The following is a 57,671-nucleotide window of genomic DNA, read 5'->3' as shown; positions in this document are numbered from 1 at the left end:
CGGCGCCGATGCGCTCGATGCGGCAGACCGCCGGACCGATGCGATCGACGGCGTCGGCAACCGATGCCGAATAGGCGTCGAGCAAGGTGTCATCGGATGGAAGTTTCTCGGCTGCGAAAGCCATCGGCGTGTTCCCTCGTGGAATGATGACTATATGTGCGGAGCAGTCGCAATTGCCGCGACCTGACCAGATGGCCAGTCCGGCCGGCGACTAGCCGTCAGGCGAGTACCCGCGGCGGCATTACCGAGCGATATCTGGGTCAGCCAACCCAGGAGACAGTCTTATGAGCGACTTCAACCTCAGTGCCTTTTCCGACGCGATTGCCGACGTCGCGGCCACCGCTGCCCCCGCGGTGGCGAGTTTCGTCACGCACCATCACCGCACCGCGAGCGCCTTCCACTGGCGCGACGGTTTCTTCGTCACTGCCGAGGAGGCGGTCGAAGCCGGCGAGGAGATCGAATTGACGCTGGCTTCCGGCGAGTTCGTCAAGGCCGAGCTTGTCGGGCGCGATCCTTCGACGGGCGTTGCCCTGCTGAAGCCGGCTTCCGCTTCCGCCGGTCTCCCGCAACTGGCTCAGGCCGGCGCCGTGCGTCCCGGCCACATCGCGATTGCGGCCGGCAACAGCGATGGCGCCGCGCTTGCGGTGTTCGGCACCGTCGGCGAGGTCGGGCCGGCCTGGCGCTCGATGCGCGGCGGCACGATCGATCGGCGCATCAACCTTGCCATCAACACCGGCGGACGCTTCGAGGGCGGGCCGGTGCTCGACGCCAAGGGCGGCGTGATCGGCATGCTCTTGTTCGGACCGCGCCGGCGGGCGCTGGTCATGCCTTACGAGACCATCGAGCGCGCGGTCGCGACGCTGCGCGAGAAGGGTCATGTCGCGCGCGGCTATCTCGGCGCCGGGCTGCATCCGATCCGCAATGGCGACACGAAGGGCGCCATGGTGATGAGCCTCGACGATAACGGCCCGGCCAAGGCCGCCGGCCTGCATGTCGGCGACATCATCGTCGCCTGGAACGGCGAGGCGGTGCATGGTCCGCGCGAGCTTATCCGCAAGCTCGGGCCGGACAGCGCGGGCACCACCGTGACTCTAGGCGTTTCGAGCGGCGGCGCGGAGCGCGACGTGTCGATCACCATCGGCGAGAAACCGCTGAGCTAAGAGGGTCTATTGGCAAACAGCGCAGCACAAGCGATCGCGAGACCGGAGCCGGCAACTCACCGGCTGACGGTGCTGGTCGCGCTCGGCGATGCCCAGCGCGCCGAGCAACTTGCCGATGCGCTGGCCGCGAGCGACGATCTGGCGCCGGCCTTGGCTGGAAGCGGCCTCGGCCAAATGGCGGATGTCGCCATTGCCGATGAGGCCGGCCTGGAAAGCCGCGTCGTCAGTTCGGCCACGCCCATCGTCCTGCTTTCGCGGCGTGCGGGCAGCGAGCGGGCGGCGGACAATGTGCTGGCCGTGCTGCCTGTCTCCGCAGATGGCCTGCTGATCGCCGCCGCTGCACGATTGGCGGCGTCAGGCTACCGCGTCGGCAAGGCGCCGCCGTCGGAGGTCGCGCATGGCGATTTCCACGATGACGAGCTTGCCGGGGAAGAGACGCCTGACGACAACCAGCCTCGCCCGGCTTTGTCGCCGCGCGAAGCTGAAGTGCTGGCGCTGCTGGCCGAAGGCGCGCCGAACAAGATCATCGCCCGGCGGCTCAACATTTCCGTCCACACGGCGAAGTTCCACGTCGCCGCCATCCTGATCAAGCTCGGCGCCGCCAACCGGACAGACGCCATCGCCATCGCCATGCGGCAGGGGCTGGTGCTGGTCTGACGCCTCAAATAGCGGGTTCGATATCGGTGAGCCGAAAATCGTCCCCCTTGAACAGCAGCGGCATCGCTTCGAGCCGGGCGGTGGCGTAAGCGATGCAGTCGCCAAAGTTCAACGCTGCGGGATGACGACCCTTGCCGTAGCGCAGGAAAGCGTGGCGCGCGACGGCGGCGTGGTCGGCGGTGAAGGCGATCGTCTCGATCGATGCCGTACGCAGGAAGGCGTCGAACGGCTCCAGGATTTCATCCTGCCACCCACCGGCGAGCACCATGCTCGTTTCGAGAAGGGTGGGCGCTGCGATCAATCGCCTTGTGGCATCCGCAATCGCCCGCACGAAACGATCATGACCCGGCTCGGCGCGGAGGATCGCGACCAGGGCCGATGAATCGATGATCATCGCGTCGGGATTCCAAGATTGTCGTAACCGAGGATTTCATCCTCGGTCATCGCATTTTCCCGCCTCGGGATCTGCGCGCCGCTGTCCGAAATCGCCATCAGACGTTGAAAAAGGTCGCTGCTTTCGTCGCGAGGCACAAGCCGCTCGCGCGCAACTTCGCGCTCGAGGGACTGGCGGATCGCCTCCGTTACGGACACGCGACGGCGGCGGGCAAGCTCGCGTGCCAATTGCTCGACTTCCATATTCTTGATCGACAGGGCCACTATGTGTTCTACACTTTTGTCTATAATATATATCTCTTCGCAAGGCTCGGCAAGGCTCCGCAGCGTCATCACGGACCACACGCGCGCGCCCTTGTGTCTGCAGGTCGGCGCAGGCAAGGATCGCACCGACGAATGACAAGGAGGCGAAAGATGTCGCTCAACGGAAAGACGCTGTTCATCTCGGGCGGATCGCGCGGCATCGGGCTGGCGATCGCGTTGCGCGCGGCGCGCGACGGCGCCAATGTGACGATCGCGGCCAAGACCGCCGAGCCGCATCCCAAACTGCCGGGCACGATCTATAGTGCCGCCGAGGAGATCGAACAGGCAGGCGGCAAGGCGCTGCCGGTGCTGTGCGACATTCGCGACGAGGCGCAGGTCGCCGATGCGGTGGCAAGAACCGTCGAGCGGTTCGGCGGCATCGACATCTGCGTCAACAATGCCAGCGCCATCCAGCTTACCGGCACGCTGGAGACCGACATGAAACGCTACGATCTGATGCACCAGATCAATACGCGCGGCACGTTCCTGGTCTCCAAGATGTGCATTCCCCACCTTAAGTTGGCAGAGAATCCTCACATCCTGAATCTGGCGCCGCCGCTCGACATGAAAGCCAAGTGGTTCAAGAACCACGTCGCCTACACGATGGCCAAGTTCGGCATGTCGATGTGCACGCTTGGCGTGAGCGCGGAGTTCGCCGGAGCCGGCATCGCGGTCAATTCGCTATGGCCGATCTCCACCATTGATACCGCGGCCGTGCGCAATCTTCTGGGCGGCGCAACAGTCGCCGCGATGAGCCGCTCGCCCGACATCATGGCCGACGCCGCGCACGCGATCTTCCTTCGCCCGTCGCGCGAAGCGACCGGCAATTTCTACATTGACGAAGAGGTTCTGCGCGCCGAAGGCGTGACCGATTTCTCGATCTATGCACCGGGCGCCAAGGGGGCGCTTGCCGGCGATTTCTTCGTGCCGGACGAGGTGTTCGACCGCACGGATACCGAGATACGGAATCTCTACTGACGGAAATCGAGCGAGCGTCGCTTCATCTCGATGAAGCGCTCGAAGTCAAACGGCTCCGGATCCCCGGATCGGTCACCCTCGTCGATTGCCTTGCGAAGCCGTTCGAGCTTCGAATGGTCTTCAGGTTCTTCCATAGCGTCACTCCGCGGCCTTCTTGCGTTTCGCCAACGCCATTACCCGGTCGATATAGGCCAGCATCAGTGCCGAAAGCACGAAAGCCAAGTGCATGATGGTCAGCCACATCAGTTGCTCCGTCGTGTAGGAAGCGTGGTTGAGAAAGACCTGCAAAAGGTGGATGGAGGAGATCGCGACGATGGTCGAGGCGACCTTGACCTTCAGCGAGCCGACATCGATCGTGCCCAGCCAATGGACCTCGCCGTCCTGCTCGTCGAAGCGGCTGACGAAGTTCTCGTAGCCCGAGATGATCACCATCACCACCAGCGAGGCGACAAGCGCGGCGTCGATCAAGCCCAACATCTTCAGGATCGTGTCGGTGTCGCCGAGCGTGAAGGCGCTCATCACGAACTCATAAAGCTTCTTGCCGAAAGAAAGCGCGTAGATCGCCAGCGCCACGCCGAGCCCCAGATAGAAGACCACCAGCAGCCAGCGCGAGGCCAGGATGACGGATTCGATGGCGAGTTCGAGACGCTTCATGAAGGCTTCCGGTCAAATTGCGATAGAGGGTATTTCGGCCAGATAGGGCCGGCTTTCAAGACAAAAAACCCCGCCGGGGAGGGGACCCGGCGGGGCTCAGTATGTCCCGCTGGAGTCGGGACAGGGCAGGGAACGCCCTGACGGAATCTGGGTGTCGCAATGCGGCGATTCAATGAGCAGGGCGGGTGAGGCAGGACAATTCTTCTTGAGCCAGGAAAAGAAAGGCCCGTCCGGAAACGGACGGGCCTTGTCTCTTGGGCTGATTCGAAAAACCTTGTCAGGCCTTTGGAATCACACGCTCATTGCTGGTCGCTGTTGCTCGCCACCGGCGCCACCAGCGAGGTGATGCGGCGGATGGCGACACGCCGGTTCTCGCGGTTCGGTCCAGGCGTGTTCACCTTGAGATATTCCTCGCCATAACCCTGCGTGGTGAGGTTCTCGGCCGGGATGCCGAAGGCGTTGGTGAGCGCCTCGGCGACCGCCTCGGCGCGACGGTCCGACAGCGCGAGGTTCGCATCCGGCGTGCCGACGGCGTCGGTGTGGCCTTCGATCAGGAAGGTCTCGGCCGGGTTCTTCTTGAGCAGTTTTTCGATAGCGTTGGCGACGCCATCGAGCTTCTGCACCTCGGTGTCGGAAATGGTGGCCGAGCCGAAGTCGAAGTTCAGCGTGTCGAGATCGATACGCCGGGCGATGTCGCGCACGCGGGCCGATCGCTTGACCTCGTCGATCGAGTAGAGACGCTGCACCTTTTCCACCGGCGGCTGCTCGAGGAAGGTGTAGTAGTCGTCGTCGCTCTCGACATCCTCGGAATCGAGGATGTAGTCCCGGCGCGGGATGTCGAGCCGCATCGGTGGCAGGTCGTCGCCGGGATCGCGCCACTCGTCGACATCGTTATAGTAGCGCTCGTCGACATAGCTCAGCACATATTCGCGGCCATCCGATGTAATGCGCGATCGCCGGATGACGTCGCCATTACGGTTGCGGACGGTGATGATCCTGACGCCGTTGTCGCGCTCCACGATTTCGCGGGTGCGGCCGCCTGAAAGATCCTCGTAGTAAACATCCCTGGCGCCGCGGGTGATGCGGGGCGCCTCGTTGCTTTCCACGAAGGTCTGGTTGTTGAACTGGAGGATGACGCGGTCGCCGAGCTGCTTCACGACGTCCGTGCCCTGCGGCCGGCGACGCTCGCGGACAATCTGGTCGGGCGTAAGCTCGATCCGCTTGCCTTTCTCCTGGTCCACTGGGGCGATCTTTTCGGGCTTGATCGCCTGCTGCGCCGACTTGTCGTCGGTGGGCGGCGGACCCAGGTCGACCGGAGCCGGCCTCTGCGCCTGCTCGCCGCCTTGCTGCTGCCCGGCTTGATTGGCGTTCTGGCCATTGCCCGCCTGGCCATTTTCGGTTTGAGCGCCACCGGTCTGGGCACCGCCGTTCTGGCCGTTATCATTGCGACCCCGGCGCTTGCGCACGGCATCTTTCTGGCTGTCCAGGACAGGTGCCTCGTTCGGATTGGCGGTTTCGCCCTGCGCGGCGTTGCCACCGGTGGCCGGTTGGTTGTTGTTCGCGGGCTGATTGCCATTGGCTGGCTGTTCGCCGGTCGCGGGTTGCTGCTCGCCGGTCACGGGCTTGCGGCCGATCTTTGTCTGCTCTCCGGTCTTTGGCTGTTCGCCCGTGGTGGGTTGTTCGCCTGTCGCGGGCTGTTCACCCGTCGCCGGCTGTTCCGCGTTCGGTTTCTTGCCGCGCTTCTTCTTGTCCTGGGTCTGTTCGCCCTGGACCGGCTGCTCGCCATTCTGCAGCGGCTCGGCCTGCGGCACGGGTTCGCCTGCCGGCGCGGTCTTCTGGGTCGGCTCGTTCGCCGGGGTCTGTCCGGCCGGAGCGGTCTCGTTCTGCTGGTTCTGCCGGTGCTTCTTGCGACCCTGGTTGCCGCCTTGCTGGTTGTCGTTGGCGGGGGCGGTCTGTTCGGTCGGTGCCGCCTGCTCGCCGGCCTGACCGGCCGGCTCGCTCTGCTGCTGATCGTGCTTGCGCTTCTTGCGACCCTGGTTGCCTTGCTGCTGGTCGCCGGCGGCAGGCGCGACCTGTTCAGCGGGCTGCTGGTCGGCCGGCGCCGCTTCGATCTGCTGCTGTTGGTCGCGCTTCTTGCGCGGTTTGAATTGCTGCTCGGCCGGGGCAGCTTCCCCGGACTGGCCATTATCCATCTGCTGCTGCTCGTGCCGTTTCTTGCGTGGCTGTTGCTCGGACTCGGCGGGTGCTGCTTGTTCAGCCGGCGCCGATTCGCTTTGCTGCTGCTGTTCGCGCTTCCTTTTCCGCGGCTGTTCCCCCTGTTGGCCGCCACCGGCCTGGGCGCATTCCTCGGCCGACTGGCCTTCGGCGCAGGCGGCCTGCGCGAGAATGAGTGGCGCGCCGTGCAGGCTGCCAGAAGCGACGCCCCCCTGCAGCGGGTACGCGCCCAACGGCGCGGATGCCATAAGCAGGCCGATTGCTGTGCCCGCCAGAATCCGTGGTTGGCGTTTCATATCGATTTTCTCCTAATGGGGTCCCATCCCTGCCCAAACTTTCATCAACCATAGTTGGTTCCGTCAGGCATTGGCGCCAGCCAAGGATGCCTGGCCGGCCTTTTGAAGGCAATTTCGTGTTTTTCTAATGTTGATACCGGGTCAGCGTGACAGGAGTGCTTGACCGGAAGGCCGCGGAGGGCCAAATCCAGCCGAATGACAGCGCCATTTTGGAAAACCAAGACGCTTGAGGCGATGACCCCGGCCGAATGGGAATCGCTTTGCGACGGCTGCGGCAAATGCTGCCTGTCGAAGCTCGAGGACGAGGATACCGGCGAGATCTTCTGGACGAGCGTCGGCTGCAGGCTGTTCGACGCGCAGAACTGCCGTTGCTCCGACTATGCCAACCGCCTGGCGCGGGTGCCCGATTGCGTCGGCCTGACGCCGCAGAATGTGCGCACCATCACCTGGCTGCCAAAGACCTGCGCCTACCGGCTTATCGCCGAGGGCCATGATCTCTATTGGTGGCACAGGCTTGTTTCGGGAAGCGCTGAGACCGTGCACGAGGCCGGCATCTCAATCCAGGGCCGTGTGAAGGTCAAGGAAACCGATCTGGCCGAGCCCGACGACTACTTTGATTACATACTGGACGACGAACCGTAACGAGCTCGCATCTGGATGACGAACCCTGCGGGTTCGCGTTTTTAGGACGAGCGACGAGCCCTGACGGGCTCGCGTTTTGATGACGAACCGTAACCGGTTCGCAACGTATATTGATGACCAACGCTGAAGGGTCCGTGTTTAAGGACGAACCGTGATGAGGTTCGCGTTTGAGCACTGCGAGCGACGAACCCCTGGCGGGTTCGCGCTACATGAACCGGACATGAATGGTTGGTTCGCGGAAAGTTCAGACACAAAATGGCATTTTCCAATCATCGGTTCTACGGGCGAAAGCCCACAACAAGGAGAGAAGACGATGTTCAACACGATCAAGACGGCAGCCCTTTCGGCCCTTGTCGGGCTTGGCGCTTTGGCCGCCATCCCGGCGCATGCGGACAGCCTCTATCTCGGTTTCGGGGACAGGCACGACCCGCGTTTCGGCATCTATACGGGCGACGATGACGGCTATCGCCGCGACTGGCGCCGTGACCGTGACCGTGACCGTGACCGCGACTGGCGCGGTTGCTCGCCGGACCGCGCCCTCGACAAGGCCGAGCGCATGGGTCTGCATCGCGCGCGCATCGTCGACATGAGCCGCCGTACCGTGAAGGTGGCCGGCCGCCAGTATGGCGACCGTGTCGTGGTGGTGTTCGCCAACGAGCGCGGCTGCCCGATCATCTATCGCTGAGACTGGAGCTTGATATGATCCTCAGTGAGGATCGCCTGCGGGATTGATCTTCTGCGAAGATCAATCCCAAAGCATGGATGAGCTGAAAGGACGATCCTCTTCGAGGATCAGCTATCAGATATGATCTTCTGCGAAGATCAATCTTGAGTAGCGGAGCCCCTCAAATGAGGCGCGGCTCCAAAAAGCCCCGGAGGATGATTCCTCCGGGGCTTTTGTTAACGGCATGCCCGCGACTGGGCCGGGCGTCACTTCAGCTCGAAGGTGACCGTGACCTGGACGTTGTAGGAATTCTCGCCCGCCTGCACCGGCACGGCCGAACGGGCCGCATCGAACGACTTGGCCGCCATCGGCATCGGCACCGGCGCGATATTCTGGTCGGTGATCTCGAGCACCTTGCCCAGGCTGACGCCGGCCGCTTCGGCGAGCGTCTTTGCCTTGGCCATCGCGTCGGCGACGGCCTTCTTGCGCGCCTCGGTGATCGTCGCCTTCGGATCGTCATTGGTGAAGGCGATGCCGCCACCCTGGTTGACGCCGAGCGACACCGCCTTGTCCAGAATCTCGCCCGTCTTGTCGACGTTGCGCACGCGCACCGACAGCGTGTTGGTCACCTGATAGGCGACGAGTTGGGCTTCCTGGCTGCCGTCGGCCTTGTTGGTGTAGTTGTAGCGCGGGTTGATCTGGATGCCGGCGGTCTGCAGGTCGCGGTCGGCAATGCCTGCGGATTTCATCGCCGCGATCACCGCCGCCATGGCGTCGTTGTTGGCATCGAGCGCTTCGCGCGCGCTCTTTGCCTCGCGCATGACGCTGAGCGAAAGGATCGCCATGTCAGGCGCCACCGTCGCTTCGCCTTCGCCGGACACGATGATGCGGGGCGGGGGCTGGGTATCGGCGGCGCTTGCCAGCGCCGGGAACGCGACCGCTGCAGCGAGCGCGATGGGCAAAAGATGTCTGGTCATGAAAACTCCTCGAAGTCTGCGGTCCGCCGCCCGTGCCGCATCTCACTCGACCCGCAAAGGCGCCGATTCCCTGCGATGCGGTGCGTGGGCCTGGACCTGTTCACGCGCCTTATGGGCGCAAGCCGCTCTACGCAGCGAATATGGGCTGATTTTGACGGTTCCCGCCAGAGCTTTCGAAAGCCTTGTGCGGACGAGCGAAAAACACTAAGCCAGCCCGCGTGGGGCCTGTAGCTCAATGGTTAGAGCCGGCGGCTCATAACCGCTTGGTTGGGGGTTCGAGTCCCTCCGGGCCCACCATAACCGTTGATTCGATTGCAAAAAAACGCGGCTTTGCCCCCGGCTTGCCCGTGCTTTGCCCGCGCCCCAAAAACTCGAGCCCAGACGCCTTCCTTCGTTAGTGCCGATTGCCGAGCCAGAAGCCAAGGGCGTAGCAGATGCGAGCGGCGGTGCCGATTGGATGGCGCTCCTCGAATTTCTCTCGAATTGCCTCCTGTCGGAAACAACAGCGGTCATGCCCGGATGTTCCCGTCGTCCATTCAGAAATTACTCCCCTTGTTTCCAGTGCGAGCACCGTCAAGGGACTGGCCATCGGAACAACGAGCCGAAAGGGATGTTTCCGTTGAGCGATAACGGAGAAGAGCGATGCCTACCGAATATGAAAGCGGCGCACGAAAGCCCGAAACCAAGGACCGACCGGATCCGAATGACGACTTCTCGCAGGAAGCAGTAGCCAACAAGAGGCCAACCGGCGGCATGGGCCTGACGCGACCGGTCGGAGAAGTGGAAGATCGGACACGCCAGAGCGACGGACAGCGGCAACCGACACCCAGCCCATCGACAGACAAGACGTCCGGCCCCGGGCCCGCCGTCTCGGAACACTCGAAAGACGCCAAGGCGCCAAAAGCGGGCCGCCAGCCTGGAGCCTATGTGAAGGAATAGTCATGCCTGGCCTGGTCGGCCTCTTTTCGCCAGATGGGGGTGACATGGTGAAGTTCCTCAAGGACAACGGCCTGCTGATCGCTGTCTTCGGCATATTTATCGGCTGCCTCGTCGGCCAATCGATCGCCGGCTACTTTGCCGATCAGCAGGATCGGCTGATGCATGGCCTCTCCAGCCGGTCGCTCGTCGCCTTCCTGGGATCAGGCGAGTTCCTCGAAAGCGTCTTCGAGAACTGGGAAAGCGAGTTCCTGGAGAAATGGGCCTATGTCTTTCTGACCGCCTACCTGGTGCAACGGGGCTCAGCGGAATCGAAGGACCCGGACGCGAGCTCACTCGAGGACGAAGATCCGAAATCGCATAGGCATGATCCCAACACGCCGTGGCCGGTAAGACGAGGGGGCGCGGTCCTCTGGGCGTACTCTCATTCGCTCGGGTTCGTCCTCTTGCTGATTTTCGCGTTCACCTTCGTGATCCACCTTTGGCAAAGCACCCGTCATGCGAACGACCAGGCGATACAGCATGGGCAGCCGGGGGAATCCCTGTTGGCGCATCTCGCTTCCGGCCAATTCTGGTTCGAGAGTTTCCAGAACTGGCAGAGCGAATTCCTGTCGACGGGCGTGCTGGTTTTGCTGGCCATATGGCTGCGCGAGCGCGGCTCGCCGGAAAGCAAGCCGGTCGCCGATCCACATGACAAGACCGGCCATTGAGTAGCGCCGTTTCTAATCGCCACCCGGCAGGACCGAACTCAAGACCTGCCTGACCGTACCGCCGACGACCTTCGCCTCGCTGGGGTCGCCCTTGGCCAGTGCGGTGGTGAAATTCCTGACCTGCTTGAGCGTGAAGTGCGGCGGTAGCGGCGGAACTTCGGGGTCGGTTTTGACCTCGAGCACGACCGGCCGGTCGGAGAACAACGCATCGTCCCAAGCCTGACCGAGATCGCCGGGCCGATCGACGAAGATGCCCTTAAGACCAATGAGTTCCGCGAAGCGGTGATAAGGCACATCGGGAATGCGTTGCGAGGCTTCAAATTTCGGATCGCCTTCCATCACGCGCTGTTCCCAGGTGACCTGGTTGAGATCCTCGTTGTTGTAGACACAGATGACGAAGCGCGGGTCCACCCAGTTCTTCCAGTATTTCTGCACGGTAATGAGTTCCGCCATGTTGTTCATCTGCATGGCGCCATCACCGACCAGCCCGACAACCGGGCGGTCGGGATGCGCGAACTTGGCCGCGATCGCGTACGGAACGGCGGCGCCCATCGAGGCGAGGCCGCCGGACAAAGAGCACATCATGCCGCGCCGGATCTTCACGTCGCGAGCGTACCAGTTGGCGCAGGAACCTGAGTCGCTGGTGAGGATCACGTCGTCCGGCAGCCGGGTCGAAAGCTCCCAGGCGACGAGTTGCGGATTGACGGGACTGGCCTTGGCGTGGGCGCGCTTGCCGAGCAGCTTCCACCATTCCTCCACGTTTCCCTCGATCTCGTCGCGCCACTCGCGCGTCTTTTTCTGCTTGAGCAGCGGCAGCAAGGCGCCGAGCGTTTCGGCCGCATCACCGACAAGGGTGACATCCATGGGGTATCGCAGCGACATCATCGCAGGGTCGAGGTCGATCTGCACGCCGCGTGCCTGACCTTCTTCCGGTAGGAACTCGGAATAGGGAAAGCCAGATCCGATCATCAGCAGCGCGTCGCATTCCTGCATCAGCTTCCATGACGGCTCGGTGCCGAGCAGGCCGATCGATCCGGTCACCCAGGGCAAAGCGTCGGGCAGCACCGCCTTGCCGAGAAGCGCCTTGGCGGCGCCGGCGCGCAACCGGTCCGAGACGGCGATGACCTGATCGGTCGCGTCGAGCGCTCCCGCGCCGACCAGCAGCGCCACGCGCTCCCCACCGTTCAAGATGTCGGCGGCGACTTTCAGATCGTCATGATGGGGAACAATCTTCGGTCGCCGATAGCCGGCGCCGGAATGCACCGTGCCATGGACGCGCGCCGGCTCCTCATAAGGCAATTCCTGAAGATCGTTCGGAAGGATCAGCGCCGTGGCGGTCCGCTTTGCCAAGGCGATCCGCACGGCCCGGTCGACGAGATGGCGGACCTGCGCGGGCACGGAAGCCTGATGGACAAATTCGCCGGCAACATCCTTGAACAGCGCCGCCAGGTCTACCTCCTGCTGGTAGTGGCCGCCGATCGCCGCGCGTGCCTGCTGGCCGACGATGGCAAGGACCGGCTGGTGGTCCATGCGCGCATCGTAGAGGCCGGTGACCAGATGGGTGGCGCCTGGCCCGGATGTGGCGATGCAGACGCCAAGCTCACCGCTGAACTTGGCATAGGCAGATGCCATGAAAGCGGCCATTTCCTCATGCCGCGCCTGGATGAATTCGATCTTGTCCATGGCTCGGCCCAGCGCACCGAAGACGCCGTTGATGCCGTCGCCGGGGTAGCCGAACATCCTGCGCACGCCCCAGCTGTGGAGGCGGGAAACCAGGAAATCTCCGACGGTTTTGGCCATGACCGACCTCCGATCGCAAAGGCAAAAGACGAGAGCCGCCCCGGCGAGGCGGCTCAAGTCGGCGAAAGCTTACTTGTTGAGGCTGTTGGCCATGTCCAGATGATGCTGGAGATGCGGCAGCGTTACCGCTGCCCAGGCCTTCAGGTCCGCCTGCTCACCGGCGTCGCCGTAGCGCTTGAAAAGATCGACGGCGTCTTCATGGGCGTCGACCTGGATCGAGTGGTACTGCTTGGTGAAATCGGCGCCCTGCAGTGCCTTGAGATCATTGAGCGTCGACTGCTGTTTGTCGGTCATAGCGGTCGGCAGCGTTGCTTTGACCTTCCCGCCGGTTACCAGGCCCTTGAGGTCGGATGTGGTCTTCTCGTGATCGGTAACCATCTGTTGCGCGAAAGCCTTAGTCGCGTCGTCGGCGCGTTCGAGCGCGAGCTTGCTCGACTCGATTTCGAACATGTCGCTAGTCGCCGCTTCCGTCACGAAATCCTGTGTGGAGGGCGCGACGCCCAGCACCGAATTGACGCCAGTCTTTTCCGTCGTGGATGGAGCAGGCGCGTTGGTTTGAGCGAACGCCGAAGTGGCGAGAAAGGCGGCGGCAAGAGCCAAAGGCAAGCGTGTCATGGCTGTCTCCTATGATGCTAGCTCAACCGGGGCATCACAGGCTTTGTTCCCCCTCGAAACGAATAACCCTGATCGAGATGTCTATATCTCGTCGAAACGGCTGCCTTCCTTGGAAGGATCGCGCGACAGCACCCGTTCCTCCGCGTCGTCGGGAAGGGCTTCGTCGCTCTCCTGATCGCGATTATCGTCATTCTCCTCGGATGAGGCACCCTCGGTCTCGCGCAGATCATGGTGGGGGCTTCGGCTTCATCCTGCTTTTCGGATCGCTTGGTACGGGGATCCATGGCGTTCTCCAAATGCTGAGAGGTTCCGTTGACCAATTCCCCGCAAGGCCGTTGGTTCCACTGGCGCTTTTCCCGGCAGGCTGGCATCTGCGCTTGAGTAAGGAACGCCAAAGCCAGGTTCCGACTTATCGTGCGAAACCGGGAACGCTCATGCCTCGCAAGCTCGATCTTAGGAGCGGCACGCCTGGCCGCAGGCCGCTATGATCTGGGAGGCCTCCGACCCCTATCTTTATCTGCGTGCCACCTCTGGCGGGCGCGTGGTCTGCGGAGGTGAGGAGATTTCATCGACGAGGAAAGGCGCGATGCCTTGACGCCCGAAAAGATCGAGCGCCTCGAGAAGAAGCTTGCGCGGATTTTCCGATGCTCGACACGATGGCGCGTTTCGCCTGGAGCGGCTCGTTCGGGGTCACCGGCACCGGTCTTCCCATTATTGGCAGCGTGCCCGGTCATCCGCGCATTCATGCGGTAATGGGTTATGGCGGGAACGGGATCACATTTTCACAGATTGCCTGCGAGATCGTTTCCGCTTCCATCACCGGCGCACAGGACGCGGACGCAGATCTCTTCGCTTTCAAAATGTGAGCTGGAGCGCCATCGCACGAGCGGATCAAAACTATTCGATCTGCTCGAAGGTACACTGGCGCGGCGCCTTATCCGGCCGCCAGCGCAAGAGCCTGGTCCCGTGCCGGAAGCGATCGCCGGTAACGTGGTCGAAGCGGACTTCGACGACCAGTTCGGGCCTAACCGGCTCCCACTTTCCGCTGCGCTCGGTGCTCCAGCGGCTCGGGCCGCCCGGCGCCTTGCCGGTGAAGCCTGGTCCGCCGCGCAACGTCTCGAGTCTCGCGGTGAGAGCCGCCCGCTCGTCATTGGCGATGGTCGAGGTGAAGCCGACATGATCGAGCTGCCCGCTGTCATTGTAGAGGCCAAGCAGCAGTGATCCAGCTTGCCGTATGCCATTGAGATAGCGAAAGCCGCCGACCACGCAGTCGGCCGTGCGCAGCCGTTTGACCTTGATCATCGCACGTTCGCCGGGTCGATACGGCTCGTCGAGCGGCTTGGCGACGACACCGTCTGTCGAACCATGGCCCGAGCCCCTCAGCCATTGCTCGGCAATTGCAATGTCGGTGGTCGACGGCGATAGCCGCAGTGATCCGGCTGCGTGGCCGGACAAGAACTGCTCCAATGCCCGGCGCCGGTCCGCCAAGGGCACCTCGAGGAGGATCCTGCCATCTGGCGCGGCAAGCATATCGAAAAGGATCAATTGCGCCGGGGTCTCCACGCTCAGCTTGCGAATGCGGCTTTCCGCGGGATGAAGCCGCATCTGCAGCGCGTCGAAGGAAGCGCGTCCGTCGATCTCGATCACGATCTCGCCATCGACGACGAAGTTCCTGGCGTCGAGGCTTTGAACCACGGCCTTCAGTTCCGGGAAGTAACGGCCGAGCGGCTTGCCGGATTTCGCCCGAAGATCGACGTCGTCCTTGCCCTTGAAGGCAAGGCAGCGAAACCCATCCCATTTCGGCTCGTACTGCCAAGGCCCGTTCGCCCTCGGCAACACTTCGGCAGTTCGCGCTTCCATCGGCGGCGTATCCAGGGGCAAGGGAAAGCTGTTCGCGCGCGCCGCTACCATTGCTCTTCCGTTTCGCGATGAGGGAGGTCGATGCCGCAGCAGACCCAGCCGAGGCGCTGCGAGGATCCGTAATTGTATCGCGGCTCGAGTTCGGCCGCATTGTCGAAGGTCCCGACGTGCAGTGCGATCTCGTTGACGGCGGCGTCATACGCCAGCGTAAGCGGAGAACCGCATGTCTGGCAGAATCCGCGTTTGGCAAGAGGCGATGACCTGCGAAAGCAAGGCTTCTCGCTTAGCCAAGACACGTCGGAGACAGGCAACCACGCCAACACCGCGAAGGCGCTGCCCGTCGCGCAGCGGCACATGTCGCAATGACAGTAGTGCACGCGTGGGTCGCCGGTCACACGGTAACGGATCTTGCCGCAGAGGCATCCGCCTGAACGTTCGCCGGTCGGGTTGGTGAGAGTCTCTGTTTCATCCATCCAGCTTGAACGCGCTTCGTGGACTGTGGTTTCCGAAGGGAACAGCCAACAAAGCTGGGCGTTGTCCAACATTCCGAGGATCAGGACTTGAGCCCCAATCACCGCTGCCGCTCGTTGTCCTATGCGCTCTTGCGCTTCATCCCGTCCAACGCGGGCCGAGTTGGGCGGGCATTTTGATGTCGGCTCCGGGCTTGGCCTATGGGCCGCTTGGCGATCGCTGCGCGCATCTTTGCGTCGACATGCAAAACCTGTTCGCGCCACCTTCGGAATGGGCAACCCCCTGGATCACCCGGGTCCTTCCGAGGATTGCCATGCTGGTTGGAAGAAAGACCGAGCAGACAATCTTCACCCGGTTCATTCCGGCGAGGAAGGCGGGCCAGGGCGCCGGCACCTGGAGGCGCTATTACGAGCGCTGGGCCTCGATGACGATCGAGGCTGTAGGCGCGGAGATGGTGGACCTGCTGCCTGATCTGCGTGCTTTTTGCCCGCCGGCGCAAGTGATCGACAAGCATATATATTCGCCTTGGCCGGAAGGCAGGCTACAGGCCGAGCTTGCCAACCGTCGGATCGATACGTTGGTGGTCACCGGCGGTGAAACCGATGTCTGCGTGCTTGCGACCGTTCTTGGCGCGATCGACATCGGCTACCGAGTCGTGCTGGTGACGGATGCGCTTTGCAGCTCTTCGGACGCAACTCACGACGCGCTGATGACCGTCTACCATCAACGGTTTGCCCAGCAGGTCGAGATGGTCGAGATGGAGGTCGTTCTGTCGGCTTGGAATTGAGGGGCGCTGCTACGCCTCGAGGTCGATCAGCGCAATGCCAAGCTCGGAACGCCTCCTGCGGCGCAGGTGGCCGGGCGATTCCAGCACCGTGACCTCCAGCGTGGGTTGCACGAAACCTTCAAGCAGATGCCCGCCGCGCGTCGACCCGTCGCCTAGACCGAGCACGGCATGCACGTGCAGACTGGGTTTGCCACCATCGTCGACAGCGATGTCGCCAATAGCGCTTAGCACCTCGCACTGCTCCTGGACAGGAATCCTGCGGTAGGATTTCGACTGAAAATCGAACCAGCCAACCACCGCTTTCTCGAATGCCCCGATTGCGCTCAGCGACGCCGCGGTGATCCCCTGCCCGGCAGCAAAGTTCGTCAGGCAAGCGAAAGCTTCCTCGCCCGGTTCCAGCACGACCACAAAGGTCCTTTGTCCCGACGTTTCCGCGATCAGCTTCGATTTCATGATCAACACCGCTCCAATTGTCTCGGTGCAGAACTCGAAATCGAGCTGTCTGTTCCGCGCTTGATGTCGAGGCCGCGAAGCACCTTTTTGTGAGGGGGCGGGCCTTTCGCCCCTGATTTCGGAACAATGCTTCGGCTCATTGGTTAGCGCCAATAATCAGCCAGCGACGGAGCGAGCCATGTCCCAGCCTTCAGCCTTATCCGCGACTGGCCTCAACCGACGAAGCTTCATGACTGGCACAGCCTCTGCCGCTGCCGCGGTGCCTTTGCTGGGCTCACCCGTGAAAGCGGAGGCTGCCCATGGCTCTGGCGCGGAACTCAGGCAGCCGGTCGTCACATCGCTGCGCATCAACAAGCAATCCTACGAATTGTCGATCGACCCTAGAACGAGCCTGCTCGACGTTCTGCGCGATCATGCCGGGCTGACCGGCACGAAGAAGGGATGCGACCACGGCCAGTGTGGCGCATGCACCGTGCTGGTCGACGGCAAGCGCGTCCTTTCCTGTCTCAGCTTCGCGGTGATGAATGGCGGCAAGGAGGTGACGACCATCGAGGGGCTGGCCTCGAGCGACGGCGCCCTGCACCCTATGCAGCAGGCCTTTATCGATCATGATGCCTTCCAGTGCGGCTACTGCACGCCGGGCCAGATCATGTCGGCAATCGGCTGCGTGAACGAAGGCCACGCGCAATCCGAAGGCGACATCCGAGAATATATGAGCGGCAATATCTGCCGCTGCGCCGCCTACCCGAACATAGTCGCCGCGATCATGCAGGCGCGTGATGAAACAAAGGGAGCCTGAGAGATGCGCCCCTTCGTTTACGAACAGCCGACCGAGATCTCAACTGCTGCGGCGATGGCCTCTCGATTTACCAGACGTGACGATCAGCCGACCCGGGCGAACGCGCAGTTCATTGCCGGCGGCACCAATCTTGCCGACTACATGAAGCTTGGCGTCGCTCAGCCGGATCGGTTGCTCGATCTCAACCGGCTGGCCGATCCCGGTTTGCGCCAGATCAGGGTAACGGACGACGGCATTCGCTTCGGCGCGCTCGTGCGCATGGGAGAGGCCGCTGACCATCCCGACGTGAAGCGTCGCTATCCGGTGATCGCGGATAGTCTCAAGCTCGCGGCGAGCGGCCAGATACGCAACATGGCGAGCCTGGCCGGCAATATCCTACAGCGGACCCGTTGCGAATATTTTCGCGAGACGTCTTGGGCTTGCAACAAACGCGTGCCCGGATCCGGCTGCGCGGCGATGGAAGGTTTCAACCGGCAACACGCGGTGCTGGGCGCCAGCGACGCATGTATCGCCACCTACCACGGCGATTTTGCGCAGGCGCTGATGGCGCTTGATGCCATCGTTCATGCGGAGGGCGCGCGCGGCGCGCGAAATATCCCGTTCGCCAAGCTGCATCGCCAGCCCGGCGACACGCCCCATATCGAGACCGATCTCGCCGCCGACGAGATCATCACCGCCATCGAAGTGCCCGCCATCCCGTGGGCGCGGCGCTCGCTTTACCTGAAGATTCGAGACCGTGAGTCCTACGCCTTTGCGTTGGCCTCGGCGGCCGTCGCACTCGATCTCGATGGCGACGGCGTTCGCGAAGCGCGGATCGCCCTAGGCGGCCTCGCCACGGTGCCTTGGCGCGCCGGCAAGGCTGAAGAAGTCTTGCAAGGAAAGCCGCTTGATGAGCACTCGGCCACGATTGCCGCAGATGCCGCCTTCGCCGACGCCGTACCGCGCCAGCACAACGCATTCAAGACCGAGCTCGGCAAGCGAACGCTGGTGCGCGCGCTGCTCGAAACCCGCGACATGAAGGTGTGACCATGGACGCTGCCGCTCCAAGACCCAAGGACAATCAGGGCGAACCGCTGCCGCGCGTCGATGGGCGGCTGAAAGTTACCGGCCAGGCTCATTACCCGGCCGATCTGCCGACCGGCAACATTGCCTATGGTGCGTTGGCCACGAGCAGCATTGCCAAGGGGAAGGTGACGAAACTTCATCTCGACGACGCCCGGGCCGTGCCGGGCCTTCTCGACATCGTCACCTATGGCGACATGGATAAGGTCGAGAAGCCGAAATTCGGTAATTCCGGCGCGACCTCGGTGGGGCCGTTGCATGACCGGATCATTTTCCATGATGGGCAGATCATCGCGCTGGCTGTTGCCGAGACATTCGAGGCGGCCGAGGAGGCGGCTCAACTGATCCGCGCCGAGTACGAGGAAGAGAAGCCGACTGCGACTTTCGACAGCCCAGGGACGGCGACCATCCCTGCCGCCGGAAAGAGCCCTCTGTTCAAGGAGGACGTGAAGGCCGGCGATTTCGATGCGGCCTATGCCGGCGCCGCGGTCAAGATCGACCAGCGCTATTCGACGCCCACGCAGCACCACAACCCGATCGAGCTGTTCTCGACCACCGCCTTCTGGCAGGGCGACCAGCTTGTCGTGCACGAGCCATCGCAGAACGTGACCGGCTGGAAGGTGGAGCTTGCGCGGCAGCTGAAGATGGACCCTGGCAAGGTCCGCATCGTTAGCCCGTTCATTGGCGGCGCCTTCGGTTCGAAGGGGCCGATGACGCCGCGTACCGCAATCGTTGCGGTCGCCGCAAAGCGCCTTGGACGTCCTGTGCGCTGCGTGACCAGCCGGATGCAAGCGTTCGGCACGCAAACCTACCGGGCCGAAACGCGGCACCGCATCCAGATCGGCGCCGGCAAGGACGGCCGCATCGCCGCCTTCGCTCACGAAGGCTGGGAGGTGACGTCGCGTCCGGATTCCTATGTGGTCGGTGGCACATCCGCGACCGGCCGTATGTATGATTATGGCTCGATTCTCACTCACGTGTCCTTGGTGCAGGCGGACCGCAACACGCCGGGATATATGCGCTCGCCGCCCGAGACCCCCTATGTCTACGCGCTCGAAAACGCCATGGACGAGATGGCGGTGGCGCTCGGCATGGATCCGGTCGAATTCCGCCGGATCAACGAACCCAAGACGGAGCCGATCGGCAAGAAACCATTCTCCAGCCGTTCGCTTATCCAGTGCTACGATCAGGCGGCCGAGGCCTTCGGATGGGCGAAGCGCGATCCGAAGGTCGGCGCGATGCGCGACCGCGACTGGCTGGTCGGCATGGGCTGCGCGACGGCTATTTATCCCACCGCTGTCGCGCCCTGCGCGGCGCGGGTGCGCCTTACCGTCGACGGCGATGTGCGGCTGCAATGCGGTTCGCACGAGATCGGCACCGGCGTCCGCACCGTGGCCGCTCAGATGGCGTCGGAGCGGCTCGGCGTCGGCATCGACAAGATCAGCGTCGAAATGGGCGACAGCAGCCTGCCTCCCGCGCCCGTCTCGGGCGGTTCGATCTCCACGGCAAGCGTCTGTTCGGCGGTGCTCAAGGCCTGCGACGCTGTTCGCGCCAAGCTCTATGCAGGTGCGACCGCAGAGGGGGGGCCGCTTGCCGGCTCGCACAATGACGAGCTCGACCTCGCCGACGGAAAAATCGTGGCCAAGAGCGGTGCCTCCGCGAAGGTCGAGGATGTCATCAAGACCATGCAGGTCGGCGCGATCGAGGAATATGCCGAATTCGCGCCCAAGGGCGCGACGCCGGAAGCGCTGAAGAAGCTCTATGCCGGCACGCCGGAGTTTCATGGCGGCGAACAGGACGAGGATTCGGTGAAATACGCCTTCGGCGCCGAATTCGTGGAGGTTCGTATCAACCGCTACACCAGAGAAATCCGCGTCCCGCGCCTTGTCGGCGCGTTCGCGGCCGGCCGCATCATGAACACGCGTACGGCACGCAGCCAGTTGATGGGGGGCATGATCTGGGGCATCGGCCAAGCGCTGCACGAGGCGACCGAGATCGACCGGCGCTATGCGCGCTATGTGAATCGCGACCTGCAGGACTATCTCGTGCCGGTCAATGCCGACATCAAGGACCTGCAGGTGATCCTGGTTCCGGAGATCGACCATGCAGTCAACCCGGCCGGCGTGAAAGGCTTGGGCGAGCTCGGCAATGTCGGTACGGCGGCCGCCGTCGCCAGCGCGGTTTACCACGCAACAGGCAAGCGTATCCGCGACCTGCCGATCAGGATCGAGCAGTTGCTCGCTTGAGAATGCCTGATGATGGCAAGCCAGACGATGCATCGGCGTGGAGTGTCGATGCCAAGCTTGCCATCGGCATGGCGCTATTCGGATCGGCAACGCCTATCAGCAAGATCGTCACCGCCGCCATGCCGGTCTTCGTCGGCTCGCTGCTGCGCGTGGCGCTGGGCGCGCTGGTGCTGGTCCCCTTTATCGCGCGCGACCGCCGTGAGATCGGCAAGCTCTCCCGGCACGACTGGCTGCTGATCCTGGTGATCGCGCTCTTCGGCATGTTCGGCTTCTCGGCCCTGATGCTTTACGGCATGGCCATGGTGCCTGGTGCCGTGGGTGCCACCGTGATGAGCACGACCCCTGCCGTTACATCGGCTGCGTCGATGATCTTTCTGGGAGACCGGCCGACCTGGCGCAAGACCACCTCGGTCGTGCTCGCAGTCGTCGGGGTCTCGATCCTGCAACTTGGTCAGGGCGGCGAGGGACGTGGCGGCAGTCTTTTCCTTGGCTCGGCGCTCGTCTTTGCCGCCGTCTGTTGCGAAACAATCTATACGCTGATCGGCAAGAGGGCTTCGGAGACTGTCGATCCAGTGCTCGTCGCCTTCCTCGCTGCGGCGATCGCCGTGCCTGCCTTCATCCCGTTCGCGATCTGGCAATGGCATGACTTCCATCCCTCGCAGGTCGGCGCCACGGCCTGGCTTGCCCTGTTGTGGTACGGGGCCGGCACGCTCGCGCTTGGAAGCTGGTTCTGGTATTCCGGCGTCAGCCGGGCCGAGGGAGCGGTGGCGGCAGGTTTCATGGGCGTCATGCCGGCGTCCGCGCTGATCCTGTCATATCTGCTGCTCGACGAGCCGTTTCGTCTTGTTCATCTGGTCGGCTTTGCGAGCGTCTTTGCCGGCGTCCTGCTCGTCGCATGGGAGAGTGCGAGAGCGAACGGGTGACGCGCTATTCCTTCAGGCCGGCGACGCGCTCGAGAAGCGGCCGCTGCAGGATGGGAATGGCGCCGATTGTCGACATGACGAGATTCCTGAATGTCTGGACAAAGCCATTGGTCGACTGCGCCGTGGACAAAATCTGCTCGCTCAGTCTGATCCAACGATGCCCTACTGGCCGGCGCTCATCCGTGTAGCCTGCAAGCGTGCCGTCGTTGAAACGTCTTGCGAAGCAGGCTGCGTCCTCGATGCCAAGATTCATGCCGCGGGCGCCGAGCGGCGAGTGCACATGGGCTGCGTCGCCGCCGAGGAAGACGCCCGCCGCCTGGTAGCGGGTCGCCTGCCTGGCGGGGATATGGAAGTTATCGATCCGCAGCACCTGCGATACATGATACTCGCCCGGAATATGCGCCAGCGCGTCAGGCGTGTTCGAGACCGCGCGAAAACGATCGTTGCCGATCGGTATGATGAAGCCGACGCCACCGTCGCGATGCAGGAAGGCCTGAGCCGCATCCGGCTCGTAAGGCCACGATGCAATCTCCGCATCGGTGATGCTCCATCGCCGCTCGTGCGTGTAGCCTTCGAATTCGATGCCCAATGATTTGCGAACCGAGCTCTCGGCGCCATCGGCTCCAAAGACGGTGTCGACGCGGTGATCTTGCTCTTCACCATTTAGGCTGGTCCGAACCGTTATTTTTTCGCCCTGCTGGGCGAGGCCGACCAACTCGGTACGCCATTCGACGTCCACGCCAAATGTCGCCAGGGTGGCGGCCATGATCCTTTCGGTCTCGCGCTGCGGCAGCGACAGGAGGAAGTTGTATCGGTGCGGCAGCAGCGAGAAATCGATGATGGCGAGTTCGCGGGTTTCAGCATGGAAATGCGCGTGGCGGACCTTGAGCCCCTCGGCGAGCAGCTTACCGCTCACCCCCGACGCTTCGAGGACATCCAAGCTATGCGAGCTGATGCCCACGGCTTTGCTGAGCGGTGTAGGTCCGTCCTTCCTGTCTATGATGCGCGGGCGATCGCCACGCCGCGCAAGCTCCAGTGCGGCCGTCAGTCCCGTCGGACCGGCGCCGACAATGAGGGTGGACCTTTTTTCCTGGCGCACGACCATCGCCTTTCTTCAAACTATTGGCGCAATGCGGCAGCCGCCGGCGCTGCGATCCGATCGCAAGATATTGCAGAAACGGAAGCTGCTCGTCGCTCACGTGCGCAAGTCATCACAAAGCGGCGACGACGGAACCGATATCGAGCGGGGACGGTTTTCACATGGTCGACCGGATGTCGGATCCGGACCTCATCCAAGCCTGTTGGGCGGGTTCAACGGTAGAGAGACGTTTATGTTTCACATTGGCATTTGGATGCTGCCCATCGCGGGTATCCCTCTGATCTTCATTCTGATCTGGATGTATTTCCTCGCCAGGCGCCGAAGCCAGCGGCTGGCGCGAAAGAGGGACGGGTCGTCTCAGGCGACGGGGCGCCGCAACGACCGGGAAGGCTAGAGACCTAGGAGCCAGGTTGTTCAACATGTTTCATCCGGCCGGCAACGCATAGGCGATGACTTCATCGCCGACTTTCGTCTCCATGAAATGATGACCTCCAGGCGCGATGACGATGTACTGTCTGCCGTCGACCTCATAAGTCATCGGCGTTGTCTGGCCGCCGGCGGGAAGATCGACCTGCCACACCTGCTTGCCGGTCTTGATGTCGATCGCGCGCAGCTTGTTGTCGGTGGTCGCGGCGATGAAGATCAGCCCGCCGGCCGTTACCAGCGGGCCGCCATTGTTCGGCGTTCCGATGGTGAGCGGCAGCATGGACGGAATGCCGAATGGTCCGTTGTTGTCGGCGCTGCCGAGCGGCTCGTCCCATAGCGTCTTGCCGGTCTTGAGGTCGATGGCGCGGATGTGGCCATAGGGCGGCTTCGAGCAGAGCAGGCCGGTGGACAAGCGCCAGCCGGCATTGACGGCAATGGCGTAGGGCGATCCGGCCTGCGGATCGCCGATGTCCTTGGCCTTCTTCGAGCTGCCGCCCTTATCGATCGGCTTGAAGCCCATCTGATCCGCTTTCTCACGCGGGATGAGCTGGTTGTAGTTGGGCATGTCGTTGTAGTTGGCGATCAGCACGCCGCTGTCGGTGTCGACGGCGATGCTGCCCCAATCGGAGCCGCCATTGTAGCCAGGATATTCGATGAAGGGCCTGTCGACTGTCGGCGGCGTGTACTCGCCCTGATAGGACGCGCGATGGAACTGGATGCGACAGTAGAGCTGATCCAATGGACTCATGCCCCACATGTCCTTTTCGGTCAGCACTGGCTGGTCGAGATGCGCATAGCCGGAATAGGGTTGTGTCTTGGACAGCTTGTCCGGCTCGACGCCGCCGGAAGGGGCCTTACGTTCATCGACCGGGAAGAGCGGCTTGCCGGTCTTGCGGTCGAGCACATAGATCTGGCCTTGCTTGCTGGGCACGATGATGGCCGGGATCTTTCCGGTCACGGTCGGGAAATCGACCAGCGTCGGTTGCGAGCCGAGGTCATAGTCCCAAAGATCATGGTGCACAGTCTGGAAATGCCAGACCGGCTTGCCGGTCGTCACATCGATGGCGACGATGGACGAGTTGAACTCGTTCTCGAAATCCTTGCGGTCGACGCCGTAATAATCGACGGCGGCATTGCCGAGCGGCAGGTAGACATAGCCGAGCTGCGGATCAGCGGCCGCCACGGTCCACATGTTAGGGGTGCCGCGCGTGTAAGTATCGCCTTGAGGCGGCGCGCCGCCGCGGTCGGGGTGGCCCATGTCCCACGCCCAGGCGAGCTTGCCGGTAATGGCGTCGTAGCCCCGAACTACACCCGAGGGCGCGTTCTCGGCCTGCCCGTCCTTGACCTGCGCGCCGACGACCGCGATGCCGCGCACGATCGTCGGCGGCGCGGTGACGGAATACCAGCCGGGCACCGTCTCACCGATGCCCTGGTTGAGATCGACGCTGCCTTGCTGACCGAAATCCGAGCAAGGTTTCCCCGTCTTGGCGTCGATGGCGATCAGCCGTGCGTCCAGCGTTCCGTAGATGATCCTGGTGGCGCAGGCCTGATCGGCATTCGCGCCTGGAACGGCGAAATAGGCGACGCCCCGGCAGCTCGCGCCGTAGGGTATTGCGTTGTCCGGCACCTTCGGGTCGTAGCGCCATTTTTCTTTGCCATTTTTGGCGTCAGCGGAAATGATGATGCCTTTGGCCGAGCAGGCATAGAGATGGCCGCCGATCTCCAGTGGCGTGTTTTCCGGCGAATAGAGGTCTTTGGTTGCTCCGTTCGGCATGTCGCCGGTGTGGAATGACCAGGCGCGGGTGAGCTTGGAGACGTTCGCTGCCGTGACCTGGTTCAACGGTGAAAAGCGCGTCCCCAGTTCCGATCCGCCATAGACCGGCCAGTCATTGCCAGCTTGATGGATCGCGGCATCCCGCGGCGCCGGCGCGCCGTTCGGCGCAGGCTGCGCGGCAGGCGCCGGCGGTAGCGCCGGTTGTGACTGCGCCACGGCATTGATGTGCAAGAAGCCGAACGCGCCCAGCGCAATGACCGGCAGCAGCAAACCGGTCAGATAGGCGGCGTTTCGGCTGCCGCGGCCTGCCAGGTCGCGGAAGGCAGGGATGGCAAGCAGGACGAAGATGAGGATGATCGTGGGTGCGAGGACGCGCGGCACCAGCGCCCAGCCGTCAAGACCGACCTCCCAATAAGCCCAGGCCAGCGTTGCGAGCCAGGTCAGCACGTAAAGCCAGACGCCGGCCATGTTGCCGGCCAGCAGCAGGATGCCTGCCAGCAGCAACGCGATGCCGGCGGGCAGGTAATACCAGGAGCCACCAAGCGCGATCAGCCAGGCGCCGCCGCCGCCGATCAGCAGGCCAAGAATGACCAACAGAATGCCAATCAACGCTCGCCACCAGTAAGCGGCGCCGCGATGAAGCATGGCGCGATGAGAGTTGTTTGCTGCTGCGTCGGTCATGGCATTTTCCAGCGTGAAACAGATCGTGATGTCTGGCGAACGCATGGGAAGGGCTGTGGTTGCGGGTTAAATCCGCGACCCGGCCCCGGTTGCAGTCACCATTCTGTGATTCCGGCACTCGCTCGGAACCTTGGCGGCGAAAGCACCGTTAGGTGTCGTCAACTCTGAGTTTGCCTTCAGCAGAATCGGCGAGGGGATGCCGCAAATCTTCTCGAAAAACGCCAATGGCGTTGCGCGCTTTGTCATCTGGGGAAGTTGTGCCGTTCTGCTGATCGCCGCCGCGATCGGGATAATCCTGCCCCGTTCGGACCTGTTAACGGGAGTAGGTGAGCCCTTGGCGCAGCCGGTGCCGTTCAGTCACAAGCACCATGTCGGTCAGCTCGGCATCGACTGCCGCTATTGCCACAACGGGGTCGAAACCTCCTCTTCGGCGGGCTTGCCGGCAACCGAAGTCTGCATGACCTGCCATTCGCAGCTTTTCACCAACGCCGACATGTTGGCGCCGGTGCGCGCAAGCCTGGCCAGCGGCAAGCCGATCGAATGGCAGCGCGTCAACAGCGTTCCCGACTTCGTCTTCTTCAATCACGCGATCCACATCAACAAAGGCGTCGCTTGCGAGACCTGCCATGGCGAGGTCGACCAGATGCCGCTGACGATGCGGGCGCATACGCTGAACATGGAATGGTGCCTCGGCTGTCATCGTAATCCCGGACCTAATCTGCGTCCACCGCAGGACGTGTTGATGATGCACTGGCAGCCGCCTGCGAACATCGACGAGATCAGGCGGCAGCTGATCGGCGTGCTCGACATCCACCCCGAGACGATGACGGATTGCTATGTCTGCCATCGCTGACGACAGGCCTGGCTCTGCCATCGATATCGAGGCTCTGCGCAAGCGGCTGGCGCATGGCGGCGAAATATGGCGCAGCCTGGACGAGATCGCCGGCACTGCCGAATTCCGACGCTTCGTCGAGGCCGAGTTCCCAACAATCGCGGAACACCTGCCGGCAAAGCCTAGCCGACGGACGCTTCTCAAGCTGATGGGCGCCTCGCTGTCGCTTGCCGGGCTGGCCGCCTGCAGCAGGGCGGAAAGCATCGTGCCCTATGTGCGCCAGCCGGAAATCCTGATCCCCGGCAAGCCGGTCTACTACGCGACGACGCTGTCCGGCGACGGTTTCGGCATCGGCGCTATCGTCGAAAGCCATGAAGGGCGGCCGACCAAGGTCGAAGGCAATCCGGACCATCCGGCATCCCGCGGCGCCACCGACGCGGTGATGCAGGCGGCTGTGCTGACGCTGTTCGATCCCGACCGCTCGCGCACGCCACTCAAGGATGGCCGGCCGGCATCCTATGGCGACTTCCTCAAGGACATGGCAGCGCTGGTCTCGCGCTGGGCGGCATCGCAAGGGCAGGGCGGAGCCCTGCTGGTTGAAGCGACTACCTCGCCAACTCTCGCTGCGCAGTTGGATGCGCTGAAGGCGCGCTATCCGAGACTGAAAATCTACCGCCATGATCCGCTGGCAACGCCCGCGGCACATACGCTGTTCGGATCGCCGCTGGCGCCGATCTATCGCTTCGACCGTGCCGAAACGATCGTCAGCCTCGATGCTGATTTCCTCGGCGAGGGTCCCGGGCGGCTCGCCTATGCGCGCGACTTTGCTGCGCGACGACGTGTACGCGATCCGTCCGACCGGATGAGCCGGCTTTATGCGGTGGAGTCGACGCCGACAATCACCGGGGCTGCCGCCGATCATCGACTAGCGATCAAGCCAAGCGAGGTCGAATCCGTGGCTGCCGGGTTGAACGCAGCGTTGACCGGCCAAGCCGGAGAATCCGGCTCGCCGATCGACCAGGCCTGGATGAGGGCGCTGGTCGACGACCTGAGCGCGGCCGGCCGCAACGCGCTGGTCATAGCGGGTTCGCATCAGAGCGCCTTCGTTCAAGCCACCGCTTTGTCTGTCAATGCGAAGCTCGGCGCGCTCGGCAACACGGTCGAACTGATCGAGCCGCCGGATGCATTGCAGGTCGATGGCGATCTAGCCGCGCTGTGTGAGGCAATCGGCCATGGCGCGATCGATACAGTCGCGGTGCTGGGCGCAAACCCGCTGCATACGGCTCCAACGAGGCTCGATGTGCGCAAGGCGTTCTCCAGCCTGAAGCTTCTGGTCCATCACGGGCTCTACCGCGACGAGACGGCGTTCCTGGCGCACTGGCATGTGCCCGCGGTGCATGAACTCGAGAGCTGGAGCGACATCCGCGCCTATGATGGCACCGCTTCGCTGGTGCAGCCGCTGATCAAGCCGCTTTACGACGGCAAGAGCATGCATGAGCTGCTCGCCGTGCTTGGCGGCGAATTCGAGACCGATCCGCTGTCGCTCGTCCGGCAGCATTGGGCAGCGCTCGATGACGACGGCTGGAAGAAGGCGTTGCGCGACGGCATTGTCTCGAAGAGCGCCGCCAGGCCCGTATCCGTCACCGTGCCGCAGGACCTAGGCGGCTTAAGACCGAAGGCGAAAGCAGGTAACGGCATCGAAATACGGTTCGTTGCCGATCCATGGCTGCGCGACGGGCGTTTTGCCAACGCCTCATGGCTGCAGGAACTGCCGCGACCGCTGACCAAGATCGTGTGGGGTAATGCTGCGCTCGTTTCGCCCGCCACTGCCGAACGACTGAAAATCGGAAATGGCGAGGTTATCAATATCGCCTCCAACGGGGCGGACATCGATGCGCCTGCCTGGATCGTGCCCGGTCACCCGGACGAAACGATAACGCTTTCCTTCGGCTTCGGGCGAAAGGTCGGTTCCGTTGCTGCACTATCGGAAGGCTACGACGCCTTTCACTTGCGCCGTGGTTCGGAATGGGTCGCGACCGGCGTGGCCATCGCGCGCCATAACAGCAGCATGCGCGTCATCACTACACAGCAGCACCAGGCAATGGAAGGTCGCGCTATCGTGCGTCACGCGCCGCTCGAAGCGTTTCGGCAGGATCCGCATTTCGTCCGCAAGGATGCGCCGCCGTCACCAAAGGAAACGCTCTATCCCGGTTGGCGTTACGATCAGGAGGCCTGGGCGATGGCGATCGATCTTTCGGCCTGCATCGGCTGCATGGCCTGCGTTTCGGCCTGCCAGGCCGAGAACAACATCGCGCCGGTCGGGCCGGAGGAATGCGAGCGCGGCCACGAGATGCATTGGTTGCGAGTCGATCGCTACTATGCCGGTCCGCTCGACGCGCCCGAGACATTCTTCCAGCCGGTCCCTTGCATGCATTGCGAGAAGGCGCCCTGCGAGGTGGTCTGTCCGGTCAACGCCACGGTGCACACCCATGATGGGCTGAATGCGCAGGTCTACAACCGCTGCATCGGCACGCGCTATTGCTCGCAGAATTGCCCTTACAAGGTGCGGCGCTTCAACTTCCTCGACCACCAGTCGTTCGACAAGGACGAGGCAGGTCCGGAGCAGGGCGTGCACAATCCGAACGTCAGCGTGCGCTCGCGCGGCGTGATGGAGAAATGCACCTACTGCGTCCAGCGCATCAGCGCCAAGCGCATCCAGGCGCAGATCGAAAATCGCGACATCGCCGATGGCGAAGTGGTCACCGCCTGCCAACAGGCCTGCCCGACGCAAGCGATCACCTTCGGCGATCGCAACAAGAAAGATGCAAAGGTCGTCCGCGAGAAAAGCGCGCCGCAGAATTACGCGCTGCTGGAGGAGCTGAACACACGGCCCCGCACCACCTATCTCGGCAAGATCTCCAATCCGAATGGCAGGCTTGCCAAGCCAAGCGAGGCGATCGATGGCTGAAGCAAGCGCGAACAGCCCGGCGGTCCTGCGTGGCCGCCACGATTTTCCCGAGATCAGCGGGCGCATCGGCTCGATCGTGCTCAGCGGCCGCCTGCCGCGTCATTTCTGGACGGCGTTCTTCCTCTGCTTCCTGCTGGTCCTGCTGCTGCTTTACTCGATAACCTACCTAATCGCGGTCGGTGTCGGCGCTTACGGTATCGATATCCCGGTAGCCTGGGGCACGATGATCTCCAATTTCGTCTGGTGGATCGGCATCGGCCATGCCGGGACGCTGATCTCGGCGGTGCTGCTTTTGCTGCGCCAGCCATGGCGCGCCTCGATCAACCGCTTTGCCGAAGCGATGACGCTGTTTGCGGTCGCCATGGCCGGCTTGTTCCCGATCCTGCATCTCGGCCGTCCCTGGTTCTTCTACTGGCTGCTGCCGCTGCCCAATGTGCATATGCACTGGCCGCAATGGCGCAGCCCCTTGGTTTGGGATTTCGCGGCGATCGCGACCTACGCAACCGTCTCGCTGCTGTTCTGGTACATGGGGCTTCTGCCGGACCTCGCGGTGCTGCGCGACCGCGCAAGGTCGAGACGGGCGCAGCTCTTCTATGGCATATTGGCGCTTGGCTGGCGTGGCTCGGCCTATCATTGGTCGCGCTATCAGGTCGTCTATTTCCTGCTTGCGGCATTGGCCACGCCGCTGGTCGTTTCGGTGCACTCGATCGTCTCGCTCGACTTCACCTTCGCGATCACGCCCGGCTACCACTCGACGATTTTCCCGCCCTATTTCGTCGCCGGCGCGCTGCTCTCCGGCTTCGCCATGGTGCTCACAATTGCTATTCCGCTGCGTTGGGCCTTTTCGGTCGAGGACCTGATTACGGTCAGGCACATGGACAATGCCGCCAAGCTGATGATCGCCGCCGGCATGATCGTCGCCTATGGCTATGTCTCGGAGGCTTTTTTCGCCTGGTATTCGGGGGAGCCCTACGAACGCGCCATGATGGTGCAACGCGCCATCGGTCCCTACGCGCCACTGTTCTGGGTAATGCTCTGCCTGAACTGCGGCGTCCTGCAGCTTTTGTGGTTCCGCCGCATCCGACGCAACATGCCGCTGCTGTTTGCGATTGCGGTGGCCATCAACATCGGCATGTGGATTGAGCGCTACATCATTGTCGTGACGGGCCCAAGCCGCGATTACCTGCCATCCGCTTGGGGCGAGCAGTCGCTGACCTGGCTCGATTTCGGGATCCTGTTCGGCTCGATCGGCACTTTTTTCGCGCTCGTCTTCCTATTCATCCGCATCCTGCCCGCGATCACCATCTTCGAGGTCGAGGAAGTGGCTGAAGAAGAAGGCAAGCTCAGATGAGCCTCTACGGTCTCATGGCTGTGTTTGCCGACTCCGAAGCGCTCGTTGCGGCGGCGCGCCATATGCGCCAACGCGGCTATCGTCGCATGGATGCGTTCTCGCCATTTCCGGTGAAGGAGCTGGACGGGATATTGGAGATCCCAAAGACGCGGCTGCCCTGGGTCGTGCTCGCCGGCGGTATTGCCGGCGCCGCTATCGTCTATGCTCTGATCTGGTATTCCGTCGAAGTCGATTATCCCATCAATGCCGGCGGGCGGCCGCTGCATTCCTGGCCGCCTTTCGTCGTCATCGCCTTCGAGGCCGGCATCCTCGGCGCCGCCTTCGCTGGTTTCCTGGGTGTGCTCGCGGCCAACGGGTTGCCCCGCTACCATCACCCGGTCTTCAACGCCGGGAGCTTCAGCTATGCCAGCGGCGGCAAGTTCTATCTGCTGATCGAAGCGGCCGATCCGAAATATCGCAAAGGTGTGACCAGGGGTCAGCTGACGCGGCTCGGCGCCGAAACGGTCGAGGAGGTCGAGGCGTGAACGGCCTGCGCGTCGCGCTCGTCCTCGGCGCCCTGCTGGTCGCAGGCTGTCGGCAGGATATGGAGGACCAGCCGCGCTATGATCCTCTTGAGGCGAGCAATCAGTTCGCCGACGGCATGTCGGCGCGGGCACCGGTGACGGGCACTGTCGCGCGCGACGCCGATCTGACGCCGGTCCCGGACAAAATCCCCTATCCGATCACGATCGAGCTGCTGCAGCGCGGCCAGCAGCGTTTCGACATCTTCTGTTCGCCTTGCCACGGCCGCACCGGCGACGGCCAAGGCATGATCGTCCAGCGCGGCTTCCCGGCCCCGCCGAGCTACCATCAGGATGCGCTGCGCAAGGCTTCGGACCGGCACTTCTACGACGTGATCACCAACGGCTATGGCGCCATGTACTCCTACGCGGCGCGGGTGCCGTCACAGGACCGCTGGGCGATCGTCGCCTATATCCGCGCGTTGCAATATTCGCGCGACGCTCCAGTCGCCGAGCTTCCGCAAACGCTGCGCATGCGGCTCCAAGCGGAAACCTCGCCATGACCCGCGTCGAACAAGGCTTTCTGGCGGCCGGCGCCGCAGGAATTGTCCTGTGCGTGCTCGGGGCATCGCTCGATGCAAAGGCGATGCTGGGAGCCTGGCTCCCCGCTGCTCTCTTCGCGCTAAGCCTGCCGCTCGGCGCGCTGACGGTCGTGATGGTGCACGGGCTGACCGGCGGCCGCTGGGGCGAGGCGGTCCGCCAGCCTTTGCGGATCATGATCGCGATGCTGCCGTTTGCGCTTATCTTGCTCCTGCCGGTGCTGATGAGACTCGACCTGATCTTCCCATGGACCGGCGCCGGTCCCGCGACGCTGTCCGAGAAGGTTGGAGAGAAGCTTGCTTATCTCAACGTGCCGTTCTTCCTGCTGCGCTTTGCTGTCTGCGCGGCGATCTGGCTCGTTCTCACATGGATGGTGCTCGGCTCGACTTCAGAGGATTCCGAAAAAGCCGGCAACGGGAGGAAATATGCTCTTGGCCTGATCCTCCACGCGCTTGCCGTCAGCGTCTTTGCCATCGACTGGATGCTTTCGATCGAGCCGGAATTCACCTCGACGATCTATGCGCTTTGTGAGGCCTCCGCCGAAGTCGTCGGAGCTTTCGCCCTGGCGATCCTTGTGCTGGCCGCAAGACAGGCAGTGGAGGTCATGCCCGGCGGCGAGGAAGATGTCGCGCTTAGCGAAGATCTCGCCAACATGCAGTTCGGCTTCGTGCTGACCTGGATCTATCTTGTCTTCATGCAATGGATCGTCATTTGGGGGGGTGACCTTCCAGACGACATCCATTGGTACATCGTCCGCGCCACCGGCGGTTGGCAGTATCCGCTATGGCTGCTGATTGCCTTGCAGGTGGCTGCGTTCGCGGGCTCCCTCAACCGACCGCTCAAGCGCAGTCATGAAGGCCTGATCTGGCTGTCGGGAGTAGTTCTGGCAGGCCATTTCGTTGATGTGTTCTGGCGCATCCGGCCACCTCTCTTCGTCGGTGGCCCATTCGGATTCTGGCGCGATGTTGTTGCCTGGACCGGCGTCGGGGGCCTTTGGCTGGCGGCTTTCCTCTTCCTGCGGCGCCGGCCGGACAGGATTGCCTGGTGGAAGCGGGAGGTCGTCCATGGCTAAGACGCACCGCCATCCCGAGACGCGCGATGTCCAGCCGCGGATGCTGCTCGCTTTCGGCGGCGGGCTGCTGGTGTTTCTGGCCTTGGCCGCGATCGGCATGAAGCTCGCCTTCAACACCACGCCGAGCTGGCTGCTGCATCCGGCGAACGTCAGCCCGGAAACTCCCGATTTGCAGACTGCGCCAAGGCAAGATCTTGTCAAATTCCGCGCCGAGGAGGACCGCCAGTTGAAAATGCTCGGCTGGGTCGACCGCAAGGCCGGGATCGCTCGCATTCCGATCGGCGACGCCATGTGGGCGCTGGTCAGCAACGGGCTGCCGGATTGGTCGCAGTCGGACATCACAGCCTCGGAGCCTGCCGACTGCAACTTGCTCGGGGCTGCGGTTCCTCGAACGCCTCAGGCCAGGAAATGCCAGCAGCAAGGCGGCGGGACAGGGCGATGAGGAGCTTGTTAGCCGCCCTTTGTTTGTTCGTTGCTGGCGCGGCCTCCGCCGCCGAACGACCGACATTCGATCCGAAGCTCGGCGCGCAACTGACGCTGGACCGCGAATTGGTCGACGCCGGCGGCCTGAAGCAGACGCTTGGCGAGACGCTGAACGGCCGTCCGGCCCTGGTCATCTTCGGTTACGACAAATGCCCGAACCTGTGTGGCGTCACCCAGCAGGCCGTTGCCTCCGACCTGAAGAAGATATCGCTTCACCCGGCGGATTACCGCGGGCTGTTCATCTCGATCGATCCCGAGGAGACACCGGCCGACGCAGCGGCGGCGCAAGCCGAAATCGCTTCCGCTGCCGGTCCGGCGGGCCTGCCCGCCTGGCGGTTCCTGACGAGCGGTGATGGCGCCGGGGCGGCGCTCGCAGGCGAAGCCGGCATCACTTTCGATCGGCGCAAGGGGATCGACCAGTTCGTTCATCCGATCGCGGTCATCGCGCTCACACCGTCTGGCCGGATTGCCCAGGTGCTGCCGGCGCTGACCTTCACGCCGCGAGATCTCGAGCTTGCGCTGGTCGAAGCGTCGGAGAACAGGCTCGGATCGATTGCCGATCACGTCTTCCTGCTCTGCGCTGGCTTCGACAGTTCGAAAGGCCAGTATACGCCAGCGATCTGGGCGGCACTGAAAGTGGCCAGCCTGGCAACGCTGTTCGGCCTCGGCGCGACGGTGCTCTGGCAAGGCTGGGGGAGGGCCAGGTGAGCTTCGGCATCCCCTTCTTTCCCCAGGAGGCTTCATCTGAAGCCGGCCAGGTCGACGCGCTGTTCTACACGCTACTCGCCTTCTCGTTGGTTCTCGGACTGGCGCTCACCGGGCTGGTCGTCGGCTATGCTGTGAAATATCGCGTCGGCTCAAAGGCGGATCGAACAGGCAAGCGTTCCCGCAGCCTGCCACTGGAGATGAGCTGGACGGTCGCCAGCCTGGTGATCGCCTTCATCTTCTTCGGCTGGGGCGCGACGCTTTTCGTTCGCCGCGACCACCCGCCGGCGGACGCGCTCGAGATCACCGGTCTTGGCAAGCAATGGATGTGGGAATTCAGGCAGCCAGGCGGCCAGCGCGAGATCAACGAATTGCATGTTCCTGTCGGCAAGGCCGTCGTCGTGTCGCTCGCCGCGCAGGACGTCATCCACTCCTTCTACGTGCCGGCGTTCCGCATCAAGCAGGACGCGGTGCCGGGCCACACGACGCATATCTGGTTCATCGCCACCGAGCCCGGCCGCTATCACCTGTTCTGCGCCCAATATTGCGGTACGCAGCATTCCGAGATGGGCGGCTGGGTGACCGCGATGGCGCCCGAGCAATATGCCGCGTGGCTGAACAGCCAGGGCGAGGGCGAGACGCTTGCCGCGAGCGGCGAAAAACTGTTTCGCGCGCTGGGCTGTTCGGGATGCCATGGCGCGAGCAGCAAGGTGAGGGCGCCGTCGCTTGAAGGCATCTTCGGCCGGCCCGTGGCTTTGGACAACCAGCAGACGGTGATCGCCGACGAACGCTATTTGCGCGACTCCATCCTCGTTCCGAAGAAGGAGATCGCCGCAGGGTACGAGCCGGTCATGCCGAGCTTCGACGGCCTCATCGACGAAGGCGAACTGCAGATGCTTCTTGCCTATCTGAAATCGCTTTCGCCGCAACCAACGGCTGGAGCCAGGCCATGAGCCGCGCGGCGATGCAGGGCACGTATCTGGCGGAAGGCAGCGGGCCTCGCGCGTGGCTGCTGACCACCGACCACAAGCGCGTTGCATGGCTCTACCTGATCTCGCTGACGGCCTTCTTCTTCCTTGGCGGCGCCATGGCGGTGCTGATGCGGATCGAGCTTGCGACACCGGCCGGCGACCTCGTCTCCGATGACACCTACAACCGGTTGTTCTCGCTGCACGGCATCATCATGGTCTGGTTCTTCCTGGTGCCGTCGATCCCGGCGACGTTGGGCAATTTCCTTTTGCCGCTGATGATCGGCGCGCGCGATCTGGCTTTCCCACGGCTGAATCTCGCCAGCTGGTATGTCTTCATCTTCGGCAGCCTGTTCGCGCTGTTTGCGGTGGTGGCCGGCGGCGTCGACACCGGCTGGACCTTCTACACGCCGCTGTCGACGCTCTATGCCAACGGCTGGGTCTCGACCGCGGCCTTCGGCGTCTTCATCGTCGGCTTTTCGACGATCATGACCGGCATCAACTTCATCGTCACCGTGCACACGCTGCGCGCGCCGGGGCTCACCTGGTTCCGCCTGCCGATCTTCGTCTGGACGCTCTACGCCACCAGCCTGGTGATGGTGCTGGCGACCCCGGTGCTCGCCGCTTCGCTGATCTTGATCGTGCTGGAACGCGTCTTTGGGATCGGCATCTTCAACCCGGATCTCGGCGGCGATCCGCTGCTTTTCCAGCATCTCTTCTGGTTCTATTCGCACCCGGCCGTCTACATCATGATCCTGCCCGGCATGGGCGTGGTGTCGGAGGTGCTGCCCTGCTTCAGCCGCCGGCCGCTGTTCGGATACAAGGCGGTGGCAATCTCCTCGATGGCGATCGCTGTCTTCGGCTTCCTGGTCTGGGGCCACCACATGTTCGTCAGCGGGCAATCGGCCTATGCCGGCGTTGTGTTCTCGTTCCTGTCCTTCTGCGTCGCTATCCCCTCGGCGATAAAGGTCTTCAACTGGAGCCTGACGCTGCGCAAGGGCGAGATCAGCTTCGAGACGCCGATGCTTTACGCCCTGTTCTTCCTCGCGCTATTCACCTTCGGCGGTCTGGCGGGCCTATTCCTTGCCTCGCTTGCCGTCGACGTGCATGTCCACGACACCTACTTCGTCATCGCGCATTTCCACTACATCATGGTCGGTGGCATGGTGACGGCCTATATGGCCGGCCTGCATTTCTGGTGGCCGAAAATGACCGGCCGCATGTATTCGGAAACCGCGGGACGGATCGCGGCGACCGTCACGTTCGTCGGCTTCAACCTGACATTCTTCCCGCAATTTGTAGTGGGCTTCGATGGCATGCCCCGGCGCTATCATACCTATCCGCCGGAGTTCCAGTTCTGGAACGTGTTGTCGTCAGCCGGCGCGGTGGTGCTGGCGATCGGCTATCTGATGCCGTTGTTCTATCTCGGCTGGTCGCTGTTTCGCGGCACTCACGCGACCGACAATCCGTGGAACGCCACCGGGCTCGAATGGCAGACGAGCTCGCCGCCGCCGCCGCATAATTTCGAGACCATGCCGGTCGTGACGCGGCCGGCCTATGCCTATGACATGAAGGGGCTGGAGCACGAACGCTTCAGCCCGCACCGGGAGGAGGCGGCTCGATGAGCGGCACCGAAAGCATCGCTTTCGACACGCCCCAACGCGAACGGCGCGCCGATACTTTTGCGATGTGGGTGTTCATCGGCTCCGAGGCGATGCTGTTCGGAGCGATCTTCCTGGTCTTCCTCGTCGCCCATATCGATTTCGGCCCAGCCTTCGCAGCGGCTTCGAAACATCTTTCGCTGCCGCTCGGCACCTTCAACACGGCCGTGCTGATCACCAGCAGCTTCACCATGGCGCTGGCGCACAGGGCTGCGCTGCAGAGGCGCTGGCGCGCGACGGTCAGGGCGCTGGCCGCGACTGTTTCGCTGGGCGTGTGCTTCCTGATCGTGAAGGGGATCGAATACGGCAACGAGATTCACGAAGGCCTGGCGCCGCTTCTCGGCCTGCCGTTCCGCTATGCAGGACCGGATCCCGTGCACGCCGAATTCTTCTTCGGCCTCTATTTCATGATGACCTCGCTGCACGCGCTGCACCTGATCGGCGGCATCGTCGTCATCGCCGGCATGATCGCGCTCTGGCGGACCGCCAGCCCTGCCAACCGGCTGCGCCGGGTCGTGGCGGTCGGTCTCTACTGGCACTTCGTCGACATCGTATGGGTCTTCATGTTCCCCGTCCTTTACCTGATCAACCGATGAGCGAACTGCGCAAACTCACCTTCGGCTATCTCGGCCTGCTCGCGCTTCTGGCGCTGACGGTCGCCTCGTCCTTCGTTGATCTCGGTGGCTTCAACGTCGCGCTGAACCTGGCGATCGCTGCAGCGAAAGCAGTCCTGATTGCCCTGCTATTCATGCATCTCACCGGGACGTTGCCTCGGCTTGCTGTTGCGGCCGCCGGGCTTTGGCTGATTATCCTGTTCGGGTTGACCGTGATTGGCCGATAGCCGGCGCCAATTTCTACTCGGCGTATAGAGTGCGAACGTCGGCTTTTGAGGCAAACGCTCCGAACGCAGCCATTCAGTTTTCGGCCCATTCCAGCCATTCGTGATGGGGCTATGGACGCCGTGACTGGCGGTGGTGTCTTGGCCAACGGAGAGAATCGCGGCAGCTTAAGAGGCCCCTCTCCCTTGTGGGGACGGACGTGTCGGATTTGCCGTGCTTGTAGGGCTAGAATGCCTCAACATAGAAGGAAGAACTACTCTCCGCCGACTGGCGCCGCAGGAGCGCGCCTGCCCGCGGATGAATATCCGAGCGGTCTATCCGCTGCTCGTCTCTAACCAGCCGTAAGCAAGGAGAGCAGGGAATGCTCTTCGCCGAAGTCTCGGGCGCGAAGCTCGAGTTTCAGGATCGCGAAGAGCGCAAACAGGAATGCCAAGCGTTGGTCGGCAATGAGAGGCGACGGCGTGGGACCGGCAACAAAACTGAAAACATAAGCTGGTTCCCACCGGACGGCTCATTGTCGAGACCAAGATCTGGCAATGGCCAACTCGTATTATACGTCAATGGACTGTGCCCGAAGAGTAGCCGATTGACAAATGCTGGCAGGGTTTCCCGTCTGTAGCTGGCGGAGGGTACGCGCAAGCACCATTGCGGGCACTCGGGCTGGAATGTAACCAACGGACGCCTGCGCTATCGCGCGGACGAGTCGGCTGCGTTAGTTATGAAGATGGATGAGGGATAGATTGGCGCGACATTGAACGCACATGGACGGATTGATTTCTCCGCCGAGGACTGCAGAGCCCAGCTGGCGCGTATTCTGAGCAGCGCGGATTTTCAGGCAACCGATCGCGAGCGTCGGTTCCTCAGCTATGCCGTGGACGAAACCTTGGCGGGGCGCGGCGATCGCATCAAGGCCTATTCAATAGCCGTAGAGGTGTTCGACCGGGGCTCTTCGTTCGACCCGCAGACCGATCCGATCGTGCGTATCACAGCTGGTCACCTTCGCAGGTCGCTTGAACGGTACTACCTGACAGCTGGACTGGCCGATCCCATTCTCATCAGCCTTCCAAAGGGGGGATATGTTGCCGCCTTCTCATCGCACGGCACCGTAGCTCCCACCGCAGAAGAGCCTACGTCCGCGATTGCACGCGAGCACCCGCAGCCGCCGCGCCGGCTGGGTAAGCCTCGGCTCATCGCAGCGCTGGCCGTTCTGGCCGCTGCTGCCGTGGCGCTGGTCTTCTGGTTCGCCTCTTCCCGGCTTTCCCCAAGCGAGCCGGAAACCCCACATTTGCTGGTCGAATGGTTCGACGACATGAACGGCTCGAGCGCGACCACGGCTTTGGCCCGCGGGCTAACGCAGGAGGTCATAAGCCAACTCTCCAAATTCAGCGATATCGTCGTGGTCCAGCCGCTTGGCCAGACGGGGCCGGACATACGCTACGCGCTCGCAGGGGGCGTGGATATGTCTGCCGGGACCTTTCGGGTTCGGGTTCGTATGCTCAACCGCGCAAACGGATCGGTGCTCTGGGCGCATAGCTATGACGGCACGACAACGGTGCCCGAACTTCTGAAGGTCCAAGCCGATATTGCCGCCGATGTCGCCACGAGCCTGGCACAACCATATGGCGCACTATTCGAGGCGGATGCCAAGCGCGCCGTCCCCGATGCTCCCGACGACCAGGCGGCCTATTTCTGCACGCTTTCCTATTATTCGTATCGAGCCGGCTTCAATCCTGAGACACGCCCCGCCGTCCGTTCCTGTCTCGAAAGGGCCGTGGAGCGATTTCCCGGATATGCAACCGCCTGGGCGCTTCTATCGCTGATCTACATCGATGAAGTCCGGTTCTATTTTCCGTTCGGATCCCAGAAATCTGCATCCTTGATCGATCGCGCCCTCGCCGCAGCCGATCGCGCCGTGCAACTGGAACCGACCAACGTCCGGGCCCTTCAGGCGCAGATGATTGCTCTCTATTTCAAGGGGGAAATTGACGCGGCCATCCGAGTGGGGCGCCGTGGCATGACCATCAACCGGAACGACACTGTATTCGTAGGCGAGTACGGGTATCGGCTGGCGCTGTCTGGAAATTGGAAAGAGGGGTGCCCGTTGGTCGCGGAGGCGCGAAATCGCAATCCGGGGCCGCTCGCTTACTACGAGGTGGGGCTGGCTCTCTGCGCTTATTTCAGCCGCGACATAGAGCAGGCGGTCATGTGGATCAGAAAGGCGAATGTTCCCGACAATGCGCTCTATCATGTGATCGCCGCCGCGATCTTTGCCGAAGGGGGCTACACGGCGGATGTCGAGCGCGAGCGTTCCTGGCTCATGGAACATGGGCCGGAACTGGTAGCAAACGTTCGACGGGAAGCGTTGTTGCGGTTCGGCAGTCCGGATGATGCCGAAAGGTTTCTCGTCTCCCTCAAGAAGGCCGGCCTGATGCCCGACTGACGCCTCTTTGCGAGGCGCTTTTGACGATGTTCGATACCGTAAATTACGTTCCATTGCGGCTGCGCTTCCCCATAGATAGCTTGGCGGCGTAAGTACCGGTTTCCATGACTTTTTCCGGTGACCATCGCGCCTAAGTAGGGTGCGAGGGAACATGCGGCAGGATCCAACTGCACAATCTTGTCGCCCGCGAGCGATTCGCGGCGGACGCATGACGAAATGGAAGGGACAAGCGGCCAGCTACGCCCCCCAGGCGGTCGGCCGCTTCGCACGCACCACCCGCGGAATGTTGAGCGAGCTTCCACTGCTGGCGCTGCTCACAGGGCTTGCCACGACAGCCGCTCCGGCAGCCAACCTCTACTGGGACGTCAACAACACATCGCTGAACCGCGGTGGCACTGGCATCTGGAATCTCAGCGATCCGGTCTGGAGCGCCAGCAATGACGGTGTAAGCGGCCCCTATGGTGCCTGGAACAACGGCGCGCTCGACGACGCCTTCCTTGGCGGCACGGCGGGCACCATTACGCTCGGCGCGCCGATCACCGTCCACAACATGACCTTCGAGGTCAGCGGCTACACCGTAACAGGCAGCACGCTCACTCTCGACGGCGTCGACCCCACGCTTTCGGTCACAACCGGTTCGGCGACGATCAACTCGACGATCAACGGCGCGGGCGCAGTGATCAAGGCCGGCGCCGGAACGCTGACGCTGACGGGCAACAACAGCTTCGCCGGCGGCCTCACCGTGAATGCCGGCACCTTGTCCCTCATTGGCAACAACAGCTTCGGCAGCAGCCCCGTGGTCACCGGCGGCGCGCTCTCGCTGACCGGCATCAACAGCTTCGTGGGCGATATCAACGTCAACGGCACGTTAACCGCGAGCGGCGCCGCGGCTCTAGGCGATGTCGGTAACAACATCATCATCTCTGGTGGGGCGCTGAACATCGGCACGACCGGCGGCAGCCTGGCTGGACGCACCGTCACGCTGAGCGGCACGGCAGTCACCCTCTTGGGGGCGGGTATCGGCGGCGCCCATTTCGCCGGCACGGGCGGCCTTTCCGTCAACCCAGGGGTTAACCTGACCGACGATACCAACAACTACACCGGTGCAACCACCTTCGTTGGCGCTGGCAGCTCCACCTTCACCTCGATCGGCAATCTGGGTCAGGCCAGTTCCCTAGGAGCGCCAACCACGGCCGCAGCCGGCACCATCGGCATATCGAATCCAAGCGGAACCGCTGGGACTCGCATCGCCATCTATATCGGTGATGGCGATGTGTCGAACCGCAATTGGGCCCTGACCTCCAACGGCTATCGCGGTACGGGCCTGAGCAACAGCGGCACCGGGACACTAACGCTGACGGGCGCCATTTCGGTGAACAAGACTTCTCTCGCTCAGGCGCCTTCTTTCACGGCGGCAACGGCCGACCTTGAGCTGCTTGGCGTCATCAGCGGAAATAACGTCGTTTTCAACGCGAATGCCGGACAGGTCCTGAGGCTTGGCGATGCCAACACGTTTTCAGTCGGCAGCATCGGCGGCGCGGGAAAGGTGGAAGCGGGCACTCTGGCGAATGCTGGCATCGCCAGTTCGGTAGGAGCGGGAAGTTCGACAGGTGTCAGCGGAACCCTGAGCTATGTCGGGGCGGGCACCAGCACCGACCGCGGCTGGAGCCTCAGCGGCACGCTCAGCAATGACGGGACGGGCGCGCTGGCGTTAAGCGGGAGCATGGGCCTTAGTGGCACCGGCACGCTGGGCGGAAGTTTCACGGGCGCGGACAATTTGGTTTCGGGGGTGATCTCGGGCGCTGGCAACCTGCGCGGCGCAGGAGCCGGAAGCTGGGTCGTTTCGGGCGCGAACACCTATACCGGTCAGACCATCGTCGACAGCGGCACGCTGCGCGCGGGATCGGCCACGGCCTTCGCCGGCTCGAAGACCTTCCAGGTCAACGGCGGCACGCTGGGCCTCAACGGCTTCGACCAGACGCTGACCGCCCTTACCGGCACCGGCGGCACGCTGGCCCTCGGCGCCGCGAAGCTGACGATCGACGGGCCGACGGGCACCACCGCGAGCTTCGGCGGCAGCATCTCCGGCAGCGGCGGGCTCAGCAAAACGGGCAACAGCGTCCAGACGCTGACCGGTGCGAGCACCTATACCGGCGATACGACCATCGGCGGAGGCACGCTGGCTCTCGACTTCAGCGCGGCCGGCGGCCCGACGAGCAATATCGTCGGCAGCGGTTCCGCCCTGGTCATGACCGGCGGCACGCTAAAGGTGACCGGCGCCGCGAACGAAACCGACACGCAGACCTTCGACGGCTTGACGATCAGCGCCGGCAACAACACGATCAGTGCGGTATCCGGCACCGGTGGCAGCCTGACCGTCAATCTCGGCGCCATCACCCGCACCGGCGGGCTGATGAACTTCAACTTGCCGACCAGCGGTAACATCACCACCACCAACACGGCCCTCGGCGGCTGGGCCACAGTCAATGGCACCGACTATGCGAAGGTGGTGGGCGGCAACATCCTCGCCTTCACCGACGCCGATTACACCGACAAGGACAATGCCGCCAACTGGCTGGACAACGAGTTCATCACCGATGTGAATGGCTTCTTCGGCACGGTGACCGGCACCAAGCAGCTGGGCGGGCTGCGCTACACCCAGGCGGTCTCCACCACCGTGACCGTCAGCCCCGGTGAGACGCTGGGCGTGGACGGCACGATCATCGTGGCGCCGACAGTGCTGGGCAACAACCAGCTCATCACCGGCGGCAAGATGACCGGCGCCAATGGCGGCGTGCTGGGAATCCAGCAGAACAGCACCGGCAATTTCACCATCGCTTCGCAGATCGTCGACAACGGTCCGGGCATGGGGTTCACCAAGGCGGGCACGGGACTCGTCACGCTCACCAACACCGCCAACAGCTATACGGGCGCCACCCGCGTCGTGCAGGGCACGTTGGCGGTGGCAAGTATCGGCAATGGCGGCACGGCGAGCAGCATCGGCGCCTCCTCGGCGGATTCGTCCAACTTGGTGCTGGAAGGCAGCACGCTGCGCTATACCGGCACGGGTGATACCAGCGACCGCGGTTTCACCTTCGGCAAGTCGGGCGCCATCCTGGGCGCCGGGATCGAGGTCACCAATGCGAACGCCAATCTCGTCTTTTCAGGTCTCGTCACCAGCGCCGATGGCGCCGACTTCACCAAGAGTGGCGCAGGCACGCTGACGCTCGCCAACTCCAATAACGACTTTACCGGCGCCGTTGCCGTCACCGGCGGCCTGTTGGCTGTGAGCACGTTACCCAACGGCGGGCAAGTCAGCCCGATCGGCCAGAGCAGCAGCGCTCCGGCCAACCTGACGCTGAGCGGCGGCGGCGGGTTGCGCTATACCGGCGTCACCACCACCACCAATCGCGGCTTCACGCTGGGGACCGGCGGCGGCATCGTCGATGTCAGCACGGCCGGCACGACGTTGACGGTCGGCGGCCAGGTGGTGGGCGGCGGCGGCCTCACGAAGAACGGCGCAGGCACGCTGATCCTGACCGCGGCCAATACCTATACCGGCGGCAATACTGTCAACAGCGGCATCCTGCGTGCCGGCGCGGCAAACGTGCTGGGCAACAGCGGACCGATGACGCTCGCCAATACGGCGGGCGTGCTGCTCGACCTGAACAATTTCAACAATGTCATCGGCCCACTGAACGGCGGCGGCGCCAATGGCGGGAATGTGACGCTGGGCTCGGCGATCTTGCAGATCAACGGCGGCAACGGCAGCTATGCGGGCACGATCAGCGGCACCGGCGGCGTCCTGCGCACCGGCGGCGGCACCCAGACCTTCTCCGGCTGCAACAACAGCTACACCGGGTCCACCAACCTGCAGGGCGCCATCAGCACCGACTGCATCCGCAATGGCGGGCAGACCAGCGGCATCGGCGCCTCGGGGAGCGCGCCCACCAATCTGATTTTCACCAACGGCACGCTCACCTACACCGGTGGCACCGTCACCACCGACCGTGGTTTCCAGTTGGCGGGCGGAACCGGTACCATTGGCATATCCAACGCCACCACTACGATGACCTTCACCGGCAATGTCATCGGGGCAGGCAGCCTCGCCAAGGCCGGCCCCGGCACGCTGATCCTGTCCGGCACCAACACCTCGACGGGAAATACCACGGTGTCGGGCGGTACCTTGCGCGCGGCGACGACCAATGCCTTTGGCCCGCAGGGCGTCATGACCCTGAACAACACGGCCGGCGTACTGCTTGACCTCGACGGTTACGACACGGTGGTGAGCGGCCTTAACGGCGGCGGCACCATCGGCGGGAACGTCAGCCTGGGCAATGCGACGCTGACGATCAACAGCCTCGGCAACTACACTTATGCCGGCGCCATCAGCGGCACCGGCGGGCTGATCAAGAACGGCGCCAATAGCCAGGCGCTCTCCGGCTGCAACAGCAGCTATAGCGGCAGCACCGTGATCAATGCCGGCACGCTCCAGGTCACCTGCCTGACGAACGGAGGCGTCAATAGCTCGATCGGCGCATCGTCTTCCAGCCCGGCGAACCTAGTGATCGGCAACGGCGCTACCCTGCAATATGTTGGCGCGGCCACCACGACGGACCGGCAGTTCACGCTGGGCGCGGGCGGCGCCACGCTCGATTCTTCCGGCACCGGCGCCATACAGTTCACCTACGGCGGCCCGGTAACCCTCGCCGGCAATGCCACACGCACGTTGACCTTGGCTGGCACCAATACCGGCACCAATGTCCTGGCTGCACGGCTGGACGACAACGTCGCCGGCCTCACCTCGCTCGCCAAGACCGGCACCGGCACCTGGCGCCTGACCAATCAGGCCAGCACTTATACCGGCGCGACCACCATCGGCGGCGGCATATTGATCGTCGACAAGCTGGCCGATGGCGGCATGGCCAGCAGCATCGGTGCGTCCTCCAACGCTGCCGGCAACCTGGTGATCGGCAAGGATTCGACGTTGCGTTATGTCGGCACGGGCGACACGACCGACCGTCAATTCACGCTCGATACCGGCGTGACCTATATCCAGTCCTCGGGAACCGGCGCGCTCGTCTTCGCGAACACCGGGACGGTCGGCCTGACCGGCACCAACGCGACACGCACGATTGCTCTGGGCGGCACCAATACCGGCCTCAACACGATGGGTGGCGCCATCGGCGACAACGGCACCGGCGCCACGACGCTCGCCAAGAACGACAGCGGCACCTGGGTTCTCACCGGCAACAACAGTTATTCGGGCAACACCGTCATCAACGACGGCAATCTGATGGTCGGCAACGGCGGCACGACCGGCAATGCAGGTGTCGGCAATGTCATCGTCAATTCGTCAACGTCCACCCTGTCCCTCAATCGCAGCGACACCTTCACCTTCAGCGGCACGCTGAGCGGGCCTGGCACCTTGGCGCAGATCGGTACGGGCACAAGCGTGCTGACATCGCCCAACAATGCGATTGGCGCGACCACTATCAGCGCCGGCACATTGCAGGTGGCTGGCGGCCTGCAAACGCCGACCATCGCCATGACCGGCAGTTCCACTTTGACCGTCGGCGGCACGGTCCAGGCTGCGGGGCCAGCCCAGACAGCCATCACCGGCGATATTGGTAACAGCACCATCAACATCAACGCTGGCGGTATTCTCCGCGCGACAGGCGACCTTGGCGGCGGCAGCGATACCGTCAATCTGGCCGGCATGCTGAACACCGGCGCCGGGGCGCTCAACCTTGGTGCCGGCAACGACACGCTGACGCTCCAGGACGGCGGGGCCGTCGCTGGGACGGTCAATGCCGGCACCGGCGGCGAGACCGGCGCGGGCGACACGCTGCAGGTGAATACCATCGCGGGCCGCATCCTGGACAGCAGCAACGTGACGGGCTTCGAAACCCTGGACAAGCAGGGCTCCGGTACGCTGGTACTGACCGGCAATCACAGCTACAGCGCCGGCACGATGATTTCGGGGGGGACGCTGCAAGTCGGCAACGGCGCCATCGCCGGTGCGCTGGCGACACCGACCGTGACGAACAACGGCGTTCTGGCCTTCAACCTGACCAGCAATTACAGTTTCGGGGCTGCGATCTCCGGCAGCGGCGGCGTGACCCAGCTCGGCACCGGCATCACGACGCTGACCGGCAACAACGGCTATACCGGCACGACCAATGTCAACGCCGGCACGCTGCTCGTCAACGGCAACCAGTCGGGCGCGACGGGACAGACCAATGTCGCGAGCGGCGCGACGCTGGGCGGCACAGGCACGATCGGCGGCAGCGTCACGGTGGCGGACGGCGGCATGCTGAGCCCCGGCGGCGCCGGCAACGCCCCGGGCACGCTGACCATCAATGGCGATCTTGCGTTGGGGAACTCCAACCTCAACGTCAATTTCGGTCAGGCCGATACAGTCGGCGGTCCGCTCAACGACCTCGTCGATGTCGCCGGCAATCTCACGCTCGACGGCACGCTCAATGTCACGCAGACGCCGGGCGGCAATTTCGGCCCCGGCGTCTATCGCATCTTCAACTACGGCGGCTCGCTGACAAACAACGGGCTCAACGTCACCTCGCCCGACTATTTCGTGCAGACCTCGGTCGCCAGCCAGGTCAACCTCGTCAATTCGGCGGGGCTGCAGCTCAGCTTTTGGGACGGCAATGCCGGCTCCCACTCCAATGGTGTGGTGGATGGCGGTAGTGGCACCTGGCGCGCCGCGGGCGACCAGAACTGGACCGACGCCACCGGCACTTTCGCCGCGCCCTTCGCCAATGCCAGCTTCGCCATCTTCCAGGGTGCTGCCGGGACGGTCACGGTCGACAACACCAACGGGCAGGTGCAGGCGGCGGGCATGCAGTTCGCCGCCGGCGGCTATCTCATCCAGGGCGGCGACGTCGCTTTGGTCGGGCCGCAATCGACCATCCGCGTCGGTGACGGCACGGCGGCGAGCGCGACCTATGTGGCGACAATCAGCTCGAACCTCACCGGCAACAGCCAGCTACTGAAGACGGACCTCGGCACGCTGGTGCTGTCCGGCACCAACAGTTACAACGGCGGCACGGCGATCAATGGCGGCACGGTTCAGATCGCGGCGGACAACAATCTCGGCGACGCGTCCGGCGGCCTTTCGCTGAACGGCGGCACGCTGCACACGACGGCCGATATCACGTCTGCCCGCGCCGTGACGCTCAATGCCGGCGGCGGCACCTTCGACACCGACGGCGCGACCAGCCTGGCGCTCACCAACACGGTGAGCGGTTCCGGGGCCTTGACCAAGGAGGGCGGCGGCACGCTCGTGCTCAGCGGCGCCAACAGCTATCAGGGCGGCACCGTCATCAATGGCGGCACCGTCCAGATCACGGCCGATGCCAATCTCGGCAATGCGGCCGGCAAGGTCACCTTCGATGGCGGCACGTTGCATGTGACCGGGTCAGGCCTGACGTCCGCTCGAGACGCAACGCTCAACGCCGGTGGCGGTACGATCGCCGTTGACAACTTCGTGGAATGGGCCGGCACCATAGGCGGGACCGGCGCACTCACGGCGGGCGGTCCTGGATTCCTCGCCCTCAGCGGCGACAACACCTATACCGGTGGCACGACCATTGCGAGCGGGGTTCTGCAGCTTGGTACCGGAGGCACCACGGGCTCGATCCAGGGCGATGTCGTCGACAACGGCAATCTGGGCTTCGATCGCTCCGACACCTATAGCTTCGACGGCCTGATCTCGGGCACGGGGGAGGTCACACAGGTGGGCACCGGCACTACGGTGCTCACAGCCGACAACACCTATGCGGGCACGACGTCGGTATTTGCCGGCTCTCTCTACATCGACGGCGATCAGAGCGCCGCGACAGGCCTGACGTCCGTCAACGCAGGCACGCTGGGCGGCAATGGCATAATCGGCGGCGACGTAAGCTTGGGGCCAGGCGCTACGCTGGCCCCTGGCAGTGTCGGCATTACCCCCGGCATGCTCACCATCAACGGCAACCTCGAACTGGCCGACGGCTCGAACCTCGATTACTCGTTCGGCCAGGCTGGCGTCGTTGGTGGCGCCTACAATGACCTCACGGTCGTGCACGGCAATCTGGCGCTCGACGGCACGATCAACGTCACCGAAGCCTCCGGCGGCAATTTCGGCCCGGGCATCTATCGCGTCATCAGCTATGACGGGATGCTCAACGATCAGGGTCTCGACACCTCATCGAGCGACTACAGCGTGCAGACCTCGATCGCGCATCAGGTCAATCTCGTAAACACCTCCGGCGTGCTGCTCAACTTCTGGGACGGCGCAGCCGGGCCGAAAGGCGACGGAACGATCAACGGCGGTGACGGCGTCTGGCAGAATTCCGCCGGGAACGACAACTGGACCAATAATGACGGGACGCTCAACGCTCCCTACCAGGATGGCGTCTTCGCCATCTTCGCGGGCGCTGCCGGTACGGTCGACGTCGACGACAGCCTGGGAGACATTCACTCCACCGGCATGCAATTTGCGACCGGCGGCTACACGATCCAGGGCGGCGGCATCGCGCTCGACGGACCGCAGGCGACGATCCGCGTCGGCGACGGCACGCTGGTCGGCGCTGCCCATGTGGCAACCGTTACTTCGAACCTCACCGGCGCCAGCCAGCTGACGAAGACCGACCTCGGCACGCTCGTGCTCGGCGGCACCAACAGCTACACCGGCGGCACCGCCATTCATGGCGGCACGCTGCAGGTTTCGGCCGATGCCAATCTTGGCGACGCGACCGGCGGCGTGAGCCTGGACGACGGCACGACGCTTGAGACCACCGCGGCCTTCACCTTGTCGCGCGATATTGGCCTGACCTCGGGCACCGGCACGCTCCAGACCGACGCCGACCTTACCCTATCGGGCCAGGCCACCGGCGCCGGCGGCCTCAACAAGACCGGCGCCGGCGCGCTCACCCTCACCGGTGCGAACAGCTACGCAGGGTCAACCACGGTCACGGCCGGCGGCCTCTATGTCGATGGCGACAGCAGCGCGGTCGCCGGTTTGGTCGCCGTCGGAAGCGGCGCGACCATCGGCGGCAAGGGTGTCATCGGCGGCGATGTAACGGTTGCCGATGGCGCAACCCTGTCTCCGGGATCGGCCGACGGCACGCCGGGCACGCTCGCGATCGCCGGCAATCTCAACCTGTCCGGCGGCTCGGTCCTCAACTATTCGTTTGGCGAGGCGGGTGTCGCCGGCGGGGCGCTCAACGACCTGACCACGGTCGGCGGCAATCTCGTGCTCGACGGCACGCTCAACGTCAGCGCGAGCGCCGGCGGTACCTTCGGGCCAGGCGTCTATCGCGTCTTCAGCTATGACGGCACGCTGACCAACAACGGGCTTGTGGTCGGGACGATCCCGTCGTCGGGCTATTCGATCCAGACCTCGATCGACCACCAGGTGAACCTCGTCAACACGGAAGGGCTCACCTTCAACTACTGGGACGGCAATGCCGGTCCGAAGAACAACGGCGCGGTCAATGGCGGCGACGGCGTCTGGCAGTCGGCCGCCGGCAACGACAATTGGGCAAATGAGACGGGTACGGCCAATGCCGGCTTCGCCGACGCCTCCTTTGCGATCTTCGCGGGCCAGGCGGGAACGGTGACGGTGGACAACGGTCTCGGCCAGGTGGCTGCATCGGGCATGCAGTTCATGACCGACGGTTACGTCGTCAAAGGCGACGGGATCGAGCTTGTCGGCCCGTCGAGCAGCATCGTCGTCGGCGACGGCACGGCGGCGGGCGCAGGGATGACCGCAACGATCGCCTCGGCTCTCTCGGGCGACGCGCAACTGGTAAAGTCGGATCGCGGCACGCTGGTCCTGACCGGCACCAACAGCTATACGGGCGGCACCGCGGTCAATGGCGGCACGTTGCAGGTCTCACAGGACGCCAATCTGGGCGATGCCGCCGGCGCGCTCAGCTTCGATGGCGGCACGCTCAGCACGACCGACAGCTTCGCCACCTCGCGTGCGGTCAACGTGATGAGCTCGGGCACGATCTCGACCGCCGCCGATACGACCTTGACCCTGAACGGGGCATTGACCGGGTCGGGTGCGTTCAACAAAGCAGGAGATGGAAAGCTTGTTCTGGCGGCGGGAGGCTCGACCTTCTCGGGTCCCACCTCTGTCCAGCAGGGCACGCTGGCCGCGGGCGCGGCGGACATGCTTGGTTCCGGCTCGGCATTCGCCGTCGCTTCCGGCGCGACGCTCGATCTCGGTGGCTTCAACCAGGCCGTCGCCTCACTCAACAACAGCGGCTCGGTGCGTCTCAATGGCGCGCCCGGCACGACGCTGACCATCAATGGCGACTACACCGGCGCCGGCGGCACCATCTTCCTCAATGCCGCGCTCGATGGCGATGCTTCGACCGCCGACAAGCTGGTTGTGCATGGCAGCACCTCCGGCACCGGGATCCTTGCGGTCACCAATGTCGGCGGGGCAGGGGTACAAACGGTCGAAGGCATCAAGGTCGTCGATGTCGATGGCATCTCGGGCGGTAGCTTCACGCTCGCCGGTGACTATGTCTTCCAGGGCGATCAGGCCGTGGTCAGCGGCGCCTATGCCTATCGGCTTTACCAGAATGGCGTGAGCACACCGGCCGACGGCGACTGGTATCTCCGCTCGGCGCTGATCAACAATCCGCTCTATTCGCCGGCCGTGCCGATCTATGAGGCCTATCCCGGCGTGCTGCAGAGCCTCAACGAGCTCGGCACCCTGCAGCAGCGCGTCGGCAACCGCTCGTGGACCGGTGCAAGCCAGGGCGCCGACGAGATCGGCAGCGTCCCGGCCCAGAGCGCGATCTGGGCCCGCATCGAGGGGGCGCATACAAGGCAGAGCCCGCAGAGCGCGACCACCGTCTCCGACTATGACGTGACCACGTGGAAGCTGCAGTCCGGCATCGACGGGCTGCTTTACGAGGATGCCACCGGCATTCTGCTTGGCGGCCTCACCTTCCATTACGGGACGGCGTCTTCCGGTATCTCCTCGATCTACGGCGTCGGCTCCGTCCAGGCCACCGGCTACGGCTTCGGCGGCACGCTGACCTGGTATGGCGACAACGGCTTCTACACCGACGCCCAGGGCGAGGTGACCTGGTATGACAGCAACCTGAAGTCCGCCACGCTGGGGACCGATCTCGCCAAGGGCAACAACGGGTTTGGCTATGCGCTGAGCATCGAGGCCGGCCAGAAGATCGCGCTGCAGGGCAAGTGGACGCTGACGCCGCAGGCCCAGCTCTCTTATTCCGCGGTGCGCTTCAACAGCTTCACCGATCCCTTTGACGCGGCGGTGTCGCTGAGCGGCAGCGATGTCCTGACCGGCCGCGCCGGCCTGTCGCTGGACTATGAGGACGCCTGGACCGGCGCTCAGGGAAAGGTGAGCCGCTCGCATCTCTATGGCATCGCCAACCTCTACTACGACTTCCTCGACGGCAACGATGTCGACGTATCGGGTACGGCCTTCCACGAGCACGACCAGCCGCTCTGGGGTGGCCTGGGTGTCGGCGGATCGCTCTCCTGGGCCGACGAACGCTACATGGTCTTCGGCGAGGCCTTCGCCAAATCGAGCTTGAAGAACTTCGGCGACAGCCGGACAATCGGTGCAAAGCTCGGCTTCAGCGTGAAGTGGTAAGCGGCGCATATCGAAGAGTAGGGTCGGTTTTCGCCCCTGGCGATGGTGACTTGAGTGCAATCGTCACGAGTTCGTCACCGGCGTCTTCTGAATCTGCGCGGTAACGGGTGGCTATCCTGCGGAGGGCACCCAGCACTTTTGCGACGGATGGTCCCGTCAGTATGGCTTCGGGCGACACAGGCTGACCTCGTGGCTTACTGATCTTCAAGCTCCGCACGTTAACTTTTGTTGGCGCGCAAACGTCTGTTTCGGTGCAGCATCCTGTCGCTCATCTTGGCGGGATGAGCGGTCAAACTCTCCCGCTAGCTGACGTTACGACAATGCGCAACCGACCTTCAACGTTTTGAGAGATCAATAGGTATCGACGGGTTCTTTGCTGCAGGGACATTCCGCAATGGGGGTGTTCGAACTAATGGCACGCCTCCTGGCGGAGCATGTCATGTCGTCGTAAGGATATCCCACGAGAGCCCGTCGCCGCTCCACGGTTGTCCGACGACAAAATTGCCAGCCATGCTGTTAGCAAGGATGCGCCTGGGCTGCCTATCGTTCCGCATCTGGCGAAGGTCGTGAGGAGCGGCTGTTTGGGGCGCGTGCTCCCGAAGGGCCCTAATAATCCCTTGACTTAGAGGTCCCCCGGTATTTTCTTTTTCGTCGTGGGAGAGCTTAGCAGGCGGCTGCCATGCGTAGAGACACCTTCAGTCCGGAGGAAGTTGCGCTTCTAGGGCGCGTGTTTGATTGTTGCAAAGCTTTCAAGGACAGTGAGGCCCAGCGAGAAATGCTGGCCCTGCGCATCATCTCCCAATACCGCGCCGGCGTTACAAACGAGGCGAAATTAATTGAAATCTGTCGAGAGTTCAGCGCTGCGGATCTCGCCAGGAAACCTCACTAATTGGCATTCTTCCACAATTCGCATGATCGAAGTCGTTGAATATCGCCAGTGACGGGGAAGGCTCCCGTTTGGCGGGCGGGCTCTCCTTCAACGGCGGCACGCTCAACACCACCGCCAGCTTCGCCAGCGACCGCACCGTCGACGTTCTCGGCCAAGGCACGATCTCGACCGACGCCGATACCACCTTGACCCTGAACGGGGCATTGACCGGATTGGGCGCGTTCAGCAAAGCAGGAGACGGAACGCTTGTCCTAACATCCGCTGGTTCGACCTTCTCGGGACCCACCTCTGTCCAGCAGGGCACGCTGGCCGCGGCCGCGGCAGACACGTTCAGCTCGGGTTCGGCCTTCACCGTCGCTTCCAGCGGCACGCTTGACCTTGCCGGCTTCGACCAGACGGTGGCCTCGCTCAACAACAACGGCGCGGTGCGGCTCGGTGCTGCGGCACCCGGCACGGTGCTTACGGTGAAGGTGAGCGGCGACTATGTCGGCAATGGCGGCAAGATCCTCATCAATGCCGCGCTGGACGGCGATGCGTCTGCCACCGACAGGCTGGTGGTGCATGGCAACACCTTCGGCACCGGCGTCCTTGCGGTCACCAATGTCGGCGGCGCGGGCGCGCAGACCAGCGAAGGCATCAAGATCGTCGACATCGACGGCAGCTCGGCCGGCACCTTCGCGCTTGCCGGCGACTATGTCTTCGAGGGCGACCAGGCCGTGGTCGACTGCGCCGCCATCCTGGCGGAAAATCTCAAGGAGGAGAAAGCGGCGGACGACAAGCTGTCGGAGATTGCCGAGAGGAAGGTCAACGCCATGGCGCCAGAATGACTTGGGCTTCAGGCTCAATGCGGCCGCCAAGCACATGGGAGTTTCTAAGGCAAGTAAAGGGAACTTCGTTGTCGGTTACGGCGGCTGCGTTAGCATATGTTATGAGTAGGTCCTTCCGTCGACACAGCATAATACCGCCAGCGTCTCAAACTGCTGCCCCCAAGCGGTCGACGCTGGATCAGGAACTGGCCGCCGCATTTGAGACCATTGCCGACGAACCAACTTCTCGACGGCTGTCTGAACTGGCTCGCGAGCTCGAAGCGGCCGCGCAACTGAAAGTCAAGAACGCCGACGGCAAGCTGCATTGACGCATCGCCGTTCGTATTGCTGTGGTGCCGGCGGCGTCCTTCCGGTCACCCAAGACAGCACATTTCGCGGTCGGTTTCGGACGTGAGCTGAAGCCGGAGCCGAAGATCCGGCCGCTGCCCCGAGCAAAAGACGACACGCGAAATTATGACCGGAAATGAGCATCAATTGTTGAGGCGACAGGAACCTCCATGCTCGCAGCGCATTAGCTTTCTGGCTATCCAATCCAAACGGTTCCCTGCGGAGGCATTTTTGCGGCCGATGAATTCCGGCTCGTCGGCCCTCCAAAATGAAGCGACGATCGTCGACCTGATCCCGGCTTTGAGAGCTTTCGCGCGTACCTTCTGCAGGGACAAGACTGACGCCGACGATCTTGTACAAGAAACCCTGCTCAAGGGGATAGCGCATATCGATCAGTTCGAACCTAGCACCCGGATCAAGTCATGGCTGTTCACGATCATGCGCAATACCTTCTATACGAAGCACAAGGTCTATACGCGCGAGGCGCCGGGAGTGAATGATTGCGCATCGGGCCGTTCAATCACCTATGGTGACCAGGAATGGCATCTTCGTAGCCAGGAGGTTCACGGCGCTATCGGCAAGCTGCCTCCCCAGCAGCGGGAGGTCTTGGTGCTGATCGCCATCCTCGGCGTAAGTTATGAGGAGACAGCGAGCATTTGCGGCTGCGCTATCGGTACCATCAAAAGTCGGTTGAACCGTGCACGAATGTCATTGCTTGAAGACCTGGGGGAGGCGTCTTCAGCCGCAGCTGTGGACCCTTGCGCGAATGTCCCGTTGCCTTTTGGTCAATCGCCAAGTCGGCGCTAGACCGTGATGGCGTCTCGTTGGATCGCCATCACGGTCTAACTCTTCGTTGGAGCATGATCTCTCTTCGAAAGCCGGTTCCCACTTTTCGGGACCATGCTCTAACGAGATGGCGCCGATTTAGTCGTCATCACGCGGACCGGCACTGATTTTGCCGCCGGCACATGTGCCTTTTCGGCTCGGTGCCATAGCGGAATGAGCGGATTGAGCTCGGGATAATAGCCGGCGCAATTGCCGCGTGGAATTGAATAGGGAATGACGCGCAATCCGTGCACACGGCGCTCGACATCGTCGCCCGCCGCGGATTCCAGATCGATCTCCTGTCCGTCATGGAGTCCCAGCCGTTCGATATCGTGCTCGTTCATGAGCACCACCATCCGCGTCCCGTTGATGCCGCGAAGGCGATCCCGATAGCCGTAGATGGTCGTGTTGAACTGATCATTGGAGCGAACCGTGATCAGCGTCAGCACGTCCGATTGCGAGACGTCGATGTCCGGGTCCGTTTCCAGCATCGTCGGCGGCTTGAAGTTGGCCTTCTTGTTGGGGGTCAGCCACACCCGCCTCGAAGCCTTGATGTCGCGATGAAACCCGCCCGGTACCAGGAAGCGCTTGTTGAAGTCCCTGAAGTGGTCCGGATAGCAACGTTCGATCTCGTCCCGCACGCGCGCATAGTCAGCCACCCATTCATCCCACGGAATTGAGCTCTTGCCGGCAACTGTCGCTTTGGCGAGCTCAGCGACGATCTTTGGCTCGGAGAGCAGGTTGGATCCGGCCGGCGGGCGATAGCCGAAGGAGCCATGGATGCAGGCGGTGGAATCCTCCACGGAGACATGCTGCTCGCCGGTCTCCTGCAGGTCCTGCTCGATGCGCGAAAGGCAGGGCAGCAAATAGGTGACGGCTCCCGGGATCAGGTGGCTGCGGTTGAGCTTCGTGGCGATCTGGACATGCAATCTCAGGTGTCGCCAGGCGTCTTCGACAAGCCCGGTTTCCGGAACGGCCCGCACGAAATTGCCGCCCAATCCAATGAACGCCCTCACCGAGCCGTCGATCACGCCTTCGCATGTCTCGACGGTGTCGCGCCCTTTCTCGCGTGGCGGTTCGAACCGATAAAATTCGGCAAACTTGTCGAGCGGCACCAGCTCGGGTTTTTCAGAGATGCCGACGGTTCTTTGGCCTTGGACATTGGAGTGGCCGCGAAGCGGGGACACGCCGGCGCCTGGTTTGCCGATATTGCCGCGCATCAGGAGCAGGTTGCAAAGCATATGGACGTTCTCGGTCCCGTGCCGGTGCTGCGTCAGGCCCATACCGTAGTTGCCGATGACCGCGGAAGCCTTGCTGTAGACATCCGCTATATGCTCGAGGTCGGCGCGCGCGATGCCCGAACGCATCTCGACCTTTTCCCATGGTGTGCGGCGCAGATAGGCCTCGAACGCGTCGAAGCCATGCGTGTGTTCTTCGATGAATGCCATGTCGAGGACGCGCGGCGCGCCACTCTGCCTCGCCGCGTCGTCGAGCGCGAGAACGGCTTTCGCAATGCCGGTGATGGCGGCGATGTCGCCGCCGCCGCGGATCTGGAAGAAGTCGCTGGACATCTTGGTGCCGGCGCCTGGCGAAAGCATTTCAACCGGGTTTTGCGGATTCTTGAAACGCTTCAGGCCACGCTCCGGCAGCGGATTGAAGGTGATGACGGGTATGCCGCGCTGGCGCGCCTCCTCGATCGGGTGAAGCAATCGCGGCGCGGTCACGCCGGTGTTGTGGCCGAAGAAGAACATCAGGTCACAATGGCTGAAATCCTCCAACTGAACGGTGCCGACCGGCGAGCCGATCGACTCCGGCAGACCGACCGAGGTCGACTCGTGGCACATGTTCGAAGAGTCCGGCAGATTGCCCGAGCCGTAGGTGCGCGCGAAAAGCTGATACATGAACGATGCCTCGAGCGAGGCGCGGCCCGAGGTGTAGAACACGGCCGATTTCGGGTCGAGCTTCCTGAGCTCTTCGCCGATATCCCGGAAGGCGGTCTCCCACGAGACCGGCTCATATTTGTCGGTGACCTCGTTGTAGCGCATCGGCTCAAGCAACCGACCCTGCTTTTCCAGATCGTGATCGGGCCAGTCGAGCAGCTCGTTGACGGAATGCGCCGCGAAGAACTCCGGGCCGCAACGCCGTTTCGTCTGGTCCCATATCGTAGCCTTGGCGCCGTTCTCGCAAAACTCGAACGGCCGGGGCTCGGCGGGCTTCGCCCAGGAGCAGGAGACGCACATATAGCCGTCCGCCTTGTTCTGCTTGAGCAACGTGCTCCAGATGCCGGACGTCAGCAGACCTTCTGCGCGAGCCTTGCGGATCAGCGATCTGAGGGATCCCCATCCACCGGTCGGGTGGTTGTATTTGCGAATTTCGATATGGTTGGTGGTGGAGGGGTTCATGGTGGAGCTCGATTGGCTATCGCTTTGATCTCCAACCCCTCTGACGCCGCTATGTTCCAGCGCCGGCGAACGCGGCGGCAGAGTTTCGATCTGGGCGAGATGGCCTGCCAAACCGCGTCAGGCGTGCTCAAGCCATCGACAGCGGTCCGCGGATCGTTTGGCGTGCCGGCCGGAACATTTGAACCCTTCACTGGTTAGCGCACATGCCAGCAACATCCTCGTTGCTGGAGCGGCACCTTCGATCCGGGAAGGGAGGAGCAATGTCCGGCACCGATTTGTGGCTCATCGTCGTCGCGGGCGGTCCCCTCATCCTCCTGCTTGCGATCATCTACGTCCTCGTTACACGCCGCCGCCGAGGACCGGCGGAGCGGCGCGAGAGCGACCGGGCGGTCGAACGCCTCTATCAAGAGGAAGGAGACTAGCGCTTCTGTCCAGGCGAGCTCGTCATGGAAGCGTGACGTCGAACGCGGAACAACGTTGGATTACCGCTGTTTACCGGAACAGGTGGATGAAGATCAAAAGCCGGAGCAACGGTGATGACCAACGACGAGTTGCCGGGAGTGCTGGCGACGCTACCGGTGATCGACGCAAAGGCGGAGCCAACGCTGAAGAGCGCCGAGGCGGAGGCCTTCTACACGAATGCGATCCGCGAACTCGCCGCCACCGATATTCCCTTCCTGGTTGCCGGCACCTATGCGGTAAGCGCCTATACCGGCGTCGTGCGCCAGACCAAGGACCTCGATATCTTCTGCAAG

At 63.2% G+C, this 57,671-nt stretch carries 47 protein-coding genes, 1 tRNA gene and 1 pseudogene (2 of these 49 only partly in view); 33 read left to right on the top strand and 16 right to left on the bottom strand.

Features of this window, described 5'->3' with window-relative positions; genetic code table 11:
- Positions 1–124 carry the start of a trypsin-like peptidase domain-containing protein gene (locus tag FJ956_RS01040; protein WP_140675871.1) on the bottom strand. It extends 824 nt beyond the left edge of the window, so 124 of the gene's 948 nt are visible here — the first part of the coding sequence; its start codon is at positions 122–124; its stop codon lies beyond the left edge, outside the window.
- 160 nt (positions 125–284) lie between these two features.
- Here FJ956_RS01040 and FJ956_RS01035 point away from each other — a divergent pair, with 160 nt between their 5' ends.
- Together FJ956_RS01035 and FJ956_RS01030 are read left to right on the top strand one after the other, a co-directional pair.
- Positions 285–1,160: a S1C family serine protease gene (locus FJ956_RS01035; protein WP_140675869.1), complete on the top strand. Its 876-nt coding sequence runs from the start codon at positions 285–287 to the stop codon at positions 1,158–1,160.
- A 9-nt stretch (positions 1,161–1,169) separates the two neighbouring features.
- Positions 1,170–1,817 carry a helix-turn-helix transcriptional regulator gene (locus FJ956_RS01030; RefSeq protein ID WP_181170171.1) on the top strand — a complete coding sequence of 216 codons (648 nt, stop codon included), beginning with the start codon at positions 1,170–1,172 and terminating at the stop codon, positions 1,815–1,817.
- Between the two features lie 4 nt (positions 1,818–1,821).
- On the opposite strand, the gene FJ956_RS01025 is transcribed toward FJ956_RS01030, so the two are convergent.
- Entirely contained in the window at positions 1,822–2,211 is a 390-nt protein-coding gene (locus FJ956_RS01025; protein WP_140675867.1) for a type II toxin-antitoxin system VapC family toxin, read from the bottom strand.
- Positions 2,208–2,474 carry a type II toxin-antitoxin system VapB family antitoxin gene (locus FJ956_RS01020; protein ID WP_140675865.1) on the bottom strand — a complete coding sequence of 89 codons (267 nt, stop codon included), beginning with the start codon at positions 2,472–2,474 and terminating at the stop codon, positions 2,208–2,210. Before FJ956_RS01020 ends, FJ956_RS01025 begins: the two co-directional genes overlap by 4 nt.
- Before the next feature lie 150 nt (positions 2,475–2,624).
- Here FJ956_RS01020 and FJ956_RS01015 point away from each other — a divergent pair, with 150 nt between their 5' ends.
- On the top strand, positions 2,625–3,491 hold the full coding sequence (locus FJ956_RS01015) for an NAD(P)-dependent oxidoreductase (RefSeq protein ID WP_140675864.1): 867 nt from the start codon (positions 2,625–2,627) through the stop codon (positions 3,489–3,491).
- Here FJ956_RS01015 and FJ956_RS01010 read toward each other — a convergent pair.
- The 3 genes from FJ956_RS01010 to FJ956_RS30770 all read right to left on the bottom strand — a co-directional run bounded on the left by FJ956_RS01010 (position 3,485) and on the right by FJ956_RS30770 (position 5,386).
- On the bottom strand, positions 3,485–3,625 hold the full coding sequence (locus tag FJ956_RS01010) for a type II toxin-antitoxin system ParD family antitoxin (RefSeq protein WP_140675862.1): 141 nt from the start codon (positions 3,623–3,625) through the stop codon (positions 3,485–3,487). The genes FJ956_RS01015 and FJ956_RS01010 overlap by 7 nt on opposite strands.
- Before the next feature lie 4 nt (positions 3,626–3,629).
- Positions 3,630–4,145 (bottom strand): TIGR00645 family protein, encoded by a 516-nt coding sequence (locus tag FJ956_RS01005; RefSeq protein WP_140675860.1) that lies wholly within the window; start codon positions 4,143–4,145, stop codon positions 3,630–3,632.
- 299 nt (positions 4,146–4,444) lie between these two features.
- Positions 4,445–5,386, bottom strand: coding sequence for an OmpA family protein (locus FJ956_RS30770; RefSeq protein ID WP_246672043.1), 942 nt, complete (start codon positions 5,384–5,386; stop codon positions 4,445–4,447).
- A 102-nt stretch (positions 5,387–5,488) separates the two neighbouring features.
- On the opposite strand from FJ956_RS30770, the gene FJ956_RS30765 reads away from it, so the two are divergent.
- The 3 genes from FJ956_RS30765 (at position 5,489) to FJ956_RS00990 (ending at position 7,982) form a co-directional block, all read left to right on the top strand.
- A complete protein-coding gene (locus FJ956_RS30765) occupies positions 5,489–6,709 on the top strand; it encodes a hypothetical protein (RefSeq protein ID WP_246672042.1) in 1,221 nt (406 codons plus the stop codon).
- A 141-nt stretch (positions 6,710–6,850) separates the two neighbouring features.
- On the top strand, positions 6,851–7,297 hold the full coding sequence (locus FJ956_RS00995; RefSeq protein ID WP_140675848.1) for a YcgN family cysteine cluster protein: 447 nt from the start codon (positions 6,851–6,853) through the stop codon (positions 7,295–7,297).
- 313 nt (positions 7,298–7,610) lie between these two features.
- The gene (locus FJ956_RS00990; protein ID WP_140675845.1) at positions 7,611–7,982 is read left to right on the top strand and encodes a hypothetical protein; all 372 of its coding nucleotides are present in this window, start codon (positions 7,611–7,613) and stop codon (positions 7,980–7,982) included.
- Positions 7,983–8,227: 245 nt separating this feature from the next.
- Here the strand turns inward: FJ956_RS00990 and FJ956_RS00985 are convergent, their stop codons facing one another.
- A complete protein-coding gene (locus FJ956_RS00985; RefSeq protein WP_140675841.1) occupies positions 8,228–8,938 on the bottom strand; it encodes an SIMPL domain-containing protein in 711 nt (236 codons plus the stop codon).
- A 221-nt stretch (positions 8,939–9,159) separates the two neighbouring features.
- On the opposite strand from FJ956_RS00985, the gene FJ956_RS00980 reads away from it, so the two are divergent.
- Positions 9,160–9,235 (top strand) — tRNA-Ile (locus tag FJ956_RS00980).
- A gap of 626 nt (positions 9,236–9,861) precedes the next feature.
- Here FJ956_RS00980 and FJ956_RS30760 read toward each other — a convergent pair.
- Entirely contained in the window at positions 9,862–10,041 is a 180-nt protein-coding gene (locus FJ956_RS30760; RefSeq protein WP_246672041.1) for a hypothetical protein, read from the bottom strand.
- Between FJ956_RS30760 and FJ956_RS00965 the strand changes: the two genes are divergently transcribed.
- Positions 9,955–10,584, top strand: coding sequence for a DUF6766 family protein (locus FJ956_RS00965; RefSeq protein ID WP_348641048.1), 630 nt, complete (start codon positions 9,955–9,957; stop codon positions 10,582–10,584). The two genes, FJ956_RS30760 and FJ956_RS00965, sit on opposite strands and share 87 nt — an antisense overlap.
- A gap of 12 nt (positions 10,585–10,596) precedes the next feature.
- Here the strand turns inward: FJ956_RS00965 and FJ956_RS00960 are convergent, their stop codons facing one another.
- The gene (locus tag FJ956_RS00960) at positions 10,597–12,384 is read right to left on the bottom strand and encodes a thiamine pyrophosphate-requiring protein (RefSeq protein ID WP_140675832.1); all 1,788 of its coding nucleotides are present in this window, start codon (positions 12,382–12,384) and stop codon (positions 10,597–10,599) included.
- A gap of 69 nt (positions 12,385–12,453) precedes the next feature.
- Positions 12,454–12,999 (bottom strand): DUF4142 domain-containing protein, encoded by a 546-nt coding sequence (locus FJ956_RS00955; protein WP_140675829.1) that lies wholly within the window; start codon positions 12,997–12,999, stop codon positions 12,454–12,456.
- A gap of 469 nt (positions 13,000–13,468) precedes the next feature.
- Here FJ956_RS00955 and FJ956_RS00945 point away from each other — a divergent pair.
- Positions 13,469–13,865, top strand: a pseudogene (locus tag FJ956_RS00945) (FAD-binding oxidoreductase); the annotation flags it as partial.
- 31 nt (positions 13,866–13,896) lie between these two features.
- Here FJ956_RS00945 and FJ956_RS00940 read toward each other — a convergent pair.
- Positions 13,897–14,910 carry an ATP-dependent DNA ligase gene (locus tag FJ956_RS00940; protein ID WP_140675826.1) on the bottom strand — a complete coding sequence of 338 codons (1,014 nt, stop codon included), beginning with the start codon at positions 14,908–14,910 and terminating at the stop codon, positions 13,897–13,899.
- Positions 14,904–15,404, bottom strand: coding sequence for a GFA family protein (locus FJ956_RS00935; RefSeq protein ID WP_140675823.1), 501 nt, complete (start codon positions 15,402–15,404; stop codon positions 14,904–14,906). The genes FJ956_RS00940 and FJ956_RS00935 overlap by 7 nt, the downstream gene beginning before the upstream one ends.
- A gap of 104 nt (positions 15,405–15,508) precedes the next feature.
- On the opposite strand from FJ956_RS00935, the gene FJ956_RS00930 reads away from it, so the two are divergent.
- Positions 15,509–16,117: a cysteine hydrolase family protein gene (locus FJ956_RS00930; RefSeq protein WP_140675820.1), complete on the top strand. Its 609-nt coding sequence runs from the start codon at positions 15,509–15,511 to the stop codon at positions 16,115–16,117.
- Between the two features lie 9 nt (positions 16,118–16,126).
- On the opposite strand, the gene FJ956_RS00925 is transcribed toward FJ956_RS00930, so the two are convergent.
- Entirely contained in the window at positions 16,127–16,570 is a 444-nt protein-coding gene (locus FJ956_RS00925; RefSeq protein ID WP_140675817.1) for a PPC domain-containing DNA-binding protein, read from the bottom strand.
- Positions 16,571–16,799: 229 nt separating this feature from the next.
- On the opposite strand from FJ956_RS00925, the gene FJ956_RS00920 reads away from it, so the two are divergent.
- From FJ956_RS00920 to FJ956_RS00905, 4 genes are read left to right on the top strand one after another with little or no spacing between them, the layout of a single operon-like run.
- Positions 16,800–17,369 carry a (2Fe-2S)-binding protein gene (locus FJ956_RS00920; RefSeq protein WP_246672038.1) on the top strand — a complete coding sequence of 190 codons (570 nt, stop codon included), beginning with the start codon at positions 16,800–16,802 and terminating at the stop codon, positions 17,367–17,369.
- 3 nt (positions 17,370–17,372) lie between these two features.
- Positions 17,373–18,395, top strand: a complete 1,023-nt coding sequence (locus tag FJ956_RS00915; protein ID WP_140675814.1) for a xanthine dehydrogenase family protein subunit M — start codon at positions 17,373–17,375, stop codon at positions 18,393–18,395.
- A gap of 2 nt (positions 18,396–18,397) precedes the next feature.
- Positions 18,398–20,677: a xanthine dehydrogenase family protein molybdopterin-binding subunit gene (locus tag FJ956_RS00910; RefSeq protein WP_140675811.1), complete on the top strand. Its 2,280-nt coding sequence runs from the start codon at positions 18,398–18,400 to the stop codon at positions 20,675–20,677.
- A 2-nt stretch (positions 20,678–20,679) separates the two neighbouring features.
- Entirely contained in the window at positions 20,680–21,600 is a 921-nt protein-coding gene (locus tag FJ956_RS00905; protein WP_181170170.1) for a DMT family transporter, read from the top strand.
- Positions 21,601–21,604: 4 nt separating this feature from the next.
- Here FJ956_RS00905 and FJ956_RS00900 read toward each other — a convergent pair whose 3' ends face one another.
- On the bottom strand, positions 21,605–22,705 hold the full coding sequence (locus tag FJ956_RS00900; protein WP_246672037.1) for an FAD-dependent monooxygenase: 1,101 nt from the start codon (positions 22,703–22,705) through the stop codon (positions 21,605–21,607).
- 418 nt (positions 22,706–23,123) lie between these two features.
- Complete coding sequence (locus FJ956_RS00895; protein WP_210241582.1) at positions 23,124–25,580, bottom strand: membrane-bound PQQ-dependent dehydrogenase, glucose/quinate/shikimate family; 2,457 nt, start codon at positions 25,578–25,580, stop codon at positions 23,124–23,126.
- Between the two features lie 130 nt (positions 25,581–25,710).
- Here FJ956_RS00895 and FJ956_RS00890 point away from each other — a divergent pair, with 130 nt between their 5' ends.
- From FJ956_RS00890 to FJ956_RS00810, 17 genes are all read left to right on the top strand, one after another.
- The gene (locus tag FJ956_RS00890) at positions 25,711–26,433 is read left to right on the top strand and encodes a cytochrome c3 family protein (RefSeq protein ID WP_140675805.1); all 723 of its coding nucleotides are present in this window, start codon (positions 25,711–25,713) and stop codon (positions 26,431–26,433) included.
- Positions 26,417–29,380 (top strand): TAT-variant-translocated molybdopterin oxidoreductase, encoded by a 2,964-nt coding sequence (locus tag FJ956_RS00885; protein WP_140675802.1) that lies wholly within the window; start codon positions 26,417–26,419, stop codon positions 29,378–29,380. The genes FJ956_RS00890 and FJ956_RS00885 overlap by 17 nt, the downstream gene beginning before the upstream one ends.
- A complete protein-coding gene (gene nrfD / locus FJ956_RS00880; RefSeq protein ID WP_140675798.1) occupies positions 29,373–30,731 on the top strand; it encodes an NrfD/PsrC family molybdoenzyme membrane anchor subunit in 1,359 nt (452 codons plus the stop codon). The genes FJ956_RS00885 and nrfD overlap by 8 nt, the downstream gene beginning before the upstream one ends.
- Positions 30,728–31,255, top strand: coding sequence for a DUF3341 domain-containing protein (locus FJ956_RS00875; protein ID WP_140675795.1), 528 nt, complete (start codon positions 30,728–30,730; stop codon positions 31,253–31,255). The genes nrfD and FJ956_RS00875 overlap by 4 nt, the downstream gene beginning before the upstream one ends.
- Positions 31,252–31,794, top strand: coding sequence for a cytochrome c (locus FJ956_RS00870; protein ID WP_140675792.1), 543 nt, complete (start codon positions 31,252–31,254; stop codon positions 31,792–31,794). Before FJ956_RS00875 ends, FJ956_RS00870 begins: the two co-directional genes overlap by 4 nt.
- Positions 31,791–32,903, top strand: a complete 1,113-nt coding sequence (locus tag FJ956_RS00865; protein WP_140675789.1) for a hypothetical protein — start codon at positions 31,791–31,793, stop codon at positions 32,901–32,903. The genes FJ956_RS00870 and FJ956_RS00865 overlap by 4 nt, the downstream gene beginning before the upstream one ends.
- Positions 32,896–33,345, top strand: a complete 450-nt coding sequence (locus tag FJ956_RS00860; RefSeq protein ID WP_140675786.1) for a hypothetical protein — start codon at positions 32,896–32,898, stop codon at positions 33,343–33,345. The genes FJ956_RS00865 and FJ956_RS00860 overlap by 8 nt, the downstream gene beginning before the upstream one ends.
- Positions 33,342–34,094 carry an SCO family protein gene (locus FJ956_RS00855; RefSeq protein ID WP_181170169.1) on the top strand — a complete coding sequence of 251 codons (753 nt, stop codon included), beginning with the start codon at positions 33,342–33,344 and terminating at the stop codon, positions 34,092–34,094. Before FJ956_RS00860 ends, FJ956_RS00855 begins: the two co-directional genes overlap by 4 nt.
- Positions 34,091–35,044, top strand: a complete 954-nt coding sequence (gene coxB / locus FJ956_RS00850) for a cytochrome c oxidase subunit II (protein WP_140675780.1) — start codon at positions 34,091–34,093, stop codon at positions 35,042–35,044. The genes FJ956_RS00855 and coxB overlap by 4 nt, the downstream gene beginning before the upstream one ends.
- Positions 35,041–36,684 carry a cytochrome c oxidase subunit I gene (gene ctaD / locus FJ956_RS00845; protein WP_140675777.1) on the top strand — a complete coding sequence of 548 codons (1,644 nt, stop codon included), beginning with the start codon at positions 35,041–35,043 and terminating at the stop codon, positions 36,682–36,684. Before coxB ends, ctaD begins: the two co-directional genes overlap by 4 nt.
- Positions 36,681–37,316, top strand: a complete 636-nt coding sequence (locus FJ956_RS00840; protein ID WP_140675775.1) for a cytochrome c oxidase subunit 3 — start codon at positions 36,681–36,683, stop codon at positions 37,314–37,316. Before ctaD ends, FJ956_RS00840 begins: the two co-directional genes overlap by 4 nt.
- Positions 37,313–37,561 carry a cytochrome C oxidase subunit IV family protein gene (locus tag FJ956_RS00835; protein WP_181170168.1) on the top strand — a complete coding sequence of 83 codons (249 nt, stop codon included), beginning with the start codon at positions 37,313–37,315 and terminating at the stop codon, positions 37,559–37,561. Before FJ956_RS00840 ends, FJ956_RS00835 begins: the two co-directional genes overlap by 4 nt.
- Positions 37,562–38,310: 749 nt before the next feature.
- Entirely contained in the window at positions 38,311–39,999 is a 1,689-nt protein-coding gene (locus FJ956_RS00830) for a hypothetical protein (RefSeq protein WP_246672036.1), read from the top strand.
- Positions 40,000–40,207: 208 nt separating this feature from the next.
- The gene (locus tag FJ956_RS00825) at positions 40,208–51,646 is read left to right on the top strand and encodes an autotransporter-associated beta strand repeat-containing protein (RefSeq protein WP_181181039.1); all 11,439 of its coding nucleotides are present in this window, start codon (positions 40,208–40,210) and stop codon (positions 51,644–51,646) included.
- Between the two features lie 679 nt (positions 51,647–52,325).
- Positions 52,326–52,535, top strand: a complete 210-nt coding sequence (locus FJ956_RS00820) for a hypothetical protein (protein WP_140684034.1) — start codon at positions 52,326–52,328, stop codon at positions 52,533–52,535.
- Between the two features lie 68 nt (positions 52,536–52,603).
- Positions 52,604–53,362, top strand: coding sequence for an autotransporter outer membrane beta-barrel domain-containing protein (locus tag FJ956_RS00815; RefSeq protein WP_181170377.1), 759 nt, complete (start codon positions 52,604–52,606; stop codon positions 53,360–53,362).
- A 567-nt stretch (positions 53,363–53,929) separates the two neighbouring features.
- Positions 53,930–54,496, top strand: coding sequence for a sigma-70 family RNA polymerase sigma factor (locus FJ956_RS00810; protein ID WP_140684040.1), 567 nt, complete (start codon positions 53,930–53,932; stop codon positions 54,494–54,496).
- 98 nt (positions 54,497–54,594) lie between these two features.
- Here the strand turns inward: FJ956_RS00810 and FJ956_RS00805 are convergent, their stop codons facing one another.
- Positions 54,595–56,916: an FdhF/YdeP family oxidoreductase gene (locus tag FJ956_RS00805; protein ID WP_140684030.1), complete on the bottom strand. Its 2,322-nt coding sequence runs from the start codon at positions 56,914–56,916 to the stop codon at positions 54,595–54,597.
- Between the two features lie 260 nt (positions 56,917–57,176).
- On the opposite strand from FJ956_RS00805, the gene FJ956_RS30410 reads away from it, so the two are divergent.
- Entirely contained in the window at positions 57,177–57,338 is a 162-nt protein-coding gene (locus FJ956_RS30410) for a hypothetical protein (protein ID WP_181170376.1), read from the top strand.
- A gap of 114 nt (positions 57,339–57,452) precedes the next feature.
- On the top strand, positions 57,453–57,671 hold the 5' end (the start) of the coding sequence (locus tag FJ956_RS00800) for a nucleotidyltransferase (RefSeq protein ID WP_140684028.1). The gene runs 588 nt beyond the window's last position; only the first 219 of its 807 coding nucleotides appear in the window; the start codon lies at positions 57,453–57,455; its stop codon lies off the right edge, out of view.

It is taken from the genome of Mesorhizobium sp. B2-4-3, from assembly GCF_006442815.1.
GTDB lineage: Bacteria > Pseudomonadota > Alphaproteobacteria > Rhizobiales > Rhizobiaceae > Mesorhizobium.
The sequence above is the reverse complement of the archived record's forward strand: the minus strand, read 5'-3'. Positions and strand labels throughout refer to the sequence as shown.

Excerpts from the sequence above, each read along its gene's own strand:
- FJ956_RS01035 (WP_140675869.1), top strand. The coding sequence starts at position 285 with ATGAGCGACTTCAACCTCAGTGCCTTTTCCGACGCGATTGCCGACGTC.
- FJ956_RS01025 (WP_140675867.1), bottom strand. The coding sequence starts at position 2,211 with ATGATCATCGATTCATCGGCCCTGGTCGCGATCCTCCGCGCCGAGCCG.
- FJ956_RS01015 (WP_140675864.1), top strand. The coding sequence starts at position 2,625 with ATGTCGCTCAACGGAAAGACGCTGTTCATCTCGGGCGGATCGCGCGGC.
- FJ956_RS01010 (WP_140675862.1), bottom strand. The coding sequence starts at position 3,625 with ATGGAAGAACCTGAAGACCATTCGAAGCTCGAACGGCTTCGCAAGGCA.
- FJ956_RS01005 (WP_140675860.1), bottom strand. The coding sequence starts at position 4,145 with ATGAAGCGTCTCGAACTCGCCATCGAATCCGTCATCCTGGCCTCGCGC.
- FJ956_RS00995 (WP_140675848.1), top strand. The coding sequence starts at position 6,851 with ATGACAGCGCCATTTTGGAAAACCAAGACGCTTGAGGCGATGACCCCG.
- FJ956_RS00990 (WP_140675845.1), top strand. The coding sequence starts at position 7,611 with ATGTTCAACACGATCAAGACGGCAGCCCTTTCGGCCCTTGTCGGGCTT.
- FJ956_RS00985 (WP_140675841.1), bottom strand. The coding sequence starts at position 8,938 with ATGACCAGACATCTTTTGCCCATCGCGCTCGCTGCAGCGGTCGCGTTC.
- FJ956_RS30760 (WP_246672041.1), bottom strand. The coding sequence starts at position 10,041 with ATGCATCAGCCGATCCTGCTGATCGGCAAAGTAGCCGGCGATCGATTG.
- FJ956_RS00960 (WP_140675832.1), bottom strand. The coding sequence starts at position 12,384 with ATGGCCAAAACCGTCGGAGATTTCCTGGTTTCCCGCCTCCACAGCTGG.
- FJ956_RS00955 (WP_140675829.1), bottom strand. The coding sequence starts at position 12,999 with ATGACACGCTTGCCTTTGGCTCTTGCCGCCGCCTTTCTCGCCACTTCG.
- FJ956_RS00940 (WP_140675826.1), bottom strand. The coding sequence starts at position 14,910 with ATGGTAGCGGCGCGCGCGAACAGCTTTCCCTTGCCCCTGGATACGCCG.
- FJ956_RS00935 (WP_140675823.1), bottom strand. The coding sequence starts at position 15,404 with ATGTTGGACAACGCCCAGCTTTGTTGGCTGTTCCCTTCGGAAACCACA.
- FJ956_RS00930 (WP_140675820.1), top strand. The coding sequence starts at position 15,509 with ATGTCGGCTCCGGGCTTGGCCTATGGGCCGCTTGGCGATCGCTGCGCG.
- FJ956_RS00925 (WP_140675817.1), bottom strand. The coding sequence starts at position 16,570 with ATGAAATCGAAGCTGATCGCGGAAACGTCGGGACAAAGGACCTTTGTG.
- FJ956_RS00920 (WP_246672038.1), top strand. The coding sequence starts at position 16,800 with ATGACTGGCACAGCCTCTGCCGCTGCCGCGGTGCCTTTGCTGGGCTCA.
- FJ956_RS00915 (WP_140675814.1), top strand. The coding sequence starts at position 17,373 with ATGCGCCCCTTCGTTTACGAACAGCCGACCGAGATCTCAACTGCTGCG.
- FJ956_RS00910 (WP_140675811.1), top strand. The coding sequence starts at position 18,398 with ATGGACGCTGCCGCTCCAAGACCCAAGGACAATCAGGGCGAACCGCTG.
- FJ956_RS00905 (WP_181170170.1), top strand. The coding sequence starts at position 20,680 with ATGCCTGATGATGGCAAGCCAGACGATGCATCGGCGTGGAGTGTCGAT.
- FJ956_RS00900 (WP_246672037.1), bottom strand. The coding sequence starts at position 22,705 with ATGGTCGTGCGCCAGGAAAAAAGGTCCACCCTCATTGTCGGCGCCGGT.
- FJ956_RS00895 (WP_210241582.1), bottom strand. The coding sequence starts at position 25,580 with ATGACCGACGCAGCAGCAAACAACTCTCATCGCGCCATGCTTCATCGC.
- FJ956_RS00885 (WP_140675802.1), top strand. The coding sequence starts at position 26,417 with ATGTCTGCCATCGCTGACGACAGGCCTGGCTCTGCCATCGATATCGAG.
- nrfD (WP_140675798.1), top strand. The coding sequence starts at position 29,373 with ATGGCTGAAGCAAGCGCGAACAGCCCGGCGGTCCTGCGTGGCCGCCAC.
- FJ956_RS00875 (WP_140675795.1), top strand. The coding sequence starts at position 30,728 with ATGAGCCTCTACGGTCTCATGGCTGTGTTTGCCGACTCCGAAGCGCTC.
- FJ956_RS00865 (WP_140675789.1), top strand. The coding sequence starts at position 31,791 with ATGACCCGCGTCGAACAAGGCTTTCTGGCGGCCGGCGCCGCAGGAATT.
- FJ956_RS00860 (WP_140675786.1), top strand. The coding sequence starts at position 32,896 with ATGGCTAAGACGCACCGCCATCCCGAGACGCGCGATGTCCAGCCGCGG.
- FJ956_RS00855 (WP_181170169.1), top strand. The coding sequence starts at position 33,342 with ATGAGGAGCTTGTTAGCCGCCCTTTGTTTGTTCGTTGCTGGCGCGGCC.
- ctaD (WP_140675777.1), top strand. The coding sequence starts at position 35,041 with ATGAGCCGCGCGGCGATGCAGGGCACGTATCTGGCGGAAGGCAGCGGG.
- FJ956_RS00840 (WP_140675775.1), top strand. The coding sequence starts at position 36,681 with ATGAGCGGCACCGAAAGCATCGCTTTCGACACGCCCCAACGCGAACGG.
- FJ956_RS00835 (WP_181170168.1), top strand. The coding sequence starts at position 37,313 with ATGAGCGAACTGCGCAAACTCACCTTCGGCTATCTCGGCCTGCTCGCG.
- FJ956_RS00825 (WP_181181039.1), top strand. The coding sequence starts at position 40,208 with ATGACGAAATGGAAGGGACAAGCGGCCAGCTACGCCCCCCAGGCGGTC.
- FJ956_RS00820 (WP_140684034.1), top strand. The coding sequence starts at position 52,326 with ATGCGTAGAGACACCTTCAGTCCGGAGGAAGTTGCGCTTCTAGGGCGC.
- FJ956_RS00810 (WP_140684040.1), top strand. The coding sequence starts at position 53,930 with ATGAATTCCGGCTCGTCGGCCCTCCAAAATGAAGCGACGATCGTCGAC.
- FJ956_RS00805 (WP_140684030.1), bottom strand. The coding sequence starts at position 56,916 with ATGAACCCCTCCACCACCAACCATATCGAAATTCGCAAATACAACCAC.
- FJ956_RS30410 (WP_181170376.1), top strand. The coding sequence starts at position 57,177 with ATGTCCGGCACCGATTTGTGGCTCATCGTCGTCGCGGGCGGTCCCCTC.